This is a genomic window from Streptomyces anthophorae (genome assembly GCF_049310305.1).
Classification (GTDB): domain Bacteria; phylum Actinomycetota; class Actinomycetes; order Streptomycetales; family Streptomycetaceae; genus Streptomyces.
The window spans coordinates 8114221-8169901 of sequence record NZ_JBLWQQ010000001.1 but is presented as its reverse complement, the minus strand read 5'-3'; the positions used below and the strand labels follow the sequence as shown (position 1 = coordinate 8169901).

Genomic DNA, 55681 nt, shown 5'->3' with positions numbered 1-55681 from the left:
GCCCGCCCGGTGACCGTGGACACGCCGCTGGTCAGCGCGGACACCCTCGTCCACGAGGACGGGCGGCGGTTCCTGTGGCTGGTCAGCCAGGCGGAGGAGGAGCTGACGGTGCGCCCGTCGGACCACCTGGGCAAGCCGCTCGACGAGGTGACGCTCGCACCGTACGGGGTGCGGGTCCTCGAACTGGACACGGAGGCCTGACACACCATGGAGCTGTACCAGGACGCGGACGCGCCGGTCGCCGACCGGGTGCGTGATCTGCTCGGCCGTATGACGCTCACCGAGAAGGTCGGCCAGGTCAACCAGCGGATGTACGGCTGGGACGCCTACGAGCGCACGGCGGAGGGGCACCGGCTCACGGACGCGTTCCGCGAGGAGGTGGCCCGGTTCGACGGGATGGGCGCGCTGTACGGGCTTCAGCGGGCCGACCCGTGGTCCGGTGTCACCTTCACCGACGGCATCACGGCGGCGGACGGCGCGCGGGTCGCGGACGCGGTGCAGCGGCATGTCGTCGAGAACACGCGGCTCGGCATCCCCGTCCTGATGGTGGAGGAGGTGCCGCACGGTCACCAGGCACTCGACGGCACCGTACTGCCCGTGAACCTGGCGGTCGGCGCCACCTGGGACCCGGATCTGTACCGGGAGGCGGCGGCCGCCGCGGCGGCCGAACTGCGGGCCCGTGGCGGACACATCGCGCTGGTGTCCGCGCTCGACCTGGTGCGGGACCCGCGCTGGGGCCGCGCGGAGGAGTGCTTCGGCGAGGACCCGTACCTGGCGGCGCGGCTCACCGAGGCGCTGGTGGAGGGGATGCAGGGCGGAGGTGAGACCTTCGGGACGGACCGGGCGGCCGTCGTGCTCAAGCACTTCGCGGGGCAGGGGAGTTCGGTCGGCGGGCGCAACAGTGCCGCCACCGAGATCGGCGCCCGCGAGCTGCACGAGATCCACCTCCCGGCGGCCCTCGCGGGGGTGCGGGCGGGGGCGGCGGGCGTGATGGCCGCGTACAACGAGTTCGACGGCCTGCCGTGCGCGGCCTCGCACGACCTCCTCACCGGGCTGCTCCGCGAGCGCTGGGGCTTCGAGGGTCTGGTGATGGCGGACGGGTGCGCGCTCGACCGGCTGGTGCGGCTGGCCGGCGACCGTCCCTCCGCGGCGGCGCTCGCGCTGTCGGCGGGCACGGATCTGAGCCTGTGGGACGGGGTGTTCCCGGAGCTGGGGACGGCGGTGGAGCGCGGCCTCGTCCCGGCCTCGGCCCTGGACACGGCGGTGGCCCGCGTCCTGACACTGAAGTTCCGGCTCGGGCTCTTCGAGCAGCCGTATGCCACCGAAGTGCGCCAACGCGCCTGTGACACGCAGGAGTTGAGCGAGCGCATCGCCCGCGCCTCGGTCACACTCCTGCACAACGACGGAGCACTGCTCCCCCTCGGCCCCGACAAGAAGCGCATCGCCGTGATCGGACCGAACGCCGACTCCGTCCCGCAGCAGCTCGGCGACTACACATCGCCGCAACGGCCGGACAGTGGTGTCTCGGTGCTCGCCGGGCTGCGGGAGGCCGGCGCGGACGTGACGTACGCGCGCGGCTGCGACCTGGTGGGCGACGACCGTGCGGGGATCGCGGAGGCCGTGGAGCTGGCCGCCGCGTGCGATGTCGCGGTGCTGGTGCTCGGCGGTTCCAGCGCGCGCGAACACGACACGCTCTTCGACGACAACGGTGCCGCGGTCATCGCCACCGGCAATCCGACGGAGATGACCTGTGGCGAGGGCGTCGATCTGGCCGACGTCCGGCTCGGCGCCGGGCAGCGGGCGCTCGCCGAGGCGGTGGCGGCGACCGGCACACCATGCGTGGCGGTGCTGATCCAGGGCCGACCGCACGCGGTGCCCGAACTCGCCGACGACGCAGGGGCGTTGGTGAGCGCCTGGTATCCGGGGCCGTGGGGCGGCCGGGTCGTAGCGGACGTGCTCCTGGGCGCCTGCGAGCCGAGCGGACGGCTGCCGGTCTCGGTGCCCCGCTCCTCAGGGCAGCTCCCCGTCTTCTACAACTCCAAGGACCACGGCTTCCGCGGCTACGTGGACCAGCCGGGGGCTCCGCTCTACCCCTTCGGCCACGGACTGTCGTACACCACCACGGAGTTCGGCACACCACGTGTGTCCGGGAGGGTGTGCGAGGTCGAGGTCACCAACACCGGGAGCCGGCCGGTCCGCGAGACCGTGCAGCTCTACGTTCGCAGGGTCGGCGGCGCGACGTCCTGGCCGCGCGTGCGTGAACTGCGGGGCTTCCGGCGCGTGGACCTGGCGCCGGGTGAGAAGGCCACGGTCGCCTTCCCCCTCGACGACGAGGTCCTGGCCTCGGTGACCCGCTCCCTGGACCTGGCCGTGGAACCGGGCACGTACGAGATCGGGACGGGCCCCTCGTCGGACTCCACGCGGTCCGCGCCGCTCACCGTCTGACCCGCCCCCGCGCGCAGGAGCCCCTCCCGGCTCCTGCGCGCCCTCAGCCGCGGCGCACCGCTCCGAGCTGCGCCCGGTCGAGGCCGGGCGCGGCGAACCGCCGCGCCACCGAGCGCAGGACACTCGCCATGGCCTGCGCGGGCGGCGTCGCGGGCCGGGACGTGGAGCGGGCGAGGAGGATGCGGCGGGTCGGCGCGGCGACGTCGGAGGCGAAGGGCAGCAGCCGGACGTCGCTGCGCCGGCTGGTGAGGGCGAGCCGGGGCGCGAGCGCGATGCCGAGTCCGGCGGCGACCATGGCCTGCGCCTCCTGGTAGTCGTGCGAGGCGTAGGCGATCCGCGGTTCGAAGCCCGCCTGGCGGCAGCTGCGGCGCAGCACGTCGGCGACGGGGTGGTTGTCCGCCCGGATGATCCACTCCTGGTCGGCGAGGCCGCCCAGGTGTACGGGCGAGTGGGCGCGCAGCGGGGAGTCGGCGGGCACGACGAGGACCGTGGGGTCGTCGAGGAGGTGGGTGAGCGCGAGGGCCGTGTCGTCGATCCGGTTCCACTCGTAGTCCCACAGCAGCGCCTGCTCGACCTCGCCCGTGTGCAGCATCTCGCGGAGTTCGGCGAGCACGCCCGCCCGCACCTCGATGCGGATGCCGGTGTGGCTGCGGCGGAACTTGGTGAGCGCCAGCGGCAGCAGCGAGGCGCTGGCCGTGGGGAACGAGCCGAGTTGCAGAGTGCCCTGGTCGAGGGCGGCGAACGAGTGCAGATCGGCCTCGGCGGCCCGCAGCTCACGGCGGACCGCGCGGCCGCGCTCGGCCAGCGCGGCGCCCGCCGGGGTGGGCCGGATCCCGCGCGGCAGCCGCTCCACGAGGGGCTGCCCCGCCTCCTGCTCCAGGAGCGACATCTGCTGGGAGGCCGCGGAGGTGGTCATGCCCAGCGCCTCCGCGGCGGCGGTGAGCGAGCCGCGCTCGGCGGCCTCGGTGAGGAGCAGCAGGCGGCGCACGTTCAGCATGCGTTCACTTTAGCTCAGCTAAACCCGAGTGAAGTGAACTGCCATTGTCCCCAAGTCACGGCTCTGCGATGGTCTTGGCATTCGCCGGAACGGCCCCTTCCGTCGGCGTTCCCCATTGATCAAGGAAGAGCCTCAGACGTGCACATCCCTGCGACCCTCGTGCGTGGTGGCACCAGCAAGTGCTGGTTGTTCCACCAGGTCCATGTCCCCGCGGACCGCGGGGAGTTGACGCGATTGCTGGTCGCCGCGTACGGCTCCGCGGACCCCGTGGAGCTGGACGGGGTCGGCGGCGCCACCCCCACCACCTCCAAGGCGGCGGTCGTCAGTGTCTCGCCCGAGCCGGGCGTCGACATCGACTACCTCTTCGCCCAGGTCGGCATCGGCGACTCCACCGTGGAGTGGACGAGCAACTGCGGAAACTGCGCCACGGGCGTCGCCCTGTACGCGGTGGCGAAGGGGATGGTGCCGATCGCGGGCGACCGGACCCGCGTCGTCATGCGCAACAGCAACACCGGCGCGGTCCTGGAGGGCGTCGTGGACACCACGGGGGGCGTGGTGCAGCACTTCGGACGGCAGACCGTTCCCGGCACCCTCGCCGGTGGTGTCGCCGTCGACCTCACGTTCCGCGACCCGGCGGGCGGCACCACGGGCGCGCTGCTCCCGACCGGGCGGGCCGCGCAGAAGCTGCCGGTCCACGGCGCCGAGCCGGTCCTCGTGAGCATGGTGGACGCCGGCGCCCCGGTGGTCCTCGTCGACGCCGACGGGGCGGGCCGCAGCGGCTCCGAAACCCTGGACCAGGTGCGGGCCGATGTGCCATGGTTGCGCGCGGTCAGGCATGCGGCGGCGCCGCTGATGGGCCTCGTCGAGGCAGGGCGGGAGCCCGGTGACGCGGTGCCGAAGGTGGGCCTGGTCGGGACCCCGGTGCCGTACACCACGACGCTCGGCGAACACGTCGCGGCCGAGGACTACGACGTCTCGGTCCGGATGCTCAGCATGAACTCCCCGCACCCGGCGATCGGCCTCACCTCCGCCGTCGCCCTCGCCGCCGCGGGGCTCGTGAAGGACTCCGTGGTCCACGGTGTCGCGGCCGCCCGCGACGACGGCTGGCTGCGGCTCGGCACCCCGGCGGGCGTGGTGGCGGTGCGTTGCTCCGACGTACGGGACGGCCTGCCGGGCCGGGTCACCGTACGGAGGGCGGCGCGACTGCTGGCAGACGCCCGGATCTACGTACCCGGAAGCGGCGGGACACAGGCCGCCTGACCGGGACGCACGCACCCACCCCACCACCCCCCGCACTGCCCCGTCCCCACCGCACCAAGGACAATGATGTCTGCTGAAGTGATATCCATAGGCGCCCTGCTGGTGATGTTCGTGGTCGGCACCGTGCTGCCGATCAACCTGGGCATCCTCGCCTTCGTCGCGACCTTCCTGGTCGGCACCGCCTCCCTCGGCCTCACGCAGGAGCAGATCTTCGAAGGGTTCCCGGTGGACCTCTTCGTGACGATCGTCGGAGTCACGTATCTGTTCTCCGTGGCCCGCCGCAACGGCACCATCGACTGGCTCGTCACCGCGGGCGTCCGCATGGTGCGCGGCAAGGTGGCGCTCATCCCGTGGGTGCTGTTCCTGGTCGCGGCGCTGCTCACGGCCTTCGGCACGTTCACCCCGGCCGCGGTCGCGCTGCTCGTCCCGATCGGCATGAACTTCGCCCACCGCTACAAGCTGAACCCGCTGGTCGTCGGCATGATGGTGATCAGCGGCGGGCACGCGGGCGCCTTCTCGCCGCTCGCCGTCTCCGGGGCGCTGGTGCTGGGCGTCGTCGACAAGACCACGCTTCAGGTCTCCCCCGTGACCCTGTTCACGGCCAGCTTCGTGATCAACCTGGTGCTGTCCGCGGTGACCTACGCAGTCCTCGCCAAGCGCCCCGCCCCGCTGGCCGAGGACGCGGAGGCGGCCTCCGAGGTCGAGGACGTGGCCGTCACCGCCATGCCGGACTGGCGCCAGTGGCTGACCCTCGGCGCCCTGGTCGCCCTCGTCGTCGGCGCGCTCGGCTTCCACCTGGAGATCGGGCTGCTGGCCCTCGCGGCCGGCGCGCTGCTCGCCCTGGTGGACATGAAGCGGCAGGAGAAGGCCGTCGACGGGATCAGCTGGTCGACGCTGCTGCTCGTCGCGGGGATGATGACGTACATCGCCATGCTGGAGAAGGCCGGCATCATCGAGAGCATCTCGGAACACGTGGCGGGCCTCGGTGCCCCGCTCCTCGTCGCCCTGCTGCTGTGCTTCACCGTCGCCGTCACCTCGGCGTTCGCCTCCTCCACGGCGATCATCACCGCGATCATCCCCGTCGCCGTGCCGCTGCTGCTGGCGAGCCACCTCAACGCCGCGGGACTGATCGCCGCGCTCGCCGTCTCGACGACGATCGTGGACACGTCCCCCTTCTCCACGAACGGGGCCCTGGTCCTGAGCAACGCCCGCGGCGTCGACTCCCGCCGCTTCTACCGCCAGGTCATCTCCTACACCGGCGGCATCGTGGCCCTCGGCCCCATCGTCGCCTGGGGAGCGCTGGTCCTTCCCTGGTCGTGACCGCTACGCCGCCCGGCCCGGCCGCGCGTCAGTCGAGCGGGCAGGAGGCAAGGAGAGTGGCGGGGGTCGCCCCCGGCGAGCGCCCGATCGTGTGGCTCGCCGGCGGGCGGCGCTCGCCGTTCAGCCAGTTCTCCAGGGAGCGGAACGCGGCACGGTGGCACGGGACCATCGGCCGGAGCTTGTCGGGGAAGGTGTCGACGAGGGAGTCGACGTGGGTGCCGTCCTCGATGCGGTAGTAGCGCAGCAGGGCGCCCCGGCCGGACTCGCGCACCATGTCGGCGTAGACGTCGGAGTCCTTGCTGATGGGGAGCAGGACGTCGAGGGTGCCCTGGAGGGTGATCAGGGGTTTGCCGATGCGGCCCGTGAGCGCGATGCGGTCGACGGCGCGGTGGACGTCGGCGGGGCGGTCCGCGTAGTCGTAATCGGCGTCGCAGGCCGGGCTGCCCGGGGCGCAGTAGGGGGTGCCGGCCTCGGTGGCGCCGTCGTAGTCCGGGTCGAGTTCCTCGCGGTAGATGCGCTGGGTCAGGTCCCAGTAGACCTTGTGGTGGTAGGGCCACAGGAACTCGGAGCCCGCCGGGTAGCCGGCCCGGTGCATGGCCTGCTGTGCGGCTTCGGCGCCCTCGCCCCCGGCGGCGTACGTCGGGTAGGCGCGCAGCGCGGGTGGCAGGTGGGTGAGCAGGTGGGGGCCCTCGGTGCGCCAGAGGGTGCCTTCCCAGTCGACTCCCCCGTCGTACAGCTCGGGGTGGTTCTCCAGTTGCCAGCGCACCAGGTAGCCGCCGTTGGACAGGCCGGTGGCGAGGGTGCGGGCGGGTGCGCGATGGTAGCGCTGGGCGACAACGGCCTTGGCCGCGCGGGTGAGTTGGGTGACACGGTCGTTCCACTCGGCGATGGCCTCGCCCGGCCCGCGACCGTCGCGGTAGAAGCTCAGACCGGTGTTGCCCTTGTCGGTGGCGGCGTAGGCGTAGCCGCGGTCGAGGACCCAGTCGGCGATGGCGCGGTCGTTGGCGTACTGCTCGCGGTTGGCGGGGGTGCCGGACACCACCAGGCCGCCGTTCCAGCGGTCGGGCAGCCGGATCACGAACTGGGCGTCGTGGTTCCACCCGTGGTTGGTGTTCGTGGTCGAGGTGTCGGGGAAGTAGCCGTCGATCTGGATGCCGGGAACGCCGGTGGGGGTGGGCAGGTCCTTCGGGGTGAGGCCGTTGTAGTCGGCCGGGTCCGTGTGGCCTGACGCGACCGTGCCCGCGGTCGTCAACTCGGCCAAGCAGTCCGCCTGTTGGCGTTCCGCTCCGGGTACGCGGAGCGGGGCCCGGTCCGCGCAGTGCGCGGTGACGGGCGGTCGGGGCGCCCCCGCGGCCGTCGGGGTGACGGCGAGGGTGCAGGCGCCGGCCAGAAAGAGCGCCGCGATGGCCGCGCGGCGCGGGCGGGCGCGGGTGGCGTGGGAGCTCGAACCGGGTCTGGGGCTGGGGTTTCTGTGGGGCGCGGGCATCCTGTTCCTCCGGGTCGGCGGCCGTGTGGTGAAAGGTAGGGTCCGGCCCGGTCGTCGCCCCACGTGTGCGGGCACCAGTCTCCGCGCTGTGGACATGGCGTGCGGCACCATGCGGAGCGGAGCGCGATCCGTCCGATGGGCATCCGGTGGGCACGGGTTCCGGCCAATCCGGTGCACGTTGGTACGCCGCTACCCGGGCGCGCGGCTCGAAGATGCCCAGGGTGTGGGCTCTCGGGCCACGGAGCAGCCGCCACTGGTCCAGTCACAATCGGCCACGCCCGCCCGTGAATATGCCAATTCGCTTCTCCGGCACCCCGCGTCTACCTAGCTTTCTCTCGCCGCGCGCCGCGCCTCCCTGACCACGGGGAACGCGCAGCGCACGGCCACCGCAGAGAACTCACGCAGCCCTGGGGGGACGCACCATGAGACACACCCGCAAGAGACTCGCGCAGCTGGCCTCGGCCGCGCTCCTGCTGTCCGCCGCCACGGCCCTGCCCGCCGCCGCGTCGGACTCCGATTCCGCTTCCGCGGCCGTGAAGCCGCTCGCCTCACCGGCGGAGGCGGCGGCGCTGACGCACAAGCTGGGCGCCGACCGGACCGCCGGTACCTACGTCGAGGACGGCCGTGTCGTCGTCGCGGTGACCGACAAGGCCGCCGCGCGGTCCGTCCGCGACGCGGGCGGCACACCCGAGCTGGTCACCCGCAGCACCAACGAACTCAAGTCCCTGCACCGCACGTTGGACGCGCTGGGGAACATCCCCAATACGACCTGGGGAGTCGACGCGAGCACCAACCAGGTGGGCGTGGACGTCTTCGACGGGGCTCCGGCCGCGGGCCGCTCCAGGATCGAGAAGGTCGCCGAGGCGCACCCCGGGGCGATCCGCGTCAACCGGATCGACAGCGAGCTGAAGATCAAGGCCACCGACCTGCGCGGCGCCAACGGGATCACGTCCAGCGGCTGGCTGTGCAGCGCCGGGTTCAACGCGAAGAACTCCTCGGGTGCCATCTACACGATCACCGCGGGCCACTGCGTCCCGGGCACCGGCAACACCTGGTACATGGACTACAACGGCACCAAGATCGGCACCCAGACCGCGTACAGCTTCGGCTCCGGCACCACCGGCGCCTGCGACGGCTCCACGCGCGCCTGCGACTGGGCCACCATCAGGTCCGACGGCCCCGACATCAACCCGCTGGGGACGGTGCGGTACTGGGGCGGCGACTACCACCAGATCGAGAGCTCGCGGTACCCGGCGGAGGGCGAGCACATCGACCGGATCGGCGTCAGCAGCCAGGACCTGACGGGCAACGTCACCAAGACGAGCACGACCGTCAACATGGACGGCAAGACGCTCTACGGAATGATGGAGACGAACAACTGCGCCCTGGGCGGCGACAGCGGCGGGCCCGCGCTGCACGGGACCGTGGCCCTGGGGCTGCTCTCCGGCGGCACGGACGAAAGCGTGTGCACGTCCACGTCCAGCGGCACGTACCGGAACTACTTCACCAAGGTGCAGACCGTGTTGAACGAGCGCGGGCTGCACGTCTACTGAGTGATCGGTCCGCTCGAACCGGCCCGACCGGTGAACCCATTCCGGCTCTGCCACGTCACAGGGCAGAGCCGGTTCGGCCGCGGGTCAGGCGTCGTCGTCCAGGAGGTCGCATGCGTATCGGGGCAGTTCGCTCCGCCAGGCTGTCCGCAGGTGTGGCCCTGGCCGCCGTCGGGCTCGCCGCCACGGCCGGCTGCGGCGGCGAGAAGGTGGCGGGGGACGACGGGGACGCGCTCGCCGAGCGGGCCCGGCAGGTGGCCGACGCCTGGGACGGTTCGTCGGCGGCCGCCGCGTGGCGGGCCGGATACCACCCCACCGGGGAGGCGATCCGGCTTCCGCGCGGCGGCCTGCACGACGGCGCCGACCAACAGGCGTACGAGCGACGGAACTTCGAGGTGCGCGGCACACTGCCCGGCACCGGACCGCAGGACGGCAAGGTGACCTGGGCGGCGGGCGAGTCCGTCACCCGCCCCCTGGCCGGGGCGAAGGAGGCGTACGACACCCTGGCGGGGCCGCGCCTCGACGGGAAGCCCCACCTGACCGTGACACACACCGAGTTGGGGACGATGCGGATGCCGACCAGTCGCGGACCGGCATCCGTTCCCGCCTGGGTCTTCACCCTCGACGGCTACTCCTCCCCGCTCAAGCTGGCCGCCGCCGTCCCGTCCAAGACCCCCCGGTCCCCGATCAGGGAGGCCCGCGACCTCCCGGGCCACCCGCTCGACCGCCTGCTCGCGGTCTCCGCCGACGGGCGCACGGTGACCGTCGTCGCCCTGCACGGTGTCTGCGACGACGGCCCCAGGGTGGACGCCCTGGAGAGCCGCGGCAGCGTCGTGCTGTCCGCCTCGGTCACCGGCCGGGACGAGGACCGCGTCTGCACGAAACAGGGGAAGTTGGAGCGGGTCGAGGTGCGGCTGCGGAAGCCCCTGGGCGACCGTGTCCTGCTCGACGCGCACTCGGGGAGCCCGGTTCCCTACCGGGGTACGGCCGGGCTCTCCCCCTGATCGGCCGGACGTCACCGGCGCTTCTCGTCCAGAGCCGCGACCTCGCGGACGGCCTCGGCGATGGCGCGGTAGTCCTTCTTCAGGATCGCCCCGTGGTTGCTGGCGACCTTGGCGTGGATCTCGATGTGCGCGTTGCGGGCGGTCACGTCGGCGAGGCCGGCGCGGATGCGCTCCTGCTCGTCGCCGCGGCTGCCGAGGGACGAGCCGGAGGCCAGGACGTAGCGGGTCGGGACGGTGATGGCGTCGAGCACGGGGCCCAGCTCGCCCTTGCTGCCGAGCCTGCCCAGTTCGATGTTGCTCTCGGCCATCTGCGCCGCCGACATCCGCGGGAGCAGGCCCGTCGGGCGGACCAGCGGCGCGAACCAGCTGACGCGCCGGAACATCGTCCGGATCCGCGCCTCCATGGCCTCGTCCAGCCAGTCGTAGGGCTGCGCGCCGTCGACCAGGACCGCGCCGATGGTGCGCCGCGGGTTCCGGCTCGCCCAGTGCGAGCCGACGTACGCGCCGTAGGACCAGCCCACGACGAGCGCCCGGTCGACACCCCTGGCGGCGAGGACCGCGTCGACGTCACGGACGGCGGCCTCGAAGGAGTAGTCCGCCGAACGCCCCGACTTTCTGCCGCGGGCCCGCTCGTCGTAGGTGATGTGCCGCCACTGCGGGCCGAGGTCCGCGAGGACCCGGCGCCAGTAACCCTGCGTGGCGAACTGGCCGTTGAGGTAGACGACCGGGATGCCGGGTCCCCCGGTGTCGGTGACGGCGAGTGCGGTGTCGTCGACCGGAACCATGCCGGTCCACGCGGCGGCGGCCGAGGGTGCGGTGCTGTTCGTCATGGCTTCTCCTGGTTCGGCGGATCGGTCGGGTGGTGCGCGCGGGGCCCGTGCTCAGTGGTCGAGGCGGTCGGGCCCCGCGCGGAGGTGGGACGTCGTGCGCTGGTGTGTCACAGGGCGCGGGCGGTGATGTCCCCGTGGCCGGTGGTCGCGTGGATGGTGAGTCCGGCCTTCGGGCCCTCGGAGTTCGCCAGCGAGTTGTGGATCCGTCCGTAGCCGGTGCCGGCGTCGAGGGTGGCGGAGACACCGGGGGCGGCGTCGACCGTCACGTCTCCCATCTGGGTGTTCAGTTCGAGCACACCCGATGTGGCCTCGGCGATGCGGATGTCGCCCTTCTGCACCTTGATGTCGGCGGACCCGGTCAGGCGGCCGACCGTGACATCACCGGCGTAGGAGGACAGCCGCAGGCTCGCGGCCTCGTCGATCTTCACGGTGCCGTGCGCGCCCTCGCAGGCGAGCTCGCCGAGCCGCCCGACGCCGCGGAACTCGACGGCCGCCGCGACGGCCTCGACGCCCGATCCTGCGGGCAGTTGGACGGTCACCTCGATCGCGCCGGACGCCCCGAGGAGCTGGTTCTTCGCGGCCGGGGCCGCGACCCGCAGGATGCCGTCGGCGAACTCGACGGTGGTCTCCTCGGCGGCCTTCACGTCGCGGCCCTTCGAGGCGTCGGCGGGGCGGACCTCGACGGTGGTGTCGGTGCGGTCGGCCGCGATGACCTGGATGCGCCCGGCGGGCAGGCGCAGGACGGCGGAGATGGCGGCGGGGGTGTCGAACTTCTGCATGGTGTGCTCCTTGAGCTGTCGTTGTCGCGTCGTTTCCGATGAACGAAAAGCTACGTTGCGTTTCTTGATCCATCAATGCTCTTGTTGCGCAACGAGAGTCAACTAGCAGGTCACAGTTGGTATTTCGTTGCAACGGGTAGAGATCTAACGCAACAGAATGCACGCTTCCGTTGCATTGGGATGACGGTGAACGCTACGCTGACGCCGGTCAGGCGCAGACAGCGGACGGAGAGGTGCCCACCATGCCGGGAGGCCGACTCACTCAGCAGGAACGGCAGCAGATCTCCATCGGGCTCGCCGAGGGGCTCGCCTACGCGGAGATCGGCCGCCGCCTCGACCGCCCCACCTCGACCATCACGCGCGAAGTGATGCGCAACGGCGGGCCCACGTCCTACCGCCCCGACCTCGCCCACCGCGCCACCGAACGCCGCGCCCACCGCCGCAAGCAGGCCGCCCCGCGGGGACCCGCGCGCGACTCCGGGCGGGACGACGAGGCGGTGCGCGAGTACGAGGAGACGTTCACGACCCTCCTCATGCAGCAGGGGCTGCCCAAGATGACGGCGCGCGTGCTGACGTGCCTGCTCACCAGCGACGCGGGCAGCCTCACCGCCGCCGACCTGGTGCGGCGCCTGGAGGTCAGCCCGGCATCCGTCTCCAAGTCGATGACGTTCCTCGAGGAGCAGGGCCTGATCCGGCGCGAGCGGGACGCCGGGCGCCGCGAGCGCTATCTCGTCGACGACGACGTCTGGTACCAGTCGACGGTCGCGAGCGCCCGCGGCACCGCACAGCTCGCCGAGGTCGCACGGCAGGGCGTCGGAATCCTCGGCCGCGAATCCCCGGCCTCCGCGCGGCTCGAGAACATCGCCCGCTACAGCGAGTTCATGAGCGAGAGCATCCTGCGCGCCGCCGACCAGGTGCGCGAGATCCTCCATACGAAACCGGCGCCCGACAGGGACACGGAAGGCTCGGCCGACTGACCGCCCGGGGATACGGTGATCCTCCGTTCTCGCCCACGCGAACAGGAGCACAGGTGCAGAAGGAGCAGAGTGAGCCGAGCGAGCCTGGCGAGCAGGGGGCGCGGCCGTCGGCGGTCGAGTACATCGGCGCCGACGACCTGGTGAAGCTGCTGCCGCCCCGCGCGGCGGTCGCCGCGATCCGTGCGGCACTCGTCGGCGGCCTCGACCCCGCCGTCGCGGGCCCGCCCCGCTCGATCCTCGAACTCCCGGACAGTCAGGGCCAGTTGCTCGCCATGCCCGCCGCGTCCGAGTTCGGCGTCGGGGTGAAGGCGATCTCGGCCGTGCCCGCCAACGCCGATCGCGGCCTGCCCCGCATCCAGGGCGTGCACCTCGTCTTCCGCCCACCGTCGTACGCACCCGCCGCGGTCGTCGACGGCGCGGCGCTGACCACACTGCGTACGCCGGCCGTGTCGGTGGCGGCGGTGCTGCCGCTGCTGACCCGGCCGGGGCGGCGGTGGCGGGTCGTGGTGTTCGGCGCGGGGCCCCAAGGGACCGGTCACGTACGGACGTTGCGCGATGTCGGCGCCGACGTGGCCGAGGTGACGTACGTCGTGCGAGACGTGTCGCGGGTGGATCCGGCGCTGGTCGGGGACGACCGGGTGGTGGCGACGGCGGACGCCGGGGCGTGGGTGCGGCGCGCCGACCTCGTGGTGTGCGCGACGCCCTCCCCCACCCCGCTCTTCGACTCGGCCCTCCTCGGTGACGACGCCGTCGTGCTGGCCGTGGGTTCGCACGACGCCGACGCCCGCGAGGTGGACTCGGCCCTGACGGCCCGCGCGCAGGTGATCGTGGAGGACGTGGACACGGCGCTGCGGGAGTGCGGTGACATCGTGATCCCCGTGGCGGAGGGCGTCCTGTCGCCGAAGCGGCTGCTGCCCATGGCCCGGGCCGTCCGCGACGAGTCGCTGTACGCCACGGACCGGCCCGTGCTGTTCAAGGGCTCGGGCATGGCCTGGCAGGACGCGGTGGTCGCGGATGCGGCGGTGCGGTCGGGAGAAGCCGCGTGAGGTACCTCGCGTGATCGAAGAGGTGCTGCCCCCGGGGGCCCGCTGGGGCGAGGCGTTCCGCCCGCGCGCCGAGGTGGAGCTGTTTCCCGAGGAGTCGGCGTACGTGGCCGGCGCGGTGGAGCGGCGCCGGCTTCAGTTCGCCTCCGTACGGGCCTGTGCGCGGGACGCGCTGGCGGCGCTCGGCCGACCGGCCGCGCCGCTGGTCCCGGGCAGGGGCGGAGCCCCCACGTGGCCGTCCGGGGTCGTCGGCAGCATGACGCACTGCACCGGATACCACGCCGCTGCCGTGGCCCACAGCAGCGAGCTGGCAGCGCTCGGCATCGACGCCGAGCCGCATGCCCCGCTGACCGAAGGTGTGCTGGAGTCCATCACCGGGCCCGCCGAGCGCGCCTCCCTGCCGTCCGGGGAGGGGGTCGCCTGGGACCGGGTCCTCTTCAGCGCCAAGGAGTCCGTCTACAAGGCATGGTTCCCCGCGACCGGACGGTGGCTGGGGTTCCGGGACGTCGAGATCGCCCTCGCCGAGGACGGCGGGATCACCGCCGTCCTCCTGGTGCCGGGGCCCCGGGTCGCGGGACGGCGGGTGGAGCGCTTCCGCGGACGGTGGACCGTCGGCAGCGGACTGCTGCTGACCTCGGTCTCCGTTCCCGTGGAACCCGCCGCGCCCTGAAGCCTCGCTCGACCCGCCGCCCGCGCGTCAACCGCCCACGCGCAGGTAGTGACCCCAATAGCCCTGCCACCGGCCGTAGTACGAGGCCAGCCGGTCGAACTCGGTCTCGCCCGTGTCGGGCCCGTAGACCCGCCGGGCGGCGCGGAGCATCTCCTTGTCCAGGGTGACGTGCTCGGTGCGCCCAAGGCCGCGGATGAGGAGGAAGGAGGCCGACCAGGCACCGATGCCGCGCAGGCCGAGAAGTTGCTCGCGGACCTCGTCGTAGGGGCTGGTGCGCAGGGTGGCCTCGTCGAGTTCGCTCCACTGGCGCACGGCCCCGTAGAGGTAACCGGCCTTGCGGTCGTTGCCGATCAGCCGCCGCAGGTCGGGCTCGTCGAAGGCCAGCATCTGCTCGACGTCCGGGAAGGCGTGCAGGAGCCGGCCGTCGAGAGAGATGCCGTTGCCGACCTCCTGCGTCAGCGCCTGCTTCATTTTCCTCGCCACGGGCATCGGCACCCGCTGGCACAGGATCGCCCAGCACAGCAGCTCCCACGGTGAGGGGAACTTGACCTGGTGATACCCGCGCAGGCGATCGACCACAGGAGCGAACGGGCCGTCTTTCGCGGCGAGTTGATAGAACTCCGCCAGGTCGTCCTGGAGCCCCAGGTAGAAGTCGAGCCGATCCGCACAAGCCCGCGCCGTCGCGTCGTCGATCGGGGCCTCGGCCACCAGTGTGCAGTCGACGGCCGGACCCGCCGCGGCCTGCGCCAGGCGTGCGCCGAGCGTGACACCGTTCTCCCGCAGCGCCATGGTCAACGCCCCGTGCTCGGTGCCCTGCTGGCCCGTCATGGCAGGGAACGAGCCGATGAACGCGAGCGCCGCCCGGAAGGAGAAGGGCTCTCGTGCCGGCAGCCGAAGAACGGTGGTGTGCTGAGCCGCCGAATCGACGGAAGCCATGTCTTCCTGCTTTCTCTCCGCGCCGCTCTTCCGCGAACTGCTCTGTCGCATTCCGCTTGCGGACGCATTCCGTTTCCCACCGGTCGGTCACACGAGAATCTTCTGGTACACGTCCTGCAACTGCGCCGATGGCTGCACACCGAGTTCGTCGTCGAGAAGGTTCCACAGCTTCCGGTATGCCTGAAGCGCCTCGGCCCTGCGGCCACAGTGGTGCAGGGCACCGATGAGTTCGGCATGGAAGCTCTCGTTGAGTGGATATTCGGATACCAGCGCACGCAACTCCGGTATCAGCTCCCTGTGCCGGCCCAGCCGTCGATTCGCTTCGATTCGGACGCCGATGGCGGAGAACCGAAGTTCCTGAAGATAGGTGACATGCGCCTCGAGGACGCGACCCAACGGCACTCCCGAGAACGCCGAACCCCGGGAAATATGCAGCGCTTCGGAAATCTGGACGGACGCCGATTCCACATCCCCGGCGTTGAACCTGCCGACGCCCTCCTTGACGAGGCGCTCGAACCGGGCCGCGTCCAGCGCACCGTCGGCCACCGCGATCAGGTAGCCGGACGAGTGCGTGACCAGCAGCTTCTCCGGGCTCGCCACGCTCAGGTGCGTCTCGAAGAGTTTGCGCGCGTGGTACACGTACGTCTGGAGCGTGGTGAGCGCACTGCGCGGCACCCGCTCGCCCCACAACTCGGCGATCAGCGTATCGACGCTCACAATTTCGTTGTTCCGCGCCAGAAGCAAAGACACCATCTGGCCGACCTTTGATCGGCCCACCACGCACGAATCTTCACCGCGTAACGCTTCGACTCGTCCGAATACCTTGAATTGCACAGCGCCCCCGTTGCCCATGCTTTCCTTGCATTCACCGCCACCCTACCGTCGGCGGATGACCCCAACTTTCAAGAGTTAGTAATTTCCCAACCCCCCGCAGACATTCAGCGCCTGCGCGGTGATCGCCCCGGCGTCCGGATCGATCAAGTATCGCACCATTGCTGCCACTTCGCGAGGTTCGACGTACCGACCCAGCGGAACCCGTGCGGAAATCCGGGATTTCACCTCCGCCGCGTCGACTCCCCAGATTCCCGCGTAATGGTCACGCACCTGTTCCGCCATGGGGGTTTCGACGAAGCCGGGGCACACCGCGTTCACCGTCGTCCCGGTCTTCGCGAGTTCGAGCCCCAACGCCTTGGTGAATCCGACGACGCCGTGCTTCGAGGCGGAGTAGGGGGCCGCGTGGACGACGCCCTGTTTCCCTCCGGTGGACGCGATGTTGATGATCCGGCCGTACCGGGATCCGGTCATGCCGCCGTCCCGCAGTACACGCTTCGTGACCAGGAAGACGCTGTGCAGATTCGTGCTGATCACGTCGTACCAGAGCTCGTCGTCCACCTCTGCCGTCGCCCCGCCGCCGGGCCGCCCCGCGTTGTTGACCAGGATCTCGACGGGGCCGTACCGCTCGACACAGGCCCGTACCAGGTGGTCCACGTCCGGCGCCGACGTGACATCGCAGGCGGTGCCGTCGACGTCGAGCCCCTGCCCGCGCAGTTCCTTGACCGCCGAGGCCACGGCCTCGGCACGCCGGGAACACAGGAACACCCGCGCGCCGCCGACCGCCAGGGTCTGTGCGATCTCCAGTCCGATCCCGCTGGTCGCTCCGGTGACCAGGGCCACCCGGCTGTGCTCGCTCATGTCGCGTCCTTTCCTCTGGACGGTGCCGGCATCGGCACCTCGGGAGAAAAGTGAGCAGTCCGCCCTGGAGCGTTGGTCCACGGCTGCTGGAGTCCGTCTTGGAGTCCCGTCCAAGCGGCCTCGAGGCGCCCGCCGGGCGTACGTCCGCGCCTTCGAGCGGGCCACGGACGGCCGTTCGACCGCCGGCGGCGAGGGTGACCGGGACAGCGGAGAACCCATCCGATGGCCCCACAGAACCGGAGGACCGGCATGACCGTGCTGGACGCCACGACCGAGACGGTCGGTGACCCGTACCCGAACAAGTGCTACCTGCCGTTCATCCTCTACCCGCCGGGCATGCACCGGACGAGCGGCGGCCGCGAGTGGCTGGAGAGCCACATCGACATGCAGCAGCAGGGCAGCGACTTCGTGCTGTACATCGGCATCCCGTTCTGCCGTACGCGCTGCAAGTCCTGCCCGTACTTCGCCAGCCTGCTGTCGGAGAAGGACCCGAACGGCCGCGAGGAGCGCTACGTCGAGGCACTGCTCACCGACCTGAAGCGGTGGGGCGCCTACCCGAAGTTCCGGGACGGCCTGATCCGCAACATCTTCATCGGCGGCGGCACCGGCAGCATCCTGCGCACCGAGAACCTGCGCCGCTTGGTGGACACCGTCTTCACGACCTTCCACGTAGCCGACGACGCGGAGTTCACCCTGGAGGGCAACGCCCGCGACTTCGACGCGGAGAAGATCGAGTACGTCGCACAGTCGGAGATCAACCGGCTGAGTCTGGGCGTCCAGTCCTTCCAGCCCGAACTGCTCAGCATGATCGGCTCGCCGCACGCGGCGGAGGACAGCGCCCGGGTCATCAAGGAGTTCCAGGCCCGCGACTTCCGCAACATCCAGCTCGACCTCATGTACAACATGCCGGGCCACACGCTCGACATCTGGCGCCGCGACCTCCAGACCCTGTCCACCCTGGACGTCCCGCACTTCACGATCTACCTGTACCGGATCCACCAGGACACCATCCAGGCGAAGTTGATCACCAAGGGGAAGGTGGAGCGGCCCGCGGACCCGGAGGGCCCCATGGTGAAGGCCATGTACCGGGAGGCGCTCGGGATAGCCGAGGAGATGGGCTACTCGATGTACATCGTCGACCACTTCTGCAAGCCCGGCTACGAGAACATGTACAACCACTGGAACTGGAAGGTGTACATCGACACCTTGGCCGTCGGCCCCGGCTCCTACAGCTACTTCGACGGCTACCGGCTCGGTACCGAGACCGACGTCGAGAAGTACGTCGAGACCGTCGAGGGCGGCGACTTCCTCATCAGCACGATCACCGACGAGCTGTCGCCGCGGGTCCAGCGCGAGCGGTACGTGGTCTTCGCGCTGCTCTATTACGAGATCGAGTACGCCTTCTACCGCGGCAAGTTCGGCACCGAGTTCCGCGAGGACTTCGCCGATGAGCTGGAGCGCCTCGAGCGCAAGGGCCTGATCGAACTGGCCGAGGACCGGATGCGGCTGACCCGGCAGGGCCTGATCTGGCACACCAACGTGATCCTCGAGTTCTTCAATCCCGACTTCTGGAACGACGCCGACTCCCTCGACCAGCCGAACTGGTCGCTCAACGGCGTCATGGTCGAGGTGGGCGCGCACGCCCGCGAGTACTGGCTCGGCGACCGCGACGTCACGTTCTTCCCGCCCGCCGGGGCGCCCGCGACCACCGAAGGGGAGTCGGCCGATGCCTGAGACTCAGCGGTTCGACGCCGCCGCCACCGTCACCGTCGACGCCAAGCCGGGCGACATCTGGGCGGTGTGGGTCGACGTCAACGCCTGGAAGAACTGGGACGACGGCGTGGAGAGCACCCGCTTGCACGGAAACTTCAAGGTCGGCAACCGCTTCACGCTCACTCCGCGCGGCGGGGAACCGCTGGAGGTCACGCTCACGAGCGTCACCCAGGGCGAGGAGTTCGTCGACGAGGCCGTGCTCCCCTTCGGCACCATCGTCACGAGCCACCGTATGGAGCCCCTGGGCGAGCGGATACTGCTCACGCACTCGGTGACGGCGCGGATCGACGACACGATGGCACCGGTCTTCGGCAAGGACATCTGGCCGCATCTCCAGCGCGGCCTGTCCGAGGCACTGAACGGCCTGGCCGACCTCGTCAGCGGCGACTGAGCCGTGCCTGCGACGCGGGATCCCCGACAGGCCGGGCCGGCCGCGGACAAGCTCAGCTCGATGCTGTCCGGCTCGGGAGGCGGCACGGATCGCTTCCGCCTGGCCGGTGCCCACGGCACGTACACCCGGCGCCAGTTGCTGACCGCGGCCGGCCGGCTCACCGAGCGGTTGCGCGGGCACGGGCTCGGCCCCGGCGACCGGGTCCTGGCCCTGCTCGACCACGATGCCCGCGGCGTGGTCTTCCTGGCGGCGGCGAGCGCGCTGGGGCTGCGGGTCCTGATGCCGTACAACCTGAGCGCGGCCGCCCTGCCCGAGTGGCGGTCGATCGCCGCGGACGCGCATCCCGACGCCGTGGTCCATCTGCGCGCCGGCGCCGATCACCACCGGCTCGCCGAGGTCCGCGCGCTCGCGGCTTCGGCGGTGTTCCTCGACCCCCGCGACGGGCTGGACGAACCGGGCCGGGACCTCGACGAGCAGGACGCGCGGCCGCTGCCCGTCGAGCACCCGGAGCCGGTGGCGCACTTCCTGACGCTGTTCACCAGCGGATCCACCGGTGCTCCGAAGGCGGTCAGCGTCTCCGAGGCCCTGGTCTGCCGGCGGGTGCGCAGCGTCAGCGGGAGGCTCGGATTCGATGCCGACGCGCGAGTGTTCATGTCGGGGCTGCTCAACAACACGACCGGCGTGATCTTCTCGTTCGGGGCGCTGCTGCACGATGCGCGCCTGGTCCTCCCCTCCGGCCGTGACCCCGGCGCGTGGCCCGCGGAGGTCGCACGGCACCGGGCCACGCACATCATGCTGCGCCCGCGGGCCCTGCGCCGGTTCGTGGAGTCCGCTCGGGCCGGCGAAACCGACCTGACCTGCCTGCGCACCGTCGCCTACGGGGCGGCCGCCCTGCCCCGCCCACTGCTGGAACAGGCCCGCCTGCTGATGCCCTGTGACTGGGTGCAGGGGTACGGACTGAGCGAGACGTACGGGCCGTTCTGCTGGCTCGACGAGTCGGCCCACCGCTCCCCCGGCAGGCTGCGGCACAGCTACTGCGTGGGGCGCCCGGACGACACCGTCGAGCTCCGTGTCGAGCCGCTGCCCGGCCATCCGCCCGAGGTGGGCGAGATCCTGCTGCGCGGCGACGCCGTCATGGAGGGCTACCTCGACGTGGCGTCCGGCCGGATCCGGGCGCCCGGTGCCTGGCTGCGCACAGGGGACCTGGGCGCCTGGAGCCCCGAGGGCGACCTCCTGCTCAAGGGCCGCATCAATGGCACGGTGATGAGCGCCGACGGCCACCGCATCTATCCGGCGGAGGTCGAGGGCGTACTGAGCACCCTCGACGGCGTCCGGGACGTGGTCCTCCTGGGCCTCACCGGCTCCGACACCCCGGCCGAGCGGCCCGTGGCCTGTGTCTCGGGCCCCCTGGCGGCCCGCACCCCCGGCGCCCTGCGCGCCGCGGTGCGGGCCGCTCTGGGCGGCGTACTCAGCCGGGAGAAGTGGCCGGACCTGCTGTACGCGACCACCGTCCCGTTCCCTCGTGGCAGCAACGACAAAGTGCTGCGCGCGGAGGTTGCCCGGCAGATCGAGCACGCCGCACTCATCCAGCTGTGACCTTCATCCGACCGCACGCCCGCGCAACCGCGGGGAACCCGGGAGCCGTTCGTCATGACCTGTCACGCGTCCCATTCCGTCGTCTGCGCCGCCCCGCCCGGGCGGGTCTACCGGCTCATCAGCAACTCCCGTGAGTGGCCCGAGGTGTTGGGCCCCTGCGAGGCGGTCACCGTGCTCGCCGAAGAGCCGGGCTTCGAGCACATCGAGCTCCGGGCCCGCGTGGGCGGCGAGTCGATGACCTGGCAGTCCCGGCGCCGCTTCCTCCCCGAAGTCCACGGTGTACGGGCCGAGATCGTGCGGCCGATGAAGCTCGTCGCCGCCATGACCACCGAGTGGCGCGTCGTGCCCGTCAACGACGAGCAGAGCCTGCTGCTGCTTGAGCACACCTACGAGTTGAGTCCGGACGCCGAGATTCCCGGGCAGGTCGACGGGGTGTCCACACGGGCCGAGGCGCAGGCGTTCATCGAGGCGGCCATCGACGCCAACTCCTCCGCTGAACTCGGCAACATCAAGGCGGCGGTGGAGCGGACCGCCCCCGCGGTCCCCCGGCTCGAGCACCATGCCCGGCACTCGGTGGTCGTGGCGGCGCCCGCCGACATCGTCTACCCGCTGATCCGCGACCCCGGCAGCTGGCCGCGCCTCTTCGACGCCTGCCTGAGCGCCACCACCCTCGAATCCGACGCCACCGGAGAGCTGGTCCGCATCGAGGCCCTCCAGGACGGCCGGACGGTCGCCTGGGACACCCGCAGGCGTCCTTTCGACGCGCTGCGCCGGGTCGATTACCACCTGCCGGTGCCCATGCCCTTCGTGGCGTCGATGCACGGGCAGTGGCGCGTCGTCCCGCTCGGCGCCCGGCGCTGCCTGCTGACGGTGGACCGGCACTGGCGGATGCTCGACGACGTGCGCGGCATCCGGGAGGGCGTGACCACGGTGGCCGAGGCGGCGGCTGTCGTGCGCGGCTTCGTGGAGACCAACGCCGCCGCCGAGATGACCGCGTTGCGCGCCTGGGCCGAGGACGGCACGGACATGCTCACCACAGTCCGCTCCTGTTTCGCGGTGCCGCACCCGCCGGACGCGGTGCACGCCCTGCTCGCGGACGTCGCGGGCTGGCCGAAGCTGCTGCCGCACTGCGCGTCGCTGACCGTGCTGTACGACGAAGGGGGCGACCAGGAGTTCACCATGGAGGTCGAGGCCGGCGAGGGCAGTGAGACCTTCCGCAGCGTGCGGCACTGCGACGACGAGCGGCTGTCGATCCTGTACTTCCAGCCGCGGCCCCCCGCGCTGCTGCGCCGGCATACGGGCAGCTGGCAGGTGCGCGCGGTGGAGGGCGGCAGCGAGGTCGTCGCGGAACACACCGCGGTGCTCGACCGTGCGGCCTGCGCCGCCGCGTTCGGCACGGACGAACCGCGTGATCAGAAGGCGCGCGTGCGCGAACTCCTCCATACCAACAGCCGGGTGACGGTCGAGGCCTGCGCCCGCGCGCTCGACGACGACGCGCGGTCGGCGGTGGGCGCATGACCGGCGCGACGGCACTGGTGCGGCGGCCGGCCCGGCTGCCCGAGCCGCTCTTCCGTGCCTGCGGATACTTCCTGCCGCGCTTGATGTTCCTGCACTCCCGCCGGGCTCCGCAGGTGAGTTGGGGAGACATCGCCCACGCGCTCGACGGGTTCCCCTGCGAGGACGTCGACCTCGGCTCGGCCGCCTTCTGGGAGGAGTGGCGGGTGCGCTGGTCGACCCGGGGCGACGGCTACGCACGGCTCTCCCAGGGGGCGTCGACGGCGGCGGGACGTTCGCGCGCCGCCGGACTCGCGGCGGGCTGCTACCACTGGGCCGAATTCATGTACTTCGACGACACCGTCCGCAAGAGCGCGCTGCGCCACAGGGTCCGCGAGCTGTTCCTGCGCAGCCTGGAAGGCGAGGACCTCGACCTGGAGCAGGGCGAGTCGCCGGGGCGTACGCCCGCCGATGCGCCCACGCCGTACTGGCTGATCCTGCCGCCACCCCACCGTCGCCCGGCCGGTCCCGTGCCCTGTGTGATTCTCTCCAACGGGCTCGACTCCATGACCGAGGTCGAGGTGCTGGCCGTCGCGGAGGCCTACCTCGAACGCGGAATCGCCACGGTGCTGTTCGAGGGCCCGGGCCAGGGACTGCGGCTCGGGCAGGAGCCCCTCCTCGTCGGGATGGAGAGCGTCGTCGCGGGCCTGATCGGGCGGCTGCGGGCGGACCCGAGGATCGCGGGCGACCGCCTCGCCTTCTTCGGCATCAGCTTCGGCGGCCACATCGCCCTGCGGGTCGCCCAGTTCCTCGGCGAAGCCTTCCGTTGCGTGGTGAATGCCTCCGGCGGCCCACGCGTGGCCCCTTACGACGGCTTGCCGCGCCGCCTCAAGGACGACTTCCGGTACGCCCTGCTCGGAGGCGCGGCCGACGGTGGCACGGACCGTCGCGCCGCGGACATGCAGGCGCGCTTCGACGCACTCGCACTGGACCTCGGCACGGTGCCGGACACTCACGTACTGAGTGTCCACGGGGAGTTGGACGACATCTTCCCGCTCGCCTCGCTCACCGAGCTGGACCGGGCCTGGGGCGCCCGGCACCAACTCACCACCTATGCAAGGGAGGCGCACGTCTGCCTCAACGAGATCGACACCTGGAGCCTGGAAGCGGCCGACTGGGTCGCCCAGCGGCTCGCATGAGCTCATTCGAGTATGAGGGGGAACGTTCCATGTCCTTGAGTCTGCCGACCGTTCGGATCGCCCTGGTGACCGGCGGCGCCGGTGGCATCGGCAGCGCCGTCTGCCGACGGCTCGCCGCCGACGGCTACCACGTCGTGGTGGGCGTGCACACCGGGGCCGGCCGCGCCGAGGAGCTCGTGACCGACATCGAGAAAGCGGGCGGCACCGCCGAGGTCGTACGGTTCGACGTCGCGGACCCGGAGCGGGTCCGCGCCGTCTTCGAGGAGGTCCTGGTCCACCACGGCCGCCTCGACGTCGTGGTCAACAACGCGGGCACGACCGCGCCACGGCCGCTTTCCGCACTCGACGACGCGACGTACCAGCAGGTCTTCGACGTCAATGTGCGCGGCGCCCTGAACGTCCTGCGCGAGGCCGGACTGCGGTTGGCGGACTGGGGCCGCGTGGTCAACATCTCCTCGACCCTCGTCCAGGCGCCGATCGAGGGCTCCGGCGTCTACGCGGCGAGCAAGGCGGCCCTGGAGCTGTTCAGCACGGTGGCCTCGAAGGAGCTGGGTTCGCGCGGCATCACGGTCAATGCCCTGCGGGTCGGGCCGACGGTCCCCGGGATGTTCGAGCAGGCGCCGGCGGAGCGTCGGGCCGCCCTGGCGGAGGCGTCGCCGTTCAAGCGCCTGGGGCAGCCACAGGACGTCGCCGACGTGATCGCGTTCCTGGTCAGCGACGCGGGGCGGTGGATCACCGGGCAGGTGATCACGGTCGACGGCGGAGCCACGCCGTCGTGAGCGCGCCCGTCGATGTACGCATCGCCCGGGGCCGGCCGACGGAGGAGGAGGTCGCCGCCGTCGCCCTCGTGCTCGCACTGGTGGGCCTCGGTGCCGCGCGGGGCCGGGCCCGGGGCAGGTACGCGACGTGGGAACGTCTGGAACGGCTGCCGCGGTATGCGTCGCCGAGCAGCTGGCGCCACCGGAGTTGAGCGCCCGGGAACACCATGAAAGGGCCGGCCGAGGGACACGGTCCCCCGGCCGGCCCCGCTGTGTCGCGCCTCAGGCCAGGCAGTGCGGCAGCCGGCCCCCGTTGTAGTCCACCATCTCGCCGAAGACCGACGGGACGTCCAGCGCGGCCCCCGGTTCACCGCCGCGCAGTTCGGCGTAGGCCCGGTGCAGATTGCCGACGAGTCGCTCCGGGTCCAGCAGGTGCGCGAAGGCTCCGGGGCCCGCCTCGCGTGCCGCGTCCAACGGCGTGAGTCCGGCCGACAGGGCTTCCGCGGCGATCCGGCGGACACGGCGCAGGTAGGCCTCGTTCTCGTCGAGCACCTCCGGCCCTCCGACCGGCCCGTGCCCGCAGACCACGACCCTCGGGCGCAGGCCGCGCAGTCGCTCGATCGCCTTGAGGGAGCCGTCGATGGAGCCCATCAGCGCGAAGGGAGTGGAGCCGGCGAGGACCACGTCCCCCGCGAACAGCACGCGGCTGTCCGGCAGCCACACCACGATGTCATTCGTGGTGTGGGCCGGCCCGACGTAGCACAGCTCCAACCGCCTCTCACCGACGGTCAGTTCGATCTGGTCGGCGAAAGTGAGGGTGGGCCGGGCGACCTCGACCTCACCCCATTCGACGTCCGGCCACAGCCGGGTGAGGGCCAGCCCCGTCTCGATCAGCTCGGCCACCGCCCGCTCGTGCACGATCACCTCGGCCGCGGTGCCGTAGAGGCTGTTTCCGAAGGTGTGGTCGCCGTGGTGGTGGGTGTTGACCAGCGTCCGGCGCGGACCGACGCCGAGGCCGTCGACGCAGGCCGCCAGGCGGCCGGCCCGGCGGAGGGTCGCCAAGGTGTCGACGACGACCGCCCCGTCACTGCCCGCGATCACCCCCGCGTTGCTCACGCACCAGCCGCCGGGCGGCTGCACGTAGGCGTAGACGTCCTCGGCGAGCTCGGTCAGCTTCCCCGGCCCGGTCGTATCCGCAGCCATCTCCCCCTCAGCCCCGCTCCACCACGGCGCCATTGACCAGGTCGAGGACGGCACGCGGGGTGTGCAGTTCGAACAGGACGTCGTCCGGGATCTCCACCCCGAACTCCTTGGCGATGCGGGCAGCGATCCCCAGCAGGGCCAGGGAGTCGTAGCCGAGGGCCGTGAACTCGGTGTCCGCGGACGCATCCGTGAGCGCGCCGGCCTCCGTCTCACCCGCCTCCTCGGTCAGCAACCGGCCCAGGTCCTCGATGGCCATTGTGGACATGATCAACTCAACTCCTGTGTTGTTTGGCGTGCTGTTCGGCATGGTTCAGGGCGTCTCGCGCACCACGACGGCCGAGTTGAAGCCGTGCCGCCCCCGGCCGAGCACGAGCGCGCAGCGGACCCTCGTCTGCCGCGCCTCGCCCCGCACCAGGTCGATGCCGTACTCGGGCGGCACCTGTGTGACACCACTCGTCGGCGGGACGACACCGTCGCGGACGGACAGCAGCGCGGCGCAGATGTCGACCGGCCCCGCGCCCGAGTACATCCGGCCGGTCAGCGCCTTCGGCACCGTGACGGGTACTGCGTGCGGGCCGAAGACCTCGGCGATCGCCGCGGCCTCCGCCCGGTCGAGCGCGGGAACCCCCGCGCCGTCGGCGAACACCACATCGACCTGATCGGCCGTCACCCCGGCATCAGCCAGGGCGAGTCGGGCGGCCCGCGCGAGTCCGCACGGCCGACCGGAGCCGGGCGGCGGGTCGAACGTCTGGGCATGGCCGGCGATCTCTCCGTACACCCGGTGCGCGTTCCTGGCGCGCGCGGCACCGGCCTCCTCCAGGACCAGGATGGCTCCGCCCTCGCCCGGCACGTGACCGCAGGCCCCGGTATCGAAGGGAAGGTAGGCGCGGGCCGGGTCCGTGGCCCGCGACACCCGGCCGTCGGCGAGCAGGGCTGCCCAGCCCCACGGGTCGAAGGCGGAGTCGACGCCACCGGTGACCATCAGCGGCGTCCCCGCGCGCACGGACCGGAGGGCCTGGCCGACGGCATCCAGGCCGCCGGCCTGCTCGGCGACCAGCGCGGTGCTCGGCCCACGCAAGGCGTTGCGGATGGAGATCTGGCCGGTGTTCACCGCGTAGAACCAGGCGAACGACTCGTAGACGCTGACCGACCCGGGGCCCTCGGTCCACAGTTTGCGGAACTCCCGGTGGGTGAAGGCGAATCCGCCGCACGCGTTGGCGGTCGCCACCCCCATCTCGTAGTCGGCGTAGACGTCCGGCTCGAGCTTCGCATCCAGCAGCGCCCCGTCCGAGGCGACCAGCGCCAACTGGGTGGACACATCCGTCTGGGGCAGGAGCCGTGCGGGCAGATGGCGGGCCGGATCGAAGTCCCGAATCTCACCGGCGAGCCGGGCCGGGCAGCCCGCGGTGTCGAACCGGGTGAGCGGGCCGATGCCGCTGCGCCCGTCGAGGGTGGCCTGCCAGAACTCCTCGAGCCCGAAGCCGTTGGGGGTGACGACGCCGAGTCCCGTCACCACAGTCCGGCCGCGCGGGCCGCCGGGTATGCCCCTCATGCCTTCGCTCCTTCCGGGGCGCGCAGCACCATCGCGCTCTGGAATCCGCCGAATCCGCTGCCGACCGTGAGCACGGTGTCGACCCGGCACTCGCGGGCCGTGCGGGGCACGTAGTCCAGGTCGCACTCCGGGTCCGGTGTGTGCAGATTCGCGGTCGGCGGCACGACGCCGTGCTCGATGGCGAGCGCGCAGGCGGCGATCTCGATGGAGCCGATCGCGCCGAGCGAGTGGCCGACCATGGACTTGATGGAGCTGACGGGCGTGCGATACGCGTGCTCGCCGAGGCTGCGCTTGTAGGCCGCGGTCTCGTGCCGGTCGTTCTGCCGGGTGCCGGAGCCGTGCGCGTTGATGTAGTCCACGGCGTCCGGCCGCGTCCCGGCCTCGGCGAGAGCCACCCTGATGGCCTCCGCCATCTCCCGGCCGTCCGCCTTGAGTCCGGTCATGTGGTACGCGTTGCAGCGTCCGGCGTAGCCGGAGATCTCGGCGTAGATGTGCGCGTCCCTGCGGCGGGCCCGCTCGTAGTCCTCGAGCACGAACATCGCGGCCCCCTCGGCGAGGACGAAGCCGTTGCGCGAGGCGTCGAAGGGGCGGGAGGCGTGCGCGGCGTCGTCGTTGCGGGGGCTGGTGGCCCGGATCGCGTCGAAGCAGGCCACCACGATGGGGGTGACGGGGGTGTCGGCGGCCCCGGCGAGCACCACGTCCGCGCTGCCCTCCCGCAGCAGCCGACAGGCGTGGCCGACCGAGTCGAGGCCCGAGGTGCACCCGTTGGACACCATGGTCACCGGGCCCTGGGCGGCCACGGTCCAGGCGACCTCGGCGGGCATGGCGCTGGGGACGAGATAGTCGGTCATGTGCGGTGACATCCGTGTGTGGTCCACCAGCCAGTCGCGGCCGTGCGCCGACACGGCCACGTACTGCTGCTCCAGGCTGGTCGCGGCCGCCACGGCACTGCCGAGACTCACCCCGACGCGGGTGGGGTCGAGCCGCGCGAAGTCCAGGCCACTGTCCCGCACGGCCTCGTGCGCGCAGACGACGGCGAACTGGGTGGCCCGGTCCATCCGTTGGACCTCGGCCGGCGTCAGCCCCTCGGCCAGCGGGTCGAAGTCGGCCTCGCCCGCCATCTGCGAGCGATAGGGCGACGGGTCGAAGAAGCTGATCCTCCGGGTCGCGGTGCGGCCCGCGGTCAGCAGCTCCCAGAAGGCGGCGCGGTCCGGCCCGCCCGCGGCCTTGACACCGATCCCGGTGACGACGACACGGCGCGTCACGTCGCACCGCCCCGCGTGCGTGTCCTGTGGCCAAGGACCATCGTGAACCCCTCTCTCCGCACCTGGTGACCCGGCACAGCCTGACCAGCAGGGCTCGAGCACCGCTCGGTGGTGCTCCGGGGTTCAACCGGACGTGCTCCGAGGCCACTTCGAGCGGATCCCAAGGGACCTGCGAGCGCGATGCACTCCCCTGGGGGCCGCGCACACCGTCGTGGACCGTGAAGGAGAGCACACATGACATCGCCGGACGCGAGCGCGGCCGCCGAGGGCCCACCGGCCACGACGCGGACCGGACCGCAGCAGCGACCCGCCGTCCCGAGGCGCGTCTGGCAGGTGACCACGGTGGTCGTCGTGGGCGCCTTCATGACACAGCTGGACGGGGCGCTGGTGAACGTCGGCCTCGCGACGGTGGCCGACGATCTGCACGCCTCGCTCCGCTCCGCCCAGTGGATCGTCAGCGGCTATCTCCTCGCGCTGGTCGCGGGGCTTCCGCTGTGCGGCTGGGCCGCGCGCCGGCTGGGGGCGGGGCGCCTGTGGATGTGGTCGCTCGCAGGTTTCACCGGGTCCTCGCTGCTGTGCGCCGTGGCCGACGATCTGCCGCAGCTCATCGTCTTCCGCATCCTGCAAGGGCTCAGCGGCGGCCTGCTCCTGCCGGCGGGGCAGACGGTCATCGCGCAGGCGGCCGGCCGCGGCCTGATGGGCCGGGTGATGAGCACGGCGGGGATGGCCCTGGTGCTCGGCCCCGCGGCGGGCCCGGTGCTCGGCGGCCTGCTGATCGCGCATGCGTCGTGGCCGTGGCTGTTCCTGGTGAACGTGCCGGTCGGCCTGGCGGGCTGGTGGTTCGGGCGGCGTCTCGTCCCGCCCGGCGAGCCCGCGGACGGGGCCGGCTTCGACGTTCCGGGGTTCGTCCTGGTCGCCCTGGGCCTGTCCGCGGCGACGTACGCGGTCAGTGTGCCGGGACAGTCCCGAGGGCTCACCCTCACCGGGTTCTACGGTCCGCTGCTCGTGGGCTGCGCCGCGCTGGCGGCCTTCGGCATGCTCAGCCGCCGCCGTACGGCGCCCGTGCTGAACACGGGCCTGTTCGCCAACAGTGCCTTCTCGGCCGCCGCCGCGGCGAGCTTCCTGGCCGGTGCGATCCAGTTCGGCGCGCTGGTCATCTGGCCGCTGTACTTCCAACTGGTCCGCGGCGACGGCGTGATCGGCACCGGGCTCGCGATGGTGGGCTTCGCGGTCGGCGCGGCGACCCTGCCGCTGTCCGGGCGCCTCACGGATCGCTTCGGCGGCGGCCCGGTGTCCCTCGCGGGCGGGCTGGTGACGGCCCTCGCCTTCGTCGCGGCGGCACTGCTGCCCTCCGACGCCCCGCTGCTCGCCCTGGAGGCATGCCTGCTGCTCCTCGGCATCGGCAACGCCCTGTCGGTGGTGCCCTCGTCGACCGCCGCGTACGTGACGGTGGCCCCGGCCCAGCTGCCCGACGCGGTCACCCTGATCAACATCTTCCTGCGCCTCGGTGGTGCCGTCGGCGCCGCGCTGCTGGTGTCCGTACTGAGCGGTGGAGACGGCGGTCCGGGCGCCGCCGCGAGCTACCGGACCGCGTTCTCCTGTCTCGTGCTGCTCTCAGTGCTCGCCGTCGCCGCCTCGGCCTGCATGGTGCTCGCCCTCCGCGGCGGGGCCGGGCGGCGGGGCGAGAGCGAGCAGTGACGCGACGAAGGCGGAGTGCCCCGGCACCGCCTTGAAGTACTCGCGGTCGACGGACTCCACCGCCTCGATGGCCTTCTGAGCGACCGTCACCCCTTCGCCGGTGACGTGCAGGCGCTTGATCCGGGTGTCCCGCGCGTCCTGCTCGCGCCGAATGAGGTCCTTGGCCTCCAGGGCGCGGGCCACTTGCGAGGCGGTCATGGCGTCCATGCCGGTGTGTTCGGCGAGTTCCCGCTGGCTGGGCGGCTGCCCGCCCCGTCCCAGCCACCATGTACTGGCGAGCACGACGAACTGCGGATGCGTGAGCCCCAGCGGGCGCAGCACCGCACCGACCGCGCGCTGCCAGCGGAGCGTGACACGCCAGAGCAGGAACCCCGGGTTGCCCCAGGGCCCCTGCCCTTCGGCACTCTCACTCATCCGCGTTGTCCTGCGACCTTGGCCAGGGCCTCCATGGCCTCGGGGAAGTCCTCGGTGATCTGCGGTCCGAGCTCGGGCCCCATCGCCTCCGCGGCCGGCCCCTCGATCTCCAACCGGTGCGTGATCCGTGTGCGCCCGCCCGGCAGCCCGGCGAGCCGGTGGATGAACCGCAGTGTGACGGCGTCCGGGATCACCGTCTCATCGGTGAACCCCTCCCCCGGTACGGCCTCGGTGAGGGTGAAGGGCAACGGGTCCTGTCCTTCGGGCGTCATCGTCCCCGCGGTGCCGGCCTCGAACGGTCCGTCCAGCGTCACCTGCACGATCCCCGTGTCCCACTCGGGCCAGGTCGCGACGTCCGCGTAGCGCGCCCAGACCTGCGACGGAGTCACATCGGCCTCGATGCTGTGCTCGAATTCCCACATGGCGATCGTCTCCCATTCCGTATGTGCACTTACTATAAGTGTGCATACTTTCTGGGGCGGGGGCAAGCGATGAAGCTCCTGAGGGAACGCCGGTGCCGCCTTCGCCGTTGCGGCAACCAAGACGACGCACGCAGCGCCGGTCCGCGCCGCGGCATCCACAGAGAGGTGCATTTTGATCACGCTGAAGGACGTTGTTCTCATCACCGCGGCGGACCCCGTCCCGGGGGCCGCCGTGCCGCTGTGCGGGGCGAACACGGGCCCGTCGGACCTGACGGGCGAGGCGCCGAGGGGCCAGGCCGTATGACTGACGCCTGCTTCGCGCACCCCCGGCTCGCCCCGATCTACGACCCGCTCGACCCCGATCGCAGCGATCTCGACGCCTACCTCGGGATCGCGGAGGAGTGCGAGGCGCGCCGGGTGCTCGACATCGGATGCGGCACGGGCGTCTTCGCGCTCCGCCTCGCGGACCGCGGGATCGAGGTCGTCGGGGTCGACCCCGCCGCGGCCTCCCTGGACGTGGCCCGCGACAAGCCGGGCGGCGACCGGGTGCGGTGGATCCACGGGGACGGCACGACCCTTCCGCCGCTCAGGGTCGACCTCGCGACCATGACGGCGAACGTCGCTCAGGCCATCGTCGACCCATCGACGTGGCAGGGCACCTTGCAGGGCGCCCACGAAGCACTGCGCCCCGGCGGGCACCTCGTCTTCGAGACCCGCGACCCGGCCCGCCGCGCCTGGGAGGAGTGGACCCGTGACCTCACCCACCAGGTGGCCGACATCCCCGGCGTCGGGTGGGTCGAGAAGTGGGAGCAACTGACCGAGGTGGACGGCCCGTTGGTGACCTTCGACTCGACCTACCGGTTCGCCTCGGACGGGCAGGTGCTGACCTCGCGATCGACGCTGCGCTTCCGGGAGCGCGAGGAGGTCGAGCGGGATCTGCTCGCGCACGGCTATGAGGTGACGGACGTCCGCGGGGCGCCCGACCGGCCGGGGAAGGAGTTCGTCTTCGTGGCGCGACGCCCGCTCTGATCCGGCCCTCCCCCGCAGGTCAGCTCGGCGGTGTGTACCGGCCGTCGACCGCCGTCCAGCCACCGTCCACGAAGAGTTGACTGCCCGTCACGAACGACGAGGCGTCGGAAGCCAAGTAGACGACCGCGCCCGCCAGTTCGTCGGGGCGGGACCAGCGGCCCAGCGCGCTCTTGTCGGCGTACGCGGCCGACCACTCCGGCACCGCCCGGATCTGCTCGGTCAGCGGGGTGGCCACGACACCCGGCGCGATGGTGTTCACCCGCACGCCCGACGGGCCCAGTTCGGCCGCCGCCGTGCGGGCGAGCTGGACGAGGCCCGCCTTGGTCGCCGCGTAGACACCCTGGCCCGGCTCGACCGTCACGGCGCGGATCGAGCTGAAGCCGACGATGCTGCCCCGGCCGCGCTCCGCCATGCCGCGCCCGAACGCCCGCACCAGGTCGAACGAGGCCCTCAGGTTGAGGGCGACGACCCGGTCGAACTCCTGCGACGTGTAGTCGAGGAGGCGCTTGCGCACGTTCGTCGCGGCGGTGAAGACGAGGACGTCGACCGGGCCGAGGTCGTCGGCCGCGCGCGTCACCGCGTCGGTGTCCAGGACGTCGAGCGCGTACGCCGACAGGCCGGGGGCCAGCGACGCCGTCTCCTCGGCCGCCTTCAGGTCGCGGTCCGCGCACACCACCTGCGCGCCGTGCGCGGCCAGCGCGAGCGCGCTCTCGCGGCCGATGCCGCCGCCCCCGCCCACCACGACCGCCTTGCGTCCGTCGAGGCGGAACAGGTCCGCGTACCCGGTGGGCCGCGTCGGTTCCTGGGTCGTCACGGTGTCACCTGTCCTTCTTCTTCATCGTCGGGCGGATCACTGCCATGCGGGTCACCGTCAGTTCGTCGATCGCGAACCTCGGCCCCTCGCGGCCCGCCCCCGAGTCCTTCACGCCGCCGTACGGCATGGTGTCGGAGCGGAAGCCGGGCACCTCGTTGACGACCACGCCGCCCGCCTCCAGGCGCTCCACGGCCTCGAACGCCGTGTCCAGCGAGGTGGTGCAGACGCTCGCGTGCAGCCCGTAGCGCGAGTCGTTGGCGAGCTCGAAGGCCGCCTCCATGTCCGGGACCGAGCGCAGGCACACCACCGGGCCGAAGATCTCCTCGCTCCACACGGGCAGCGCCGGGTCCGGGTCCAGGAGCAGCGCGGGCCCGATGACGCCGTCGGTGAGGTCGCCGCCCACGGCGAGCACGGCGCCCGACTTCACCGCCTCCTCGACCCACGTGCGGACGCGGCTCGTCGAGCGCTCGTCGATCAGGGCCGACACACGTGTCTCGGCGTCCCGCGGGTCGCCCGTCGCGATCTGCGGGACGCGTCGCTTCAGGAGCGCCACGAACTCCTCGCGCACCGCCTCCTCGACGACGACCCGCTGCACGCTGATGCAGGCCTGTCCGGACGCGTAGTAGCCGCCGCGCACGACGGCGTCCGCCGCGGCGTCGAGGTCGGCGTCGGCGGCCACCAACAGGGCCGCGTTGGAGCCGAGTTCGAGGAGGGTCTTGGTGGGGGCCGCGTCCTTGGCGATGCGGTGGCCGACGGCGGCGGAGCCGGTGAAGGAGACCGCGCCGATCCGCCGGTCCGTGGTGAGTGCCTCGCCCACCTCGGGTCCCCCGGTGACCAGTTGCACCGCCGCCCGCGGCGCCCCGGCCCCGTGCAGCGCCTCGCGCAGCAGGTGGACGAGCCACAGGGTGGCCAGGGGGGTCTGCGGTGCGGGCTTGGCGATGACCGGGCAGCCGGCGGCGACCGACGGCGCGAGCTTGTGCGCGGCGAGCAGCAGCGGGTAGTTGAACCCGGCGATGCCGACCACGACGCCGATCGGCTTGCGGGTCCAGAAGCCGAGCAGTCCCTCGCCCGAGGGCAGCAGGTCCAGCGGCACCGTCTCGCCGTGCAGCCGGGCCACCTCCTCGGCGGACGTGCGCAGCGTCAGCAGGGTGCGGTCCACTTCCACCCGGCAGTCGACCAGCGGTTTTCCCGTCTCCAGGACGAGGAGACGCTCGAAGTCGGCGCGGCGGGCGGCGATCGCGTCGTGCGTCACGTGCAGGGCCGAGCTGCGGACGTGCGAGGGCAGTGCGCCGACCCGGGTGCGGACGGCGACCGCCTCGTCGAGCGCGCGGCGGGCCAGCGCCGTGTCGCCGACGGGCGAGCGGCCGATGACCGACCCGTCGTAGGGGAAGCGCACGTCGTCGGTCGTCGGGGTCGGCAGCCATGTGTCGCCGACGGGCAGTCCTTCGGGGAACTCGGCCGTCAACAGGCTTGCCGCCACGGCCGGTTCAGGGTGTGCGTTCACGCGTGGTGCTCCTGGTTGAGGTCGGCCGCCGTCACTCCGGCCAGCGCCTTCTCCAGCGTCGGCACGGCGGCGATCAGCCTGCGGGTGTACGGGTGCCGCGGGTTGTCGTAGAGCTCCTCGGTCGGCCCGCTCTCGACGATCTCGCCCGCCCGCATGACGGCGACGTGGTCGCACACGTGCCGTACGACGGACAGGTCGTGGGAGACGAAGACGAGGGTGAGGTTCAGCTCGTCGACGAGGTCGGCGATGAGGTTGAGGACCTGGGCGCGCACGGACACGTCCAGGGCGCTGACCGGCTCGTCCGCCACGATGATGTTCGGGCGCGGGGCCAGGGCGCGGGCGATGGAGATGCGCTGGCGCTGGCCGCCGGAGAACTGGTGCGGGTAGCGCCGCGCGGCCTCCGCGCCGAGGCCGACGGATTCGAGGAGTTCCGCCACCCGCTGCTTGCGGTTGCCGATGCCCTGCGCGACGAGGGGCTCGGCCACGATGTCGCCCACCTTCAACCGTGGGTCGAGCGAGCTCATCGGGTCCTGGAAGACGAGCTGGAGGCGCTCGCGGACGAAGCGGAGCCGCCGTTCACTGAGCCGTGTGATGTCCCGTCCTTCGACCTCGACGGTGCCGCTCGTCGGCTTGTCGAGCCCGGCCAGGATGCGCAGCAGCGTCGACTTGCCGCAGCCCGACTCCCCCACGATGCCGAAGCGTCCGCCGTGCGGCACGGAGAAGCTGACGCCGCGCAGTGCGTGCACGGGCCGCGCGGGCGTGCGCAGCGAGGCGCGCGGCCGGTGGTAGTCGCGGGTGACGTCGGTGACGCGGAGGGCGTCGCCGCCGCTCTGCCGGTCAGCCATGGCGGGCCTCCTGGTGGTCGGGGGTGCCCGCGTCCCGTACGCCGCCGTGGCCCCGCGGTACGGGGTGGAAGCACGCGTAGCCGGAGTCGGGCCCTGTCGTGGTCCACGCGGGGCGGGTCGCGCACAGGTCGGTGGCCTTGGCGCACCGGTTGCGGAAGACGCATCCCTCGGGGAAGGCGCCGGCCGGCGGCACCGAGCCCCCGATGGTGGCGAGCCGGCCGCGTTCGTCGACGGCCGTCAGGTCGGATGCCGCGATCAGCCCCTGGGTGTAGCGGTGTCTCGGATTCGTGAACACCTCGCGCACGGAGCCGGATTCGACGATGCGGCCGCCGTACATCACCATGACGCGTTCGCAGGCGGTGGCGACCACCGCGAGGTCGTGCGTGATGAACAGGAGCGCCGAGCCCCGGTCCCGCACGCCGCGCACGATGAGGTCGAGGACGCGGGCCTGCACGGTGACGTCGAGCGCGGTGGTGGGTTCGTCGCAGACCAGCAGCGCGGGATCGTTGGCAAGGGCGATGGCGAGGACGACGCGCTGGCGCTGGCCGCCGGAGAACTGGTGCGGGTAGGCGCGCGCGGCGGCCGCCGGGTCCGGCAGGCCCACCTGGTCGAGGAGTTCCACGGCCGCGGCCTGCGCGGAGGCGCGGTCGGGCCGGGTGCGGTGGACGAGGAGCACCTCGGCGATCTGGCGGCCGATCCGCATCGTGGGGTTCAGGGCGGTCATGGGCTCCTGGAACACCATGGCCATGTCCTTGCCCCGGACACGGGACATCCGTGTCTCGTCCGCCGCGATCAGATCGTGGTCGACCCCGGCGAGCCGCACCGAGCCCGTGGCGCGCAGCCCTTCGGGGAGCAGGCCCATCAGGCTCAGCGAGGTGAGGGACTTGCCGGAGCCGGATTCGCCGATGAGGCCGACCCGTTCGCCGGGACGGATGGTGAAGTCGACGTCCTGGACGAGCGGCCGGCCGTCGCCGGTGGTCACGTCGAGCCCGCGGACTCTCAGTACGTCGTCGGTCTCGGGAGCGGCGGTCATCGCTGGTCCTCCACCTTGGGGTCGAAGCGGTCGCGCAGCCCGTCGCCGAGCAGGTTGAATCCGAGGACGGCCAGCGCGATGGCGAGGCCGGGGAAGACGGCGAGCCGGGGCGCGGTGCCGAGCAGTTCCTGGCTCTCCTGGAGCATCCGGCCCCAGGACGGGGTCGGCGGCGGGGTGCCGAAGCCGAGGAAGGACAGCGCGGCCTCGGCGAGCACCGCGATGGCGAAGCCGACCGAGGCCTGCACGATGATCAGGCTGGATACGTTCGGCAGGACGTGCCGCAGCGCGATGGCGAGCGGCCTGCGCCCGGCCGCGCGTGCGGCCATCACGTACTCCGTGCTCATCACCTGGAGGGTGCCGCCGCGGATCAGGCGGGCGAAGCCGGGGATGGAGGCGATGCCGATGGCGACCATGGCGACGCCCGTGCCCGCGCCGTAGACGGCGGCGAACATGATGGCGAGGAGCAGGGCGGGGAACGCGAGGATCAGGTCGTTGCCGCGCATGAGGAGTTCGCCCGACCAGCGCGAGCCCATTCCGGCGAGGATGCCGAGCGGGACCCCGATCACCGCGGCGACGCCGACCGCGACCAGGCCGACGTAGAGCGTCGTGCGCGAGCCGATCATGATCTGGCTGAAGACGTCGCGGCCGAACTTGTCGGTGCCGAACCAGTACGCGGCGGACGGGTCCTGCATGCGTACGGCGGGGTCCACGAGCGTCGGGTCGTGCGGGGTCCAGACGAAGGACAGCAGAGCCACGGCGACCACCAGCGCGACGACAACGCCGCCGACGAGGAGGGAGCCGGGCAGGGGCCTGCGGCGGCGACGTACCGTCGCGCCGGTGTCCACGGCGTTCGAAGCAGCCATCACCCACGCACCCTGAGTCGAGGATCGATCACGAGATAGGCCAGGTCGACGAGGAAGTTCACGAGCAGCACCGCCGCCGCGATGATCATGACGACGTCCTGCACCACGATGAGGTCCCGGCCGGCGACGCTGTCGAGCAGCAGGCTGCCGAGGCCGGGGACGACGAAGACCCGCTCGATGACGACGGCGCCGACCAGGAGCGTCGCCAGTTGCAGCGCGAGGACGGTGACGACCGGCACGGAGGCGTTGCGCAGCCCGTGTCGCACCAGTGCCTTCATCGGGCGCAGGCCCTTGGCGCGGGCTGTGCGCAGATAGTCCTCGCGCAGCACGTCGAGCACGGAGCTGCGGACGTAGCGGGTGAGGACGGCGGCCTGCACGAGGCCTAGGGAGAGCGCGGGCATCAGCAGCTGTTTGAGGAAGAGCACGGGATCGTCGGCCGGTGGTGTCCAGCCGTTCGCCGGGAGCCAGCCGAGCCCCACCGCGAACACGGTGATCATGAGGATGCCCGCGAGGAACGCCGGTACGGCGACGCCCACTTGGGAGAGCGCCGACAGGACGAGCCCGGACGGTTTGCGGTGCCGCACCGCCATCAACGTGCCCAGCGGGACGGCCACGAGGAGTGCGATCACCATGCCGGTGCCGACGAGCCACAGGGTGACCAGGAGGCGGTCGGCGAGCTGCGGCCCGATCGGGGTCTGCGAGATGTAGGAGTTGCCGAGGTCGAAGGTGACCAGGTCGTGCAGCCAGCTCAGGTACTGGTCGACGAGGGAGCGGTCGAGGCCGAACTGTGCGCGCAGTCGGGCGACCGCGGAGTCGGAGGCGCCGGTCCCGAGCGCGACGCGCGCGGGGTCACCCGGCAGCACCGCCATGAACGCGAACACCACGACGGAGCTGACGAACAGGCTCGCCAGCAGGATCGCGATCCGCTGCACCAGACGGACGATCATCGGTTCGGGCCGCCTTTCAGGACGCGTCGGTCCGGCCGGACCGGCTCAGGCCGGTGAGGTCCAGGGATTCGGTGACGCTGTTGACCGGCAGGCCCGTGATGTCCGCGTCCGCCACCATCAGGTTCGGCAGCAGGAACAGCCAGTCGGCGGCGGCGTCCTTCGACAGCGTCCGGGCGGCGGCGCGCATGGTGGCGGTCTGCTCCTTCTGGCTGCCGGTGTCCGCCTTCGCGAGGAGTTCGCGGAACGCGGGGTTGTCGTAGCGGGTGTAGTAGTTCTTGTCGCCGAACACGGCAGGCATGTCGCGGGGCTCGACGTGGGACATGATCGTCATGTCGTAGTCGGCGTTCTTGAACACCGTCGAGAGCCAGGCCGCGGGGAACTCCAGCTGGCTCAACTCGACCTTGAATCCGGCCTGTTCGAGCTGGCTCTTGACGACGGTGCCGCAGGCGGCGGCGTACGGCAGCGTGGGGATCCGCAGCCGTAGTGTGCGCCCGGCCTCGCCCGACTCCTTGAGGAGCCTGCGCGCCTTGTCCCGGTCGTACGGGTACAGGCCGGTGAGGTCCTGGTACCAGGGGTCGGTGGGCGGCACCATGCTGCCGATGAGCTTGCCGCGCCCGCCCCAGCAGGTGTCGACGAGGGCCTGGTGGTCGATGGCGTAGCGGGCGGCCTGCCGGGCCTTCCTGCTCTTCATGGGCCCCGACCCGTTGTTCATCGAGAGCATCACCTCGCCGTTGGTGGATCCCTCGATGACGCGGTACTTGGGGTTGTTCTCGAAGCGGTACAGGGAGTCCGGTGACTGCATCGCGCCGATGACGTCGATGGTGCCCGTGAGCAGCGCGTTGTTCATCGCCGTCGGGTCCTTGAAGTACTTGAGCGTGACCGTGTCGAAGTGCGGTGCGCGGCCCCAGTAGCCGGGGCGGCGGGCGAGGGTCAGGGAGTCGCCGCGATTCCACTTCTTCAGTTCGTACGGTCCGGTGCCGACGGGGTCGGTGGCCAGCCTGTCGACGCCGGTGCGGCTGAACATCGCGCCGGTGCGGGTGGTCATCCGGTACAGCCAGTCGTTGCTGGGCCGCTTCAGCGTGACCTTCAACTCGTCGCGCGAGACGGCCCGTACGCGGTCCACGACGCTCATCTGGGCCTTGAGGGCCACGGTCCACTTGGGGACGACGCGCTCGATGGAGAACTTGGCGTCCTCGGCGGTGAACGGCGCGCCGTTGCTGAACCTGGCGTCCTTGGTGAGGTGGAAGGTGTACGTCCTGCGGTCCTTCGACAGCTCCCACGAGCGCGCGAGCGCGGGCCGGACCTTTCCGTGCTGGTCGAGCTTCACCAGGTTCTCGTAGACGTTGTAGAGCAGCGCCTGCGGGATGGCGGCCTCGTCGGTCTTCGTGAAGTCGAGGTTGGCGGGCTCGGCGGTGACACCGATCGCGAGGGAGTCGCCGGGACCCTCGGGGCGCGATCCCGCGGCGGTGGAGCCGGCGGAGCAGGCCGTGGCCAGGAGCAGCAGACAGCAGGCCACCAGGGAGGCGGCCGTCCGGGCGGGACGCCCGGATCGTCGGTCCTTGCTCATGCACGACACCTTCCGCCGTAACTGGCCTGACCAGTAAGCTCACTTGACAGGTACCGTGACGACTGAGGCGGTACCTGTCAAGAGGGTGGTACCTGTCCACAGGCGTGAAGGAGAGGGTGCGGATGTCCACCGAACAGAACCTGGCCACCATGTCCGCCGTCGAGATGACCGCCCGTTTCGCCGATCGCACGGTGTCACCCGTCGAGGTGCACGACGCCGTGCAGTCGGTGATCGAGGCGCGCGAGGACGTGCTGAACGCGTTCTGGGTGCGGGACCCCGCCGAGTCCCGCAAGGCGGCCGAGGCGAGCGAGGCCCGGTGGGCGGCCGGGGAGCCGCTGGGGCCGATCGACGGCGTGCCGGTGACCCTCAAGGAGAACATCGCCCGCAGAGGCGTCCCGATGCCTTCGGGCAACGCGGGGGTGGAGCCGGTCGTGCCCGAGCGGGACGCGCCGATCACCGAACGGGTCCTGGAATCGGGCGGGTCGGTCCTCGGCTCCACCGTCATGCCGGACTGGGGCATGCTCTCCTCCGGCGTCTCCAGCCGGCACGGCATCACGCGCAGCCCCTGGAACCCAGCCTGGACGACGGGCGGTTCGAGTTCGGGGGCGGGCGCGGCGGCCGCGGGCGGGTACGGGCCGCTGCACGTCGGCTCGGACATCGGCGGCTCGATCCGGCTGCCGGGCACATGGCTGGGCCTGGCCACGCTGAAGCCGAGCGACGGCCGCATCCCCCTGGACACCCCGTACTTGGGGCGGGTCGCAGGCCCCATGGCACGGACGGTCGCGGACCTGGCCCTGCTGATGCGGGTCCTGAGCAGGCCCGACCCGCGCGACTGGACGAGCCTGCCGCCGCAGGACATCGACTGGTCGCGGCCGGGCGGGGACGTGCGCGGGCTGCGGGTCGGCCTGCACCTGGACGCGGGGTGCGGGGGGCCGCGCGACCCGGAGGTGGTGGAGGCGGTGCGCCGGGCGGCGGACGTCTTCGCGTCGGCGGGGGCGGCGGTGGAACCGGTGGAACCGTTCATGTCCCAGGAACTCCTGGACGACCTCGACCTGTTCTGGCGGGTGCGCTCCTGGAACGATCTGCGCAAGCTGTCCCCCGAGGCGGCGCTGCGCGTCCACCCGTACATCATGGGCTGGTGCCGCGAGGGCGCCGACGTGCCCGGCACCCGGGTGCTCCACTGCTACCAGCAGATCATGCGGATCCAGTCCCTGACGGTGGCGGCGACGCTCCCCTACGACATCGTGCTGTCGCCGGTGGCACCCGTGGCGGCGTTCGCGGCGGAGCAGCCGATGCCGTTCATGGAACCGGGCAGGACGATGTCGCACATCGGCTTCACCGCCCCGTACAACATGTCGGGCCAGCCCGCCGCGACGGTCAACTGCGCCTTCACGGCGGACGGCCGGCCCATCGGCGTACAGCTCTCGGGACGCCGCTTCGACGACCTGGGCGTCCTCCGGGCGGCGGCCTGGTACGAGCGGAACCGCCCGGCCGAGGCGGCCCCTCCATGGCCGGACGACGCGCTCCCGGGCCAGAAGGGGGAGACACCATGACGACGGACGGGGCCCGCTTCCAACAGGTCGCGCCGGTACGCCTCTACCAGCGCATCGTCGAACAGATCGAGCAGGCCATCGTGTCCGGCGACCTGAAGCCGGGTCAACGTCTGCCCAGTGAAAGGGAGTTGGTGAGCCAGTTCGGCGCGAGCCGCCCCACGGTGCGCGAGGCGCTGCGCGTCCTGGAGAGCAACGGCCTCATCCGCTCCCGCCACGGCGACCCGCACGGCCCGGAGATCCTCCCCTTCACCACGGCGGGCCTGGCCAAGGAGATGACCCGCCTCGCCCGCTTCGACACCATCTCGATGGCCGAGCTGATCTCGTTCCGCATGATCCTCGACGGCTCGGCCAGCCAGCTCGCGGCCCGCCTGCGCACGGACGAGGAACTGTCCGCGATGGAGGAGACGGTGAGGGCGATGACGCACGCCATCGACGCGGGCTACGAGGAGTTCAGCACGGCGGACGTCGCCTTCCACGAGGTGGTGGCACGGGCCAGCCGCAACGCGCTGATCGAGGTCTCCAACCAGGTCGTCCGCGGCGCGGTCCTCACTCTGATCGCCGACAAGGTCGCCCACGCGGACGACCGTGAGGTCCTGATGCGCACCTCTCTGCGCCACCACCAGGAGGTCCTGGAGGCCATCCGCACCCGCGACGGCCTGGCGGCGGCCCGCATCTCACGGCAGACGCTGTACGACTACTACGCGGGGTATGTGCCGGAGGAGGAACGGGGGCCGTTGCTGGCGCTGGTGGACGAAGCGGGGGACTGAGCCCCGGATGACTGGGCGAACGCGCCCGCGACGACGTGCCGCCCTGACGGGGGCGCCATCCATGCCCCCCGCGAGAAGTCGGGCACACCTTCCCGGATGTGCCGGGAACGCACGGGCACGCCTGGCTGAAACCCATCTGTTGGGTGGCCGGGACCATTCGGCGACTGGGCGGGATAAGCGGAATCTCCCAACAGGGGCGCTGGGCAGGCAGGTTGAGGCCAAACGATCCTGATAGCATCCCCGCGGCGATCTTGATCAACTCATCCAGCGTGCCGCCTTGACACGTGCCTGCGGGATGAGAGCGGGGGTACGGGTCGCCGATCTACCTGCCCGTGCCAAGAGAGGCGTCCATGACACACGCACTTGTGTGGTGCCTGGGTGCGATTGCGCTGATATCCGTCGCCGCGGTCGTTGCACTCATTGCCCGCAACCGAGCGCTGACCGACAAGAGACGCCGGGCTGACGCCGAGCAGAAACAATGGCTGGACCAGGCCAACGCGCAGATCGCGGCCCACCAGTCCGAACTGCAGAGGTCCCGCGCGGAGCGGGACGGTGTCATCGCCGAGGCGAGGGCCGCCGCGGAGGACAGCACGAAATCGGTCCTCAAGGGAGCGGCCAGCTTCCTGCAGAGCCTGGCGGCCGAGCAGACCGCGCTGCTGGACAGCATGCAGCGCAAGTACGGGGGCAACGAAGTCCTCAACGACCTCCTGGACGTGCACCACGCCAATGCCCAGATGGCGCGCAAAGCCCAGGGCATCGCGGTGATGTGCGGGGCGCCGCTGGGCCGCCGCAACCGGCCGGCCAGTGTGTACGACGTGGCGCGCAACGCCCAGGGCCAGATCCGCAACTTCCAGCGCGTCTCGATCATGCAGCAGCCCGGTCTGGCCCTCAAGGCAACCGCGGTCGCGCCGGTTGCACTGGCCGTCGCCGAACTGCTGGACAACGCCGCGAGCTTCTCGCAGCACGACGCGCCGATCGAGGTCACCTTCCAGCGCGTGCAGGGCAACCTGTGCATCATCATCGACGACGCCGGCGTCAGCATGAGCGACGAGGACCGCCAGCGGGCCACCGCCCTGCTGTCCGGCGACGAGCCGCCGCAACTCCAGCAGCTGGGCACGCAGCCGAAGTTCGGTTTCCCGGTGATCGGCCTGATCGCCCGCCAGTACGGCTTCAAGGTGGACGTCACCGGCGTGTCCCGCTACGGCGGTGTGCGGGCTGTCGTCCTGCTGCCCGAGGAGTTGTGGACCATGGAAGAGGCGACCCCGAAGGCCGCACCGGCCGCGCCTGCTCCCGCACCGGCTGCGCCCACGCCCGTAAGTCAGGGACCGATCCGTTCCGAGGTGGCACCTCAGCGCACCCCGAACGGCCTGCCCAAGCGCGCCAATCGCCAGTCGCCGAGCGCACCCGCGGCCCCGGCGGGCACGCCCCGCCCGGAGAGCACACCACAGCCCGTGCCGCGGGCATCCAGCCGCGGCCTGGGCGCGTTCCAGCGCGGCACCCTGGAAGCCCGTGCGGACGAGGCCCCCCTGGGCGAAGGGTCTGATGAGCGGTGAGCGCCGACCTGTCGTGGATGCTCGACGACATCGTGAAGAACGTGGTCGGGGCGCGCCATGCCGTCCTGCTGTCCGCTGACGGCCTGCCCCGCGCCTCCACCGAGGGCCTGGCCGAAGAAGATCTGCGCACCATCTCCACGGCCATGTCCGGTATCCAGGCCCTGAGCCGTGCCACGGCTCCGTTCGTCGGGGCCGCTCCGGATGCGGCCTGGACACAGACCGTCATCGAGTTCTCGCACGGCTGGATCTTCCTGATCGGTGCCGGACAGGGCGCCTATCTCGCGGCGGCCGCAGAGCCGGACGTGGACATGCAGCAGATCAGTTACCGGATGCACCGTCTGGTGGCCCGGCTGGGGCACAACATGACCTCCGCGCCCCGCGTGAACGCGGCCGGTCAGGGGGGCCGGCACGGCAGCCGTGAGCCGGCGCCCGGTGAGGTGCTGGCCCAGGTGCTGCCCGAACTCGACCAGGCACTCGCCGATGTCGACGGTGCCCGGCATGCGGTTCTGCTCGGCGGTGACGGCCTGCCCCGCGGCGCCACCTCAGGCCTGCCCCGCGATCTCGCCGACCGGATCTGTGCGGCCATGACCGGCATCCACGCCAACAGCCGGGCCGCCGCGCAGTTCGCCGGCCCGGTCGCGAACGTGGTGTGGCAGCAGACGGCCATCGAGTTCCAGCACGGCTGGATCTCCCTCATCGCGGCCGGGGACGGCGCACTCCTGGCGGCCTCGGCCGACCATGACTGCAGCATCGAGGCCCTGACGGGCCGACTGCACGAAGTGGAGACCAAGATCGCGAGGTCTGCCGTGGCCGGCAGGGCACCCGGCCATGCCTGAGCCCAGCGACCCGGGCCTCGTGGTCACCTCCGACCTCGTGCCGCTCTTTGTGATCACGGGCGGCAGGACCCTGCCCCCCGAGCACGAGTACGAGCACACCGCGATGGTGACCTCGGCCCAGGGCTCCGAGGCCGCCCTGCGCGCCCTGACACCGGAAGCACGCACGGTCATGGACCTGGTCGCCGACGGCTTTCTGTCGGTGGCCGAGGTCGCCGGGCACACCCAACTCCCGGTCGGTGTCGTGCGCATCCTCCTGGCACAACTCGCGGAGGTCGGCCTGCTCGTCGTGCGCAAGCCGGTCCCCGCCGCCGAACAGGTGGACGTGGACGTCGTCAGCGCCGTCCTCACCGGCCTGCAGAAGAAATTCGGAGCGTGAGCGTGTATCTGGAGCCATCCGTCACCCAGGCGGTGAAGATCCTCATCGTCGGTCACTTCGGCGTGGGCAAGACCACCTGCATCGGCAGCCTCTCGGAGATCAAACCGCTGCGGACCGAAGAGCAGATCACCATGGCCAGCGTGGGACTCGACGACCTCACGAACACACCCAACAAGACGACCACCACCGTGGCCATGGACTTCGGCCGCCTCACCCTCTCGGACAGCCTGGTCCTCTACCTGTTCGGCACACCCGGCCAGGAGCGGTTCACGGAGATGTGGGAAGACCTCTCGCGCGGCGCGCTGGGCGCGCTCGTCCTCGTCGACCCCGAGCGCCTCGACGAGAGCTTCGCCGTCCTGGACCTCGTGGAATCCTTCGGGCTGACCTACACGATCGGTGTGAACTCCTTCGAGGGCCAGGCCGAGTACGCGCTCGACGAAGTCCACGAGGCACTGAACCTCGAGCCCCGGACGCCGATCGTGCGGTGCGACGTCCGCGACGAGCGTTCCTCCGCCGAGGCCCTGATCACCCTCGTGCAGCACCTCATGACCCAGCTCGCCGCCTAGGAGCCCTTGCATGTCCCAGCCGACCGACCCCCGCTCGATACCGCCCGGCTGCCCCGCGCACGCACACGGTGGCAACGTCCAGCTCTACGGGCCCGACTTCGCGGCGGACCCCGAGGCCTACTACGCGCACCTGCGCGCGCAAGGCCCCAGCGCCCCCGTCGACATCGCCCCCGGCGTCGAGGTCGAACTCGTCACGGGCTACGACGCCGCCCTGCACATCCTGCAGAACCCGGCCGCCTTCCCGCGCGACTCGCGCCGCTGGAACGCGCTGGCCGAAGGGCGCGTGCCGGCCGACAGCCCGGCCCTGCCGATGATGGCCTGGCGGCGCAACGCGCTGTTCGCCGACGGTGCCGACCACGCCAAGCTCCGCCAGGCCGTCACCGCCGCCCTCGACACCGTGGACGAGCGGGCCCTGATCCGCCAGACCCAGAAGTCCGCCGACTATCTGATCAGCGGGTTCAGCTCGGACCGCCACGGCCGCGCGGAGCTCATGGCCGAGTACGCCGGCCCGCTGCCCCTCCTGGTCTTCTCCCACCTCTTCGGCTGCCCGCCCGAGATCGGCGACCGGGTCATCACCGGGATCAGCGGCATCTTCGAAGGTACTGCCGGCGCCGACGAGATCCTCGGCCAGGCACTCGCGGAACTGATCGCGCTCAAGCACCGTCGGCCGGGCGAGGACCTCACCACCGAACTGATCCACCAGCACGCGCTCCTCACGCACGATCAATCCGAAGCCGACGAGGCCGTGCTCCAGCAGCTCGTCACGCTGCTCTCCGGCGGCACCGCGCCACTCGCCGCGGCCATCGGCACCAGCAGCGCCCTCTACCTCAGCGAGGACTGGCCCACCGGACTCCCTGTCGAGGACGCCGTCTCCCAGGCCCTGTGGAACTACGCGCCGATCGCCAACTACGCCGGCCACTACCCCGCCATGGACATCGACCTCGGCGGGCGGACCGTACGGGCCGGCGACCCGGTGCTCATCTCCTTCGCCGCAGCCAATACGGACCCACGGCTGACCGAACACCGTGCCCAGCTCAACTCGAAGGCCCATCTGGCCTTCGGCGCGGGCCCCCACGCGTGCCCCGCCAAGGACCCGGCCTTCATGATCGCGGTGACAGCGGTCGAGTGCCTGCTCAACCGGCTGCCCGACATGGAACTGGACGACGCCTTCACGGCGCTCGGCTGGGTTCCCTCGCCGTGGAGCCGCGCACTGAGCGAGCTGCCCGTCCGCTTCTCCCCGCGGTCCGCCCCCATGGCCCCGGCACCGTACGAGTCCGCGGCCCCCGTGGTCTCCCAGCCCACGCCCGAGCTCCACCAGCCCGCCGCTCAGCCCACCGCCGCCCCTTCCTTCGGCAGCGCTCCTGAGCCCGGCCCGCAGCACAAAACCCGCAAGGGAGGACTCTTCAGCCGCTTCGTGGCATGGACCAAGGGAGAGTGACAGAGGCAATTCCACTTTGCTGCGGTGTTATTGGATACTCAAATGATCTTGTGGGTATCGATGACGACTGACGCTCGGGAAGGAGCACAGTGGGAATCGCCTTACTGCCGCAGGATCTTCGCCGCGCCACCGCCAAAGTCTTCTCGCGCCTGCGCACCCCGCAGGGGCAGGCGGACCCGTTCCCCTTCTACGCCGAACTCGCCGCCCCAGGACCGGTCAGCCCCGCCCCCTGGGGTGGCCACCTCGTCACCGGGTACGCCGAGTGCGACCAGGTCCTGCGCGACCGCGACTGGCTCGAACCCGACCGGTCCTGGCGTGAGAAGCAAGGGCAGGGCACCCGCTGGACGGCTCCCTCCGCGCAAGAGATGAGCCACACCCTGCCCAATCTCAACGGGCCTGAGCACAACCGAATACGCCGGGCGGCCAACGGCTTCGACCGCACCGCCATCAGCCGCCTCGCCCCCGTGATCACATCGGCCACGGACCGTCTCCTGGACGCATTCCACGAGCAACTCCGCCACGGAGAGGCCGACTTCGCCACCCTGGTCGGCGAGGAACTCCCCATCGCCACGGTCGGCCACTGGCTCGGCCTGCCGCGCGCCGACTGGCCCCGGCTGCGCGAGCTCACCCACGACCAGGTGTTCACGCAGGAGCTCTTGCCCACGGCCAGCCAGCTCGCCCGCTCGGACGCCGCAACCGTGGAGCTGCGGGCGTACTTCACCGACCTCGTGCGGGCTCGTCGCGCCCGCCCGGGCGACGACCCGGTCTCGCAGTGGATCCGTACCTGGGACACCCTCGAAACCGACCGTGACCAGGCCGACCACCAGGTGTACCACCTGGCCCGATTCGTCCTGCTGGCCGCGCTGGAGACCACCGCGACCCTGCTGTCACAAGCGGTCCTGCGCCTCGTCGAACACCCCGTGCACTGGGACGCACTCACCGCCGACCCCGAGCTGGCCCCGGGCGCTGTGGAGGAGAGCCTGCGCTACGACCCGCCCACCCACGTGATCAGCCGCGTCGCCGCCCACGACACCGTCCTGGCCGGCCAGGGCATCCGCGAGGGCGAGATGACCCACCTCCTGATCGGTGCGGCCCACCACGACCCGCACCGGCACCGGCACCCCGCCACCTACGACCCGCGGCGCACCGCAGGCCATCTCGCCTTCAGCGGCGGCGCCCACTACTGCCTGGGCGCCCCCATGGCCCGCCTCGAAGCACAGACCCTCATCACCCACCTCACGCGGCGCATCCCCCGCCTCACCCTCGTACGCCCGCCCACCTGGGCGCCCCGCGTCGCCTTCCGCCGCCTCCTGAATCTGGACCTCGCCCTCACATGACCGACCACCCCCAGCCCTCCGACGGTTACAAAACCCTCCGCATCGACCAGGACGGCCCCGTCCTGAACGCCCGGCTCCACGCCGGCCGCCCGGACGCCGTGCTCGACGTCGCCGCCATCGACGACCTCCTGAAACTGCTCGACAGCCTCACCGAGCGCACCGACGTGAAGGTCCTGGTCCTGTCCTCGCTGTCGGCGGACTTCTGCCTGGGCGCCGACCGCACCGAGTTCGCCGAGGCACGCAAGGCCGACCCGTCCGGTGCGGCCCTGCGCCGCATCGTCGACAAGGGCTACCGGTTGTGCCAGGCCCTGGAGACGACCGATGCCATCACCATCGCGCGCCTCAACGGCCGGGTTACGGGCGCCGGCCTCGCGCTCATCTCCTACTGCGACCTTCGGGTCGGCGCCGACACCAGCCGCTACCGCATGCCCGAAGGAGTCCTCGGGCTCCCGCCGGCCTGGGGCGGCGCCACCGGCCGCCTCATCACCGAGGTCGGGGTCTCGCGCATCCGCGAACTGATGCTCACCTGCCGAGAGTTCGATGCCACCACGGCGCACCGGATCGACCTCCTGCACGAATCCGTGCCCGAAGAAGACCTCGACCGCACGGTCACCGCCTGGACGCGCCTGCTCGGCCGCCGCTCGCACGAGTCCATGATCGCCGCCAAACGCATACTGACCGGCTACGCCCGCGCCGACCGCACCGCCGACCTGGGCCCACTCGACGCCAATCTCCTCACCGCACACCTGTAGCTCAGGACGAGTTCGTCTGTGGGCACCGGTCGGCCGCTCCCGGCCGTGATCACCGCATGAACAGCCCCCCATTGGCGTCCCAGCACGCGCCGGTCACCGTGTCGGCGTGTTCGGCGGAGAGCAGGACGACCATGTCGGCGATGAACTGCGGGCGGCCGAGGCGGCCCACCGGGATCGTCGCCTCCACCTGCGCGAGCTTCTCGGGGTCGACGGTGCGGCGCACCACGGGAAGGTCCTGCGGGCCCGGCGAGACGGCGTTGACGGTGACGCCGCGCGGGCCGAGGTCGCGGGCGAAGACCTTGGTGAGGGTGGCGACGCCGCCCTTGGACGCCGCGTAGTGGGCGCCGGTCGCCGTGCCGCCGTTCTGGCCCGCGAGCGAGCCGAGGTTGACGATGCGTCCGTAGCCGCGCTCGGCGAAGTACGAGCCGAAGACCTGGCAGCCGAAGAAGGTGCCGTGCAGGTTGGTCTCCACCACGGCGGCGAAGCTCTCCGGGGTGATGTCCATGAGCGACTCGACCTTGGAGTGCCCGGCATTGTTCACGAGGACGTGCACCGCGCCCCACCGTTCGACGAGCCGGTCGCGGGCCCGGGCGAAGGCGTCCTTGTCGCGGACGTCGAGGGCGAGGCCGACGGCGTTCTCGCCGGTGGGGTCGAGTTCGGCCGCCGCCTTGGCCGCGGCCTCCTCGTCCAGGTCGGTCAGGGCGACCCGGTACCCGTGGTCGTAGAAGCGCGCGGCGATGCAGCCGCCGAGGCCGCCGGCCGCCCCCGTGACCAGGACCACGCGGTGCGTGTCGTCCTCCCAGCGCTCCCCCGTGCCCTGCGGGCTCACTTCGTCACGTCCGGGAGCGGGCGGCCGACGCGGGCCTCGATCTTCATGTACCGCCACAGGCCGTGCTCACCGACCTGCACGGTGCGGAAGAGGTTGCAGGCGGCGGCGACGGTCGGCTGGTCGACGACATCGGCGAGGACATAGCTGGTCCAGGGCCAGGAGCCGGAGGGGCCGACCATGTGCTGGTCGTCGTCGATGGTGCCGATGACATGGACGCCCGGCAGCTCGTGCAACTGGCGCAGCATGCTGGTGAAGCCGTCCCAGACAGCCTTGCCCTGCCCGGTCGGCAGGTCGAAGAAGTTCTGGTTGACACCGATGCAGAACAGCACGCGCAGGGGTGCCTGGGGGGAAGTGGACATGGTGAGGTCACCTTTCGTGAACAGAAGTTGGGAGGAGGCCGGACTGGGTCAGATATAGCCGGGGAACGGGTCGACGCCCATGAGCACCGCGCCCGCCCCGTCGTACAGGCCCTCCTGAAGGAAGGCGTGCTGCGGCACCACGGAGGCGTCGCGCAGGTAGCGCTGCATCGGGCTGCCGTCCGCGATGGCCCGGATGCCGGCGAGCTGGTAGGCGGTGCGGGCGACGTCGAAGGAGTCGTGCGCGAGGGTCGTCGAGGCGAGGCGCAGCAGGCTCGCCTGGTCGGAGGTGACCGGATCGCCGCTCAGCACGGTCTGCCACACCTCTTCGGTGATCTCGTAGAAGAAGGCGCGGGCCGAGCGAAGCCGGGCCTCGGCGCGGCCCACCGCGATCCGGTAGGCGGCGCGGTCCGCGGCGACCGGTCCGCCGGTGTAACTGGCGCGCCCGCCCTCCGCGATGACCTGGTCGAGCGCGGCCCGGGCCACGCCGAGGCCGACCACGGCGAGGACCTGCGCCGCGTACGGCACGGCCGGGTAGCGGTAGAGCGGTTCGTCGACGGTGGGCTCGCCGCCGCGGACGAAGGTCCACTCCTCGGGTACGACGACGCCGTCGACGGCGAGGTCGTGGCTGCCGGTGCCGCGCATCCCGATGACGTCCCAGTTCTCGACGATCTCGACGTCCTCGGGGCGCAGCACCGCGGTGCGCGGCCGGCCGGCCCGGTCCTCGCCCGCCTTGATGCCGACGCCGAGGACGTCGGCACCCTTGCAGCCGCTCGCGAACTTCCAGCGGCCCGAGACCCGGTAGCCGCCGTCGACCGGTTCGGCGCTCTGGACGGGGAAGAGGCCGCCGGCGAAGGCGACATCGGGCCCGTCCGCGTAGAGCCGCTCCTGGGTCTCGAGGGGCAGCGCCGCGAGATAGATCAGGGAGGAGCCGAAACTGGCGACCCAGCCGGCCGATCCGTCGACCTGGGAGATCCTTTCGATCAGGCGCAGGAATTCGGCCGGCGGCAGCGGCTCGCCGCCGAAACGCCGCGGCGCGCTCGCCCGGTAGAGACCGGCTTTCTTGAATTCGGCGATCATGTCGCGCGGTACGTGCCGCGCGCTCTCGAATTCCGCCCTGCGCTCGGCCACCAGGTCAAGCACGTGCTCGAAGGCTGCTCCGGTGGAGGTCGAGGGCGGATCCAGCGTCTGTGTCATCAGTGATTCCCCTGCCTGGGCTGCGAGTTGATCGCTCGAACTCGATGCACCCATAACGCTAGGCGGGCGACCGTGCGCCAACAATTGGGAATGGGTGGCGCCGCGTAGGGGATTTCCCTGATCGTTTACGCGGCCGGGTCCCGCAGCGGCAGTCCGAACCGGAAGACGGTGCCGCGCGGGGAGTTGGGGAACGCCTCGATCTCGCCGCCGTGGCGGGTGATGATGCGGTGGCTCAGGGCGAGTCCGATGCCGTGCCCGTTGCCCTTCGAGGTGAACACCCCGTCGAAGATCCGCCCGTCCGAGGACGCCGGGAGGCCGCCGCCGGTGTCCCGCACCTCGACGACCGCACGGTCGGCCTCCCGGCGGGTGGCGACGGTGACCTCGCCGGGCTCGTCGGGCCAACGGGCCATCTCCTCCAGGGCGTTAAAGGCGAGGTTCATGACGACCTGCCCGATGAGCACCTTCTCGCAGCTGACGGGGAGGCCCTCGGCCGTGCGTTCCCAGCGCACGGCGACCTGGTGCGCCCGCGCCCGTACGTCGACGAAGTACGCGCAGTCGGCCACGACATCTCCCAGGTCGACGGCCCGTTTCGCGTCCTCCAGGCGCACCACGTAGGCGCGCAGGCTCGACAGGATCGTGGTGGCCCGCTCCAGTTGGCGGGCGGCGTGGTCGAGGCCCCAGCGCAGCGGGGCGGGTTCCGGGGTGTCGTCGATGCGGCCGAGGGCGCCCGCGACGAAGTTGTGGGCCGCGGCGATGGGCTGGCTGACCTCGTGGGCGATGGCCATCGCCATGTCACCCATGGCGTTGTAGCGGGCCAGGTGGTTGAGGTACTGGGCGTCGCGCCGGTGCTCCTCCTCGGTGTGCACGGTGTCGGTGATGTCGTGGAAGAGGAGGAGCAGGCCCCGCAGGTCGTTCTCGATGTCGATGTACTGGCAGCGCGCCGCGAACCAGCGGTCGGGGCCGCCGCCCGCCCCGTCGGGGACCGAGAGACGGTAGCGGGTGTCGGTGGGCCGGCCTCCCCGTGAGGTGTCCTTCAGTACGTCGCGCAGGACGGCGGTGGAGTCCGCCGCGAGGAACTCGGTGAAGTCCGTGCCGAGCATGTCGTCGGGGTCCCGGTCGAGCAGGATGCCCGCCGATTCGCCGGCGAAGACCATCCGGCCGGCGTCGTCGAGCACCACGATGCCCTCGTCCAGGTTGCGCAGGAACGCCTGGAGCCGGGCCTCGGTGCGGGTCAGATCGCGGCGGGTGGCCTTCTCCTCGGCGATGTCGCGGAACTGCACCATGACGACGGGCCCCACCGACAGCTCCACGCGCACGGCGAGCGCCTCGCTGAGGATGTCGGTGCCCGTCTTGGACCGGTAGCACCACTCGATGCGGCTGCGGCCCTGGTCGGCGGCGCGTTGCAGCCAGGCGACGCCGATGTGCCGCGCGTACTGCGCCGCGTTGGAACTCATGTCGGGGGCCTTGAGCGGCTTGAGCTCGTCGAGGGTGAAGCCGAGCGCGGTGCGCGCCGCGGGGTTGGCCCACAGGATGTCCTTGGTCCCGGCGTCGTGCACCAGGACGCAGCCGTCGATGGCCTCGAAGAGACGGGCCAGGTCGGGGCAGGCGAGGTCGGCGGTGGCGGGCATCGGCCTCACACCTCCTCGGGGCGCAGTCCGCAGCGCATCATGTCGCCGATGAGCGCGCCGAGGGTGTCGGCGTCGGTCTTCTCGCGGATCCGCGCCCGGTGGGCGTCGACCGTCTTCAGGCTGATGCCGAGCTGCCGCGCGATCACCTTGCTGGGCACGCCCTCGACGACCTGGCGCAGGATCTCGCGTTCGCGCGGGCTGAGGTGGGTGATCCGCTCGCGCAGGGAGCGCTGCTCGGCGCGGCACGCGTAGCGTTCGCCCGCCACCCGCAGGGCGTTCTGCAAGATGTCGAGCAGCCGCTGGGGATCGTAGGGCTTCTCCAGGAAGTCGACGGCCCCCGCCTGGAGGGCGCGCACCGACATGGGGATGTCGCCGTGCGCGGACACGAAGACGATGGGCAGCGCCGCGCCCTGGGCGTTGAGCAGTTCCTGTACGTGGAATCCGCCGATGCCCGGCATGCGTACGTCCAGGACGAGGCAGGCCGGGCGGTCCGGGTCGAAGGCTTCGAGAAAGGCGTCGGCGTCGGTGAACCACTCCGTCTTGATGTGCACGGACTCCAGCAGCCAGGCCAGGGAGAGGCACAGCTGCTCGTCGTCGTCGAGCACGTAGACGAGGTCGGCCGCCGGCTCACCTGTCATGATTCCTCGCTTTCGTCATGTGTACGGGCCTCGGGCCGCAGGCGGCCGAGCAGCACTCCCCCCGGCGAGCACGGCGACCACGGTCAGTTCCAGGACCAGCGCCGTGGTGGCGGACGCGGAGACCAGGGTGGTGAAGTCGCGCAGCGCCAGTACCGTCGCGCCGCACAGCAGGACGATGGCGAGCAGCGGGGCGAGCACGGTGTGCCAGATCCTTTCATCGAGCCGGGTCCTGCGGAAGAACACGATCACGGACACCGAGGTGAGCAGGTACAGCAGCATCAGGGCGAGCACCGTCCGCGCCCGGCTCGCCGCGCGGGGCGCCCCGTGGCGGACGGCCGCACGCCGCGCGACTTCCGCCGCCGGGCGCTCACGGAAGGGGTTCCTCACGGACGCATCAGTACGGAGGCCGCGGGATAGCTCTCGGCGAAGTTCCCGGGCAGCGGCGCGACGAGCACGTTCTCGGTCCGGGTCCGGGTGATCCGCCACGTGCCGTCGCCCTCGCGCCGGAAGGCGTTGTTGAGGCGGCTGGAGCGCAGCAGCGCGGTGCCGTCGGCGTAGAGCCAGGGCTGCACGTGGATCCACTGGCCGGTGGCGGTGGCGCCGTCGACGTGGATCTGCTCGGACGTCACATAGTGGGCGTTGAGGACGAGTCGGGGGTCGCGCCGCTCGCCCCAGAACGCCTCGAAGTGGGCGCGGACCGCGGCGTGCCCCTCGGCGCGGCCGAACTGGCCGTCGTAGTACTCGCCGACGCCTTCCCACACGGCGTCCTCGGCGTACAGCTCCATGATGAGGTCGATGCGGTGCGTGTCGTCGCGCACACCGAACTCGGGGCACGGGGTGTCGCACAGGAACATGTAACGGGCCTGGAGGCGCCGGATGTCTGCCTCGGCCTCCAGGGTCTCGATGCGCCCGACGAGGGCGGCGAGGGTGCGTGGATCGGTGTGCGGGTCGGTGTGCGGGTCAGTGTGCGTGTTTGTCATCGGGGGCCGCCTTCCGTGGTGTCGCGTGTCGTGAGCGCGGACTCGATCCAGCCCCCGTGGGCGAGGAGCGAGGACTCGCCGCGGGCCGGGCCGACGGCCTGGATGCCGAGCGGCAGCCCGTGCGCGTCGCGCAGGCCCGGCACGGTCACCGCGGGGAGGCCGAGGGCCTGCCAGGCGCGGCTGAGGACGGGGTCGCCGGTGGCGTCGATGCCCTCCGGTGCGGCGCCGAGGGCGGCCGGTCCGACGACGACGTCGTACGTGGCGAACAGCGCGGCGACGCGGGCGCGGGCCTGCTCGACGGTCCTGCGGGCCGCCGCGTCATCGGTCTCGGAGGTCGCGGCGCCGGTGTGCAGCAAATTCCTCAGCGGCTCGCTCAGTTGGGCGGACAGGTCCAGCTCCGCCGCGCGTTCGCGGGCCGCTTCGTAGGCCATCACGACCGGGTGGGCGGCGGTGACCTCCGCGACGAGCTTCTCCTCGGGGAAGGGCTCCACCACGGCGCCTGCCGCGGTCAGCCGTGCCCTGACCGTTTCCACCGCCTCCCGCATCGCGTCGCTCACGTCGGCGAACGGCTCGGCGCCCCACAGCAGGACGCGCGGCGGCGCCGCCCGGCCCGGTGTCTCGCCGGTGAGGGCCTGCCAGGCGAGTGCGAGGTCCCGGACCCCGGCGGCGTAGAAACCGTGGCTGTCCAGGCTGGGGCTGAGGCCGACCACGCCGTCGACGGGAAAGCGCCCGTGGGTCATGACCAGGGACGCGACGCCGCAGAACGCGGCGGGCCGGGTGACGGAACCAGCCGTCTGCGAGCCGATCGCGAGCGGCACCTGCCCGGCGGCGACGGCCGCCGCCGAACCGCTGGACGACCCGCCCGGGGTATGTTTCGGTGCAGCGGGATTGCGGGTGGGTCCGGGCGCGAAGAAGGCGAACTCGGTGGTGACGGTCTTGCCGATGACATCGACGCCGGTGTCCCGCCAGGCCCGGACGATCGCCGCGTCGGCGGTGGCCGGTGCGCTGTCGGCGCGCAGCCGCGAACCGCAGCGGGTGGGGTGCCCGGCCACGTCGATGATGTCCTTGACGCCGAAGGGAACTCCCTTGAGCGGCCCGGTGGTTGGCGCGGGCTCGCGGACCGGTGCGACCCACGCCCGCACCTCGGGCTCCGTCTCCGCGATGCGGGCCTGCGCACGGGCGCGCGCCGCCGCCGCCGTGGTGCGTCCCGCCGCGAGGTCGTCGACCAGTTCCCGCAGTGACCAGGGCTGCCACAGGCTCATGCGTTGTCCTCCCATTGCGCGTCGGCCTCCCAGTAGTCCATGCCCGCCGCGCTGACCGAATGGCGCCACGGGGAGGTGCGCCGCAGCGTCGGTTCGACGCGGGCGGTGACGGCGTCGGCCGCATCGGGCCCGTCGGCGTCCACGGTCCAGTGCACCCAGCCGAGTTCGCGCCCCTCGGCGTCGCGGGTGAACAGGTCGACGTGCCGCCACCCGTAGTCGAAGGTGTCGTTGTAGCAGGTCAGCGTCATGCGCCGGGC

Annotated in this window: 56 protein-coding genes (2 of these 56 running past the window's edge); 27 read left to right on the top strand and 29 right to left on the bottom strand. The window is 71.7% G+C overall.

The window, feature by feature from the left end; all coding sequences use genetic code 11:
• Together ACNYS0_RS37140 and ACNYS0_RS37135 are read left to right on the top strand one after the other, a co-directional pair.
• Window positions 1-201 carry the 3' end of a cellulase family glycosylhydrolase gene (locus tag ACNYS0_RS37140; RefSeq protein ID WP_422480287.1) on the top strand. The gene continues 1728 nt to the left of window position 1, outside the view, so only the last 201 of its 1929 coding nucleotides appear in the window; its start codon lies beyond the left edge, outside the window; it ends in the stop codon at window positions 199-201.
• 6 nt (window positions 202-207) lie between these two features.
• On the top strand, window positions 208-2445 hold the full coding sequence (locus ACNYS0_RS37135) for a glycoside hydrolase family 3 N-terminal domain-containing protein (protein WP_422480285.1): 2238 nt from the start codon (window positions 208-210) through the stop codon (window positions 2443-2445).
• Between the two features lie 43 nt (window positions 2446-2488).
• On the opposite strand, the gene ACNYS0_RS37130 is transcribed toward ACNYS0_RS37135, so the two are convergent.
• Window positions 2489-3442 carry a LysR family transcriptional regulator gene (locus ACNYS0_RS37130; protein WP_422480283.1) on the bottom strand — a complete coding sequence of 318 codons (954 nt, stop codon included), beginning with the start codon at window positions 3440-3442 and terminating at the stop codon, window positions 2489-2491.
• Between the two features lie 138 nt (window positions 3443-3580).
• Between ACNYS0_RS37130 and ACNYS0_RS37125 the strand changes: the two genes are divergently transcribed.
• Window positions 3581-4702 carry a PrpF domain-containing protein gene (locus ACNYS0_RS37125; protein WP_422480281.1) on the top strand — a complete coding sequence of 374 codons (1122 nt, stop codon included), beginning with the start codon at window positions 3581-3583 and terminating at the stop codon, window positions 4700-4702.
• A 66-nt stretch (window positions 4703-4768) separates the two neighbouring features.
• Window positions 4769-6022 carry an SLC13 family permease gene (locus tag ACNYS0_RS37120; RefSeq protein WP_422480279.1) on the top strand — a complete coding sequence of 418 codons (1254 nt, stop codon included), beginning with the start codon at window positions 4769-4771 and terminating at the stop codon, window positions 6020-6022.
• A gap of 28 nt (window positions 6023-6050) precedes the next feature.
• On the opposite strand, the gene ACNYS0_RS37115 is transcribed toward ACNYS0_RS37120, so the two are convergent.
• Entirely contained in the window at window positions 6051-7508 is a 1458-nt protein-coding gene (locus tag ACNYS0_RS37115) for a 3-hydroxybutyrate oligomer hydrolase family protein (RefSeq protein ID WP_422480277.1), read from the bottom strand.
• Window positions 7509-7930: 422 nt separating this feature from the next.
• Between ACNYS0_RS37115 and ACNYS0_RS37110 the strand changes: the two genes are divergently transcribed.
• Both ACNYS0_RS37110 and ACNYS0_RS37105 read left to right on the top strand, forming a co-directional pair.
• Window positions 7931-9061, top strand: coding sequence for a S1 family peptidase (locus ACNYS0_RS37110; RefSeq protein WP_422480275.1), 1131 nt, complete (start codon window positions 7931-7933; stop codon window positions 9059-9061).
• 110 nt (window positions 9062-9171) lie between these two features.
• Window positions 9172-10062, top strand: a complete 891-nt coding sequence (locus ACNYS0_RS37105; RefSeq protein ID WP_422480273.1) for a hypothetical protein — start codon at window positions 9172-9174, stop codon at window positions 10060-10062.
• A gap of 11 nt (window positions 10063-10073) precedes the next feature.
• On the opposite strand, the gene ACNYS0_RS37100 is transcribed toward ACNYS0_RS37105, so the two are convergent.
• A complete protein-coding gene (locus ACNYS0_RS37100; RefSeq protein ID WP_422480271.1) occupies window positions 10074-10892 on the bottom strand; it encodes an alpha/beta fold hydrolase in 819 nt (272 codons plus the stop codon).
• Between the two features lie 107 nt (window positions 10893-10999).
• Entirely contained in the window at window positions 11000-11671 is a 672-nt protein-coding gene (locus tag ACNYS0_RS37095) for a DUF4097 family beta strand repeat-containing protein (protein WP_422480269.1), read from the bottom strand.
• A 242-nt stretch (window positions 11672-11913) separates the two neighbouring features.
• Here ACNYS0_RS37095 and ACNYS0_RS37090 point away from each other — a divergent pair, with 242 nt between their 5' ends.
• From ACNYS0_RS37090 to ACNYS0_RS37080, 3 genes are read left to right on the top strand one after another with little or no spacing between them, the layout of a single operon-like run.
• Window positions 11914-12648, top strand: coding sequence for a GbsR/MarR family transcriptional regulator (locus ACNYS0_RS37090; protein ID WP_422480267.1), 735 nt, complete (start codon window positions 11914-11916; stop codon window positions 12646-12648).
• Window positions 12649-12701: 53 nt separating this feature from the next.
• Window positions 12702-13694 (top strand): ornithine cyclodeaminase family protein, encoded by a 993-nt coding sequence (locus ACNYS0_RS37085; protein ID WP_422480265.1) that lies wholly within the window; start codon window positions 12702-12704, stop codon window positions 13692-13694.
• Between the two features lie 10 nt (window positions 13695-13704).
• A complete protein-coding gene (locus ACNYS0_RS37080) occupies window positions 13705-14361 on the top strand; it encodes a 4'-phosphopantetheinyl transferase family protein (protein ID WP_422480263.1) in 657 nt (218 codons plus the stop codon).
• A gap of 27 nt (window positions 14362-14388) precedes the next feature.
• Here ACNYS0_RS37080 and ACNYS0_RS37075 read toward each other — a convergent pair whose 3' ends face one another.
• From ACNYS0_RS37075 to ACNYS0_RS37065, 3 genes are all read right to left on the bottom strand, one after another.
• A complete protein-coding gene (locus ACNYS0_RS37075) occupies window positions 14389-15297 on the bottom strand; it encodes a DNA-3-methyladenine glycosylase family protein (protein ID WP_422480261.1) in 909 nt (302 codons plus the stop codon).
• An 87-nt stretch (window positions 15298-15384) separates the two neighbouring features.
• Entirely contained in the window at window positions 15385-16149 is a 765-nt protein-coding gene (locus tag ACNYS0_RS37070; RefSeq protein WP_422480259.1) for an AfsR/SARP family transcriptional regulator, read from the bottom strand.
• A 57-nt stretch (window positions 16150-16206) separates the two neighbouring features.
• Window positions 16207-16989, bottom strand: coding sequence for an SDR family NAD(P)-dependent oxidoreductase (locus tag ACNYS0_RS37065; protein WP_422480257.1), 783 nt, complete (start codon window positions 16987-16989; stop codon window positions 16207-16209).
• A 249-nt stretch (window positions 16990-17238) separates the two neighbouring features.
• On the opposite strand from ACNYS0_RS37065, the gene ACNYS0_RS37060 reads away from it, so the two are divergent.
• Genes ACNYS0_RS37060 through ACNYS0_RS37030 form a run of 7 tightly spaced genes read left to right on the top strand, consistent with a single transcriptional unit; the run spans window position 17239 to window position 24412 of the window.
• The gene (locus ACNYS0_RS37060) at window positions 17239-18723 is read left to right on the top strand and encodes a coproporphyrinogen-III oxidase family protein (RefSeq protein ID WP_422480255.1); all 1485 of its coding nucleotides are present in this window, start codon (window positions 17239-17241) and stop codon (window positions 18721-18723) included.
• Entirely contained in the window at window positions 18716-19153 is a 438-nt protein-coding gene (locus ACNYS0_RS37055; RefSeq protein ID WP_422480253.1) for an SRPBCC family protein, read from the top strand. Before ACNYS0_RS37060 ends, ACNYS0_RS37055 begins: the two co-directional genes overlap by 8 nt.
• 3 nt (window positions 19154-19156) lie before the next feature.
• On the top strand, window positions 19157-20749 hold the full coding sequence (locus ACNYS0_RS37050) for a class I adenylate-forming enzyme family protein (protein WP_422480251.1): 1593 nt from the start codon (window positions 19157-19159) through the stop codon (window positions 20747-20749).
• 54 nt (window positions 20750-20803) lie between these two features.
• Entirely contained in the window at window positions 20804-22267 is a 1464-nt protein-coding gene (locus ACNYS0_RS37045; protein ID WP_422480249.1) for an aromatase/cyclase, read from the top strand.
• Window positions 22264-23442 (top strand): alpha/beta hydrolase family protein, encoded by a 1179-nt coding sequence (locus ACNYS0_RS37040; RefSeq protein WP_422480247.1) that lies wholly within the window; start codon window positions 22264-22266, stop codon window positions 23440-23442. Before ACNYS0_RS37045 ends, ACNYS0_RS37040 begins: the two co-directional genes overlap by 4 nt.
• A gap of 29 nt (window positions 23443-23471) precedes the next feature.
• Window positions 23472-24221, top strand: coding sequence for an SDR family NAD(P)-dependent oxidoreductase (locus tag ACNYS0_RS37035; protein WP_422480245.1), 750 nt, complete (start codon window positions 23472-23474; stop codon window positions 24219-24221).
• Window positions 24218-24412, top strand: a complete 195-nt coding sequence (locus tag ACNYS0_RS37030) for an acyl-CoA carboxylase epsilon subunit (RefSeq protein WP_422480243.1) — start codon at window positions 24218-24220, stop codon at window positions 24410-24412. Before ACNYS0_RS37035 ends, ACNYS0_RS37030 begins: the two co-directional genes overlap by 4 nt.
• 70 nt (window positions 24413-24482) lie before the next feature.
• On the opposite strand, the gene ACNYS0_RS37025 is transcribed toward ACNYS0_RS37030, so the two are convergent.
• From ACNYS0_RS37025 to ACNYS0_RS37010, 4 genes are read right to left on the bottom strand one after another with little or no spacing between them, the layout of a single operon-like run.
• Window positions 24483-25403, bottom strand: coding sequence for an MBL fold metallo-hydrolase (locus ACNYS0_RS37025; protein WP_422480241.1), 921 nt, complete (start codon window positions 25401-25403; stop codon window positions 24483-24485).
• 7 nt (window positions 25404-25410) lie between these two features.
• Entirely contained in the window at window positions 25411-25668 is a 258-nt protein-coding gene (locus tag ACNYS0_RS37020) for an acyl carrier protein (RefSeq protein ID WP_422480239.1), read from the bottom strand.
• Between the two features lie 45 nt (window positions 25669-25713).
• Entirely contained in the window at window positions 25714-26955 is a 1242-nt protein-coding gene (locus ACNYS0_RS37015; RefSeq protein ID WP_422480237.1) for a ketosynthase chain-length factor, read from the bottom strand.
• Window positions 26952-28220: a beta-ketoacyl-[acyl-carrier-protein] synthase family protein gene (locus tag ACNYS0_RS37010; protein WP_422480235.1), complete on the bottom strand. Its 1269-nt coding sequence runs from the start codon at window positions 28218-28220 to the stop codon at window positions 26952-26954. Before ACNYS0_RS37010 ends, ACNYS0_RS37015 begins: the two co-directional genes overlap by 4 nt.
• Before the next feature lie 234 nt (window positions 28221-28454).
• On the opposite strand from ACNYS0_RS37010, the gene ACNYS0_RS37005 reads away from it, so the two are divergent.
• Window positions 28455-29918, top strand: coding sequence for a DHA2 family efflux MFS transporter permease subunit (locus ACNYS0_RS37005; protein WP_422480233.1), 1464 nt, complete (start codon window positions 28455-28457; stop codon window positions 29916-29918).
• On the opposite strand, the gene ACNYS0_RS37000 is transcribed toward ACNYS0_RS37005, so the two are convergent.
• Together ACNYS0_RS37000 and ACNYS0_RS36995 are read right to left on the bottom strand one after the other, a co-directional pair.
• Complete coding sequence (locus tag ACNYS0_RS37000; RefSeq protein ID WP_422480231.1) at window positions 29835-30332, bottom strand: MarR family winged helix-turn-helix transcriptional regulator; 498 nt, start codon at window positions 30330-30332, stop codon at window positions 29835-29837. The genes ACNYS0_RS37005 and ACNYS0_RS37000 overlap by 84 nt on opposite strands.
• On the bottom strand, window positions 30329-30754 hold the full coding sequence (locus ACNYS0_RS36995) for an SRPBCC family protein (RefSeq protein WP_422480229.1): 426 nt from the start codon (window positions 30752-30754) through the stop codon (window positions 30329-30331). The genes ACNYS0_RS37000 and ACNYS0_RS36995 overlap by 4 nt, the downstream gene beginning before the upstream one ends.
• 300 nt (window positions 30755-31054) lie before the next feature.
• Between ACNYS0_RS36995 and ACNYS0_RS36990 the strand changes: the two genes are divergently transcribed.
• The gene (locus ACNYS0_RS36990; RefSeq protein ID WP_422480227.1) at window positions 31055-31783 is read left to right on the top strand and encodes a class I SAM-dependent methyltransferase; all 729 of its coding nucleotides are present in this window, start codon (window positions 31055-31057) and stop codon (window positions 31781-31783) included.
• 19 nt (window positions 31784-31802) lie between these two features.
• Here the strand turns inward: ACNYS0_RS36990 and ACNYS0_RS36985 are convergent, their stop codons facing one another.
• From ACNYS0_RS36985 to ACNYS0_RS36955, 7 genes are read right to left on the bottom strand one after another with little or no spacing between them, the layout of a single operon-like run.
• Complete coding sequence (locus tag ACNYS0_RS36985) at window positions 31803-32597, bottom strand: SDR family NAD(P)-dependent oxidoreductase (protein WP_422480225.1); 795 nt, start codon at window positions 32595-32597, stop codon at window positions 31803-31805.
• 4 nt (window positions 32598-32601) lie between these two features.
• The gene (locus tag ACNYS0_RS36980; RefSeq protein WP_422480223.1) at window positions 32602-34101 is read right to left on the bottom strand and encodes an aldehyde dehydrogenase family protein; all 1500 of its coding nucleotides are present in this window, start codon (window positions 34099-34101) and stop codon (window positions 32602-32604) included.
• Window positions 34098-34946: an ATP-binding cassette domain-containing protein gene (locus tag ACNYS0_RS36975; protein WP_422480221.1), complete on the bottom strand. Its 849-nt coding sequence runs from the start codon at window positions 34944-34946 to the stop codon at window positions 34098-34100. Before ACNYS0_RS36975 ends, ACNYS0_RS36980 begins: the two co-directional genes overlap by 4 nt.
• Window positions 34939-35979 (bottom strand): ABC transporter ATP-binding protein, encoded by a 1041-nt coding sequence (locus tag ACNYS0_RS36970; protein ID WP_422480219.1) that lies wholly within the window; start codon window positions 35977-35979, stop codon window positions 34939-34941. The genes ACNYS0_RS36975 and ACNYS0_RS36970 overlap by 8 nt, the downstream gene beginning before the upstream one ends.
• Window positions 35976-36842 (bottom strand): ABC transporter permease, encoded by an 867-nt coding sequence (locus ACNYS0_RS36965; protein ID WP_422480217.1) that lies wholly within the window; start codon window positions 36840-36842, stop codon window positions 35976-35978. Before ACNYS0_RS36965 ends, ACNYS0_RS36970 begins: the two co-directional genes overlap by 4 nt.
• A complete protein-coding gene (locus ACNYS0_RS36960) occupies window positions 36842-37789 on the bottom strand; it encodes an ABC transporter permease (RefSeq protein ID WP_422480215.1) in 948 nt (315 codons plus the stop codon). Before ACNYS0_RS36960 ends, ACNYS0_RS36965 begins: the two co-directional genes overlap by 1 nt.
• A 16-nt stretch (window positions 37790-37805) precedes the next feature.
• Window positions 37806-39356, bottom strand: coding sequence for an ABC transporter substrate-binding protein (locus ACNYS0_RS36955; protein WP_422480213.1), 1551 nt, complete (start codon window positions 39354-39356; stop codon window positions 37806-37808).
• Window positions 39357-39478: 122 nt separating this feature from the next.
• Here ACNYS0_RS36955 and ACNYS0_RS36950 point away from each other — a divergent pair, with 122 nt between their 5' ends.
• The 9 genes from ACNYS0_RS36950 to ACNYS0_RS36910 all read left to right on the top strand — a co-directional run bounded on the left by ACNYS0_RS36950 (window position 39479) and on the right by ACNYS0_RS36910 (window position 48534).
• A complete protein-coding gene (locus tag ACNYS0_RS36950) occupies window positions 39479-40909 on the top strand; it encodes an amidase (protein WP_422480211.1) in 1431 nt (476 codons plus the stop codon).
• Window positions 40906-41676 (top strand): FadR/GntR family transcriptional regulator, encoded by a 771-nt coding sequence (locus ACNYS0_RS36945; RefSeq protein WP_422480209.1) that lies wholly within the window; start codon window positions 40906-40908, stop codon window positions 41674-41676. The genes ACNYS0_RS36950 and ACNYS0_RS36945 overlap by 4 nt, the downstream gene beginning before the upstream one ends.
• Before the next feature lie 350 nt (window positions 41677-42026).
• Entirely contained in the window at window positions 42027-43229 is a 1203-nt protein-coding gene (locus tag ACNYS0_RS36940) for an ATP-binding protein (RefSeq protein ID WP_422480207.1), read from the top strand.
• The gene (locus ACNYS0_RS36935) at window positions 43226-44065 is read left to right on the top strand and encodes a roadblock/LC7 domain-containing protein (RefSeq protein WP_479685802.1); all 840 of its coding nucleotides are present in this window, start codon (window positions 43226-43228) and stop codon (window positions 44063-44065) included. The genes ACNYS0_RS36940 and ACNYS0_RS36935 overlap by 4 nt, the downstream gene beginning before the upstream one ends.
• Entirely contained in the window at window positions 44058-44441 is a 384-nt protein-coding gene (locus ACNYS0_RS36930; RefSeq protein WP_422480205.1) for a DUF742 domain-containing protein, read from the top strand. The genes ACNYS0_RS36935 and ACNYS0_RS36930 overlap by 8 nt, the downstream gene beginning before the upstream one ends.
• Window positions 44442-44443: 2 nt before the next feature.
• On the top strand, window positions 44444-45007 hold the full coding sequence (locus ACNYS0_RS36925) for a GTP-binding protein (RefSeq protein WP_422482870.1): 564 nt from the start codon (window positions 44444-44446) through the stop codon (window positions 45005-45007).
• 10 nt (window positions 45008-45017) lie between these two features.
• On the top strand, window positions 45018-46445 hold the full coding sequence (locus ACNYS0_RS36920) for a cytochrome P450 family protein (RefSeq protein ID WP_422480203.1): 1428 nt from the start codon (window positions 45018-45020) through the stop codon (window positions 46443-46445).
• A gap of 89 nt (window positions 46446-46534) precedes the next feature.
• Window positions 46535-47782 carry a cytochrome P450 gene (locus ACNYS0_RS36915; protein WP_422480201.1) on the top strand — a complete coding sequence of 416 codons (1248 nt, stop codon included), beginning with the start codon at window positions 46535-46537 and terminating at the stop codon, window positions 47780-47782.
• Window positions 47779-48534: an enoyl-CoA hydratase/isomerase family protein gene (locus ACNYS0_RS36910; protein ID WP_422480199.1), complete on the top strand. Its 756-nt coding sequence runs from the start codon at window positions 47779-47781 to the stop codon at window positions 48532-48534. Before ACNYS0_RS36915 ends, ACNYS0_RS36910 begins: the two co-directional genes overlap by 4 nt.
• 49 nt (window positions 48535-48583) lie before the next feature.
• On the opposite strand, the gene ACNYS0_RS36905 is transcribed toward ACNYS0_RS36910, so the two are convergent.
• The 9 genes from ACNYS0_RS36905 to ACNYS0_RS36865 all read right to left on the bottom strand — a co-directional run.
• Complete coding sequence (locus ACNYS0_RS36905; RefSeq protein WP_422429532.1) at window positions 48584-49363, bottom strand: SDR family NAD(P)-dependent oxidoreductase; 780 nt, start codon at window positions 49361-49363, stop codon at window positions 48584-48586.
• Complete coding sequence (locus ACNYS0_RS36900; RefSeq protein ID WP_422405560.1) at window positions 49360-49722, bottom strand: hypothetical protein; 363 nt, start codon at window positions 49720-49722, stop codon at window positions 49360-49362. The genes ACNYS0_RS36905 and ACNYS0_RS36900 overlap by 4 nt, the downstream gene beginning before the upstream one ends.
• Before the next feature lie 48 nt (window positions 49723-49770).
• Complete coding sequence (locus ACNYS0_RS36895) at window positions 49771-50916, bottom strand: acyl-CoA dehydrogenase family protein (RefSeq protein WP_422480197.1); 1146 nt, start codon at window positions 50914-50916, stop codon at window positions 49771-49773.
• Between the two features lie 125 nt (window positions 50917-51041).
• Window positions 51042-52544, bottom strand: coding sequence for a PAS domain-containing sensor histidine kinase (locus ACNYS0_RS36890; protein WP_422480195.1), 1503 nt, complete (start codon window positions 52542-52544; stop codon window positions 51042-51044).
• 5 nt (window positions 52545-52549) lie between these two features.
• Window positions 52550-53182 carry a response regulator transcription factor gene (locus tag ACNYS0_RS36885; protein ID WP_422480193.1) on the bottom strand — a complete coding sequence of 211 codons (633 nt, stop codon included), beginning with the start codon at window positions 53180-53182 and terminating at the stop codon, window positions 52550-52552.
• 15 nt (window positions 53183-53197) lie between these two features.
• Window positions 53198-53569: a hypothetical protein gene (locus ACNYS0_RS36880; RefSeq protein ID WP_422480191.1), complete on the bottom strand. Its 372-nt coding sequence runs from the start codon at window positions 53567-53569 to the stop codon at window positions 53198-53200.
• Window positions 53566-54162: a nuclear transport factor 2 family protein gene (locus ACNYS0_RS36875; RefSeq protein WP_422480189.1), complete on the bottom strand. Its 597-nt coding sequence runs from the start codon at window positions 54160-54162 to the stop codon at window positions 53566-53568. The genes ACNYS0_RS36880 and ACNYS0_RS36875 overlap by 4 nt, the downstream gene beginning before the upstream one ends.
• On the bottom strand, window positions 54159-55424 hold the full coding sequence (locus tag ACNYS0_RS36870; RefSeq protein ID WP_422480187.1) for an amidase: 1266 nt from the start codon (window positions 55422-55424) through the stop codon (window positions 54159-54161). Before ACNYS0_RS36870 ends, ACNYS0_RS36875 begins: the two co-directional genes overlap by 4 nt.
• Window positions 55421-55681 carry the 3' portion of a hypothetical protein gene (locus ACNYS0_RS36865; protein WP_422480185.1) on the bottom strand. 33 nt of this gene lie beyond the right edge of the window, so only the last 261 of its 294 coding nucleotides appear in the window; the start codon falls outside the window, past its right edge — the gene reads right to left on this strand; its stop codon occupies window positions 55421-55423. The genes ACNYS0_RS36870 and ACNYS0_RS36865 overlap by 4 nt, the downstream gene beginning before the upstream one ends.

Coding starts and splice junctions, on each gene's coding strand:
- ACNYS0_RS37135 (WP_422480285.1), top strand. CDS start 208: ATGGAGCTGTACCAGGACGCGGACGCGCCGGTCGCCGACCGGGTGCGT.
- ACNYS0_RS37130 (WP_422480283.1), bottom strand. CDS start 3,442: ATGCTGAACGTGCGCCGCCTGCTGCTCCTCACCGAGGCCGCCGAGCGC.
- ACNYS0_RS37120 (WP_422480279.1), top strand. CDS start 4,769: ATGTCTGCTGAAGTGATATCCATAGGCGCCCTGCTGGTGATGTTCGTG.
- ACNYS0_RS37115 (WP_422480277.1), bottom strand. CDS start 7,508: ATGCCCGCGCCCCACAGAAACCCCAGCCCCAGACCCGGTTCGAGCTCC.
- ACNYS0_RS37110 (WP_422480275.1), top strand. CDS start 7,931: ATGAGACACACCCGCAAGAGACTCGCGCAGCTGGCCTCGGCCGCGCTC.
- ACNYS0_RS37105 (WP_422480273.1), top strand. CDS start 9,172: ATGCGTATCGGGGCAGTTCGCTCCGCCAGGCTGTCCGCAGGTGTGGCC.
- ACNYS0_RS37100 (WP_422480271.1), bottom strand. CDS start 10,892: ATGACGAACAGCACCGCACCCTCGGCCGCCGCCGCGTGGACCGGCATG.
- ACNYS0_RS37095 (WP_422480269.1), bottom strand. CDS start 11,671: ATGCAGAAGTTCGACACCCCCGCCGCCATCTCCGCCGTCCTGCGCCTG.
- ACNYS0_RS37090 (WP_422480267.1), top strand. CDS start 11,914: ATGCCGGGAGGCCGACTCACTCAGCAGGAACGGCAGCAGATCTCCATC.
- ACNYS0_RS37075 (WP_422480261.1), bottom strand. CDS start 15,297: ATGGCTTCCGTCGATTCGGCGGCTCAGCACACCACCGTTCTTCGGCTG.
- ACNYS0_RS37070 (WP_422480259.1), bottom strand. CDS start 16,149: ATGGGCAACGGGGGCGCTGTGCAATTCAAGGTATTCGGACGAGTCGAA.
- ACNYS0_RS37065 (WP_422480257.1), bottom strand. CDS start 16,989: ATGAGCGAGCACAGCCGGGTGGCCCTGGTCACCGGAGCGACCAGCGGG.
- ACNYS0_RS37060 (WP_422480255.1), top strand. CDS start 17,239: ATGACCGTGCTGGACGCCACGACCGAGACGGTCGGTGACCCGTACCCG.
- ACNYS0_RS37055 (WP_422480253.1), top strand. CDS start 18,716: ATGCCTGAGACTCAGCGGTTCGACGCCGCCGCCACCGTCACCGTCGAC.
- ACNYS0_RS37045 (WP_422480249.1), top strand. CDS start 20,804: ATGACCTGTCACGCGTCCCATTCCGTCGTCTGCGCCGCCCCGCCCGGG.
- ACNYS0_RS37040 (WP_422480247.1), top strand. CDS start 22,264: ATGACCGGCGCGACGGCACTGGTGCGGCGGCCGGCCCGGCTGCCCGAG.
- ACNYS0_RS37035 (WP_422480245.1), top strand. CDS start 23,472: ATGTCCTTGAGTCTGCCGACCGTTCGGATCGCCCTGGTGACCGGCGGC.
- ACNYS0_RS37025 (WP_422480241.1), bottom strand. CDS start 25,403: ATGGCTGCGGATACGACCGGGCCGGGGAAGCTGACCGAGCTCGCCGAG.
- ACNYS0_RS37020 (WP_422480239.1), bottom strand. CDS start 25,668: ATGTCCACAATGGCCATCGAGGACCTGGGCCGGTTGCTGACCGAGGAG.
- ACNYS0_RS37015 (WP_422480237.1), bottom strand. CDS start 26,955: ATGAGGGGCATACCCGGCGGCCCGCGCGGCCGGACTGTGGTGACGGGA.
- ACNYS0_RS37005 (WP_422480233.1), top strand. CDS start 28,455: ATGACATCGCCGGACGCGAGCGCGGCCGCCGAGGGCCCACCGGCCACG.
- ACNYS0_RS37000 (WP_422480231.1), bottom strand. CDS start 30,332: ATGAGTGAGAGTGCCGAAGGGCAGGGGCCCTGGGGCAACCCGGGGTTC.
- ACNYS0_RS36995 (WP_422480229.1), bottom strand. CDS start 30,754: ATGTGGGAATTCGAGCACAGCATCGAGGCCGATGTGACTCCGTCGCAG.
- ACNYS0_RS36990 (WP_422480227.1), top strand. CDS start 31,055: ATGACTGACGCCTGCTTCGCGCACCCCCGGCTCGCCCCGATCTACGAC.
- ACNYS0_RS36975 (WP_422480221.1), bottom strand. CDS start 34,946: ATGGCTGACCGGCAGAGCGGCGGCGACGCCCTCCGCGTCACCGACGTC.
- ACNYS0_RS36970 (WP_422480219.1), bottom strand. CDS start 35,979: ATGACCGCCGCTCCCGAGACCGACGACGTACTGAGAGTCCGCGGGCTC.
- ACNYS0_RS36965 (WP_422480217.1), bottom strand. CDS start 36,842: ATGGCTGCTTCGAACGCCGTGGACACCGGCGCGACGGTACGTCGCCGC.
- ACNYS0_RS36960 (WP_422480215.1), bottom strand. CDS start 37,789: ATGATCGTCCGTCTGGTGCAGCGGATCGCGATCCTGCTGGCGAGCCTG.
- ACNYS0_RS36955 (WP_422480213.1), bottom strand. CDS start 39,356: ATGAGCAAGGACCGACGATCCGGGCGTCCCGCCCGGACGGCCGCCTCC.
- ACNYS0_RS36950 (WP_422480211.1), top strand. CDS start 39,479: ATGTCCACCGAACAGAACCTGGCCACCATGTCCGCCGTCGAGATGACC.
- ACNYS0_RS36945 (WP_422480209.1), top strand. CDS start 40,906: ATGACGACGGACGGGGCCCGCTTCCAACAGGTCGCGCCGGTACGCCTC.
- ACNYS0_RS36940 (WP_422480207.1), top strand. CDS start 42,027: ATGACACACGCACTTGTGTGGTGCCTGGGTGCGATTGCGCTGATATCC.
- ACNYS0_RS36930 (WP_422480205.1), top strand. CDS start 44,058: ATGCCTGAGCCCAGCGACCCGGGCCTCGTGGTCACCTCCGACCTCGTG.
- ACNYS0_RS36920 (WP_422480203.1), top strand. CDS start 45,018: ATGTCCCAGCCGACCGACCCCCGCTCGATACCGCCCGGCTGCCCCGCG.
- ACNYS0_RS36910 (WP_422480199.1), top strand. CDS start 47,779: ATGACCGACCACCCCCAGCCCTCCGACGGTTACAAAACCCTCCGCATC.
- ACNYS0_RS36900 (WP_422405560.1), bottom strand. CDS start 49,722: ATGTCCACTTCCCCCCAGGCACCCCTGCGCGTGCTGTTCTGCATCGGT.
- ACNYS0_RS36895 (WP_422480197.1), bottom strand. CDS start 50,916: ATGACACAGACGCTGGATCCGCCCTCGACCTCCACCGGAGCAGCCTTC.
- ACNYS0_RS36890 (WP_422480195.1), bottom strand. CDS start 52,544: ATGCCCGCCACCGCCGACCTCGCCTGCCCCGACCTGGCCCGTCTCTTC.
- ACNYS0_RS36885 (WP_422480193.1), bottom strand. CDS start 53,182: ATGACAGGTGAGCCGGCGGCCGACCTCGTCTACGTGCTCGACGACGAC.
- ACNYS0_RS36875 (WP_422480189.1), bottom strand. CDS start 54,162: ATGACAAACACGCACACTGACCCGCACACCGACCCGCACACCGATCCA.
- ACNYS0_RS36870 (WP_422480187.1), bottom strand. CDS start 55,424: ATGAGCCTGTGGCAGCCCTGGTCACTGCGGGAACTGGTCGACGACCTC.